This window comes from Bradyrhizobium canariense (assembly GCF_900105125.1).
Taxonomy (GTDB): Bacteria; Pseudomonadota; Alphaproteobacteria; order Rhizobiales; family Xanthobacteraceae; genus Bradyrhizobium; species Bradyrhizobium canariense_A.
This window is the reverse complement of the sequence record NZ_LT629750.1, coordinates 1,636,517-1,689,991: the sequence shown is the minus strand read 5'-3', so window position 1 is coordinate 1,689,991 and position 53,475 is coordinate 1,636,517. Positions and strand designations below refer to the sequence as shown.

Sequence of the window (53,475 nt, the reverse complement as noted above, 5' to 3'; positions counted from 1 at the left end):
GCACGGCGTGAAATATGCATCCAGGCTCTTTTCGCGAGCGATGCACATGCTCAAGGCTCAGTTTTCTGATCTCGTCGAACGAATCATGGCGCGCGGTAATGCTGCCGGTCACGACGATCATGTTGCACTCCCGCCTTTCCGGTCTCGCCTCATCGTCACGGCGCTGAGTCCCCAGTGCCCGAGAGATCCACCGGCTGCTGCGGCCAGCGTTTCAACGCGGCATGTCCGGCATCGGTCAGGACATAAATGCCACGCTCGGCACGGTCGAACCAGCCATAGACATTATGCAGCAGAATTTTCGGCGCGTCCGGAATATCGGGCCGCAGGTCCCGCACCCGCCGCGGCCCCTGCGACAGCGCCGACGCGCAGGCCAGCGCCTGCTGGCGATAGGCTGTCATAATCGGCGCGCGCGTGCTGCCGCCGAGCGCTGGATCGCCCTTGCGGCGCTGGTGCTCCCTGACCAGGCGCGAGCGCTTCTTCGGATTGCGGCGCGGGCTCGTCGTCGGCGGTTTGACGATCACCTCGACATCGCCGGTATTGGTCACTGCGAGCATGCCGAAACCGAGCCGGCGGCAGAGATTGCGATAGCGCGCGTCGCTCTCGCGCCCCTTGCCGCGCGCGGACATTTTGGCGGCCAGCCAAACTTCGTCGCACGCTCCGGCGCGGTCGACGGCTTGCAGCACCAGTTCGAGATTAAAGCTCTGCTTCAACTCGCCGATCACCACGACGGGCGGCTCGTCGCTGCTCAGCGCCACCAGATCGCAGCCGCCGACTTCGCCCTTGACCGTAAAGCCGAGCTTTTCCAGAAAGCGTTTGACGGGCAGGTAAAGCGCGGTTTCCAACGATCAGGCTCCGGCGGCGAGAGAGGCCGCGACTCAATGGCCGGAGTTTAGCCGAATTTGCGCAAAGTGCTTGAGCGGGCGGTATTTGGAACCGCTAGACCCGTCCGCTCACCGGCAGCAGGGCACCGGTAACGGCGCTGGCGGCATCGCTGGCGAGAAACAGGATGACGTCGGCGAGTTCTTGTGGCGTCACCCATTTTGCGAAATCCGCTTTCGGCATGCTGGCGCGATTGGCTGCGGTGTCGATGGTCGACGGCAGCACGGCGTTGACCGTGATCTTGCCTTTCCATTCTGCAGCCAGCGCCTCAGTGAGGCGATGCACACCGGCCTTGGAAGCGGCATACGGGCCCATGCCGGCGCCGGCCTGCAGCGCGCCCATCGCGCCGACATTGATGATCCGCGCTGCGCTGGACGCCGCAAGATGCGGGATCGCCGCTCGCGATGCATTGAGCGCGGTCATGACGTTGAGCGCATACATGCGCTGCCAGGTTTTTGGGTCGCCCTCGACAACCGTCTCGTATGCAAATCCGCCGGCAATGTTGACCAGTGCATCGAGCCTGCCGAAATGCGACGCCACCGTGTCGATTGCCTTCTTGGCCTGAGCGGCGTCGGTCAAATCGACGCCGCCAAGCTCGATCCGGTTCGGCGTTGCCGCAACCTGCGACGCTGCGTGGTCCACGCCGCCGACGCGCGCGCCGCGCGCCAGCGCCACCTCTGCGACCACCTTGCCGAGCGCGCCCGAGGCGCCAGTCACGACGATGACTTTTCCGTCCATGATGGATCTCCAGGTGAGCGCGCGTCAGGATTTACTGTACCGCCAAGCGAAATTCATTTGCAATGCTGCGATATCTCACGTTCAGATACGGCATCACCGGGCATCTCCCGCAACGGATATTGAGGAGACTCAGATGTCTGACGCGCCACCGGCCGCCAATCCCATCGCCTTCGAATACCCTCTATCGAATTTGAGGAACAGTCTCAAATTGGCCGGCCACACGAAGATCGTGGCCATCGGGTCGTCGTCGACTGTGGGCGAGGGCAATATCGAGCCTTTTCCATCCCGGCTCGAACTGGCGTTGCGAAAGCGGTATCCAAATCAGATGATTGACGTGCTGAATCGGGGCGTCGGTGGACAGGAAGCCACCAACGAAGTCTTACGATTCAAAGCTGATGTTCTGGACGAAAACCCGGCGCTGGTGATCTGGCAGGTCGGCACCAACGCCGTCTATCGCGACAAGGATTTCAAGCTCAGCGATGTCGTACAGGCGATGGCAACCGGGCTCGATGAGTTGGTGGGTTTGCCGATGGATGTGATCCTGATGGATCTGCAATACACGACGGCGGTCGTGAATCCCGACAAGATCAAATTAGCCGAGCAGATGGTGTCCCTGATAGCGACCGCTGTCGCCGACCACGCGCGCACCGGTGTGAATTTGTTTCGTCGTTTCGCGCTCATGCAGTCCTGGTGCAATGGCGGGGTCCCGATCGCCGGACTGATTGATCCAAACGACCCTTCCCAGCTTCATATGAGCGATTGGGCCACCGAGGGTGTCACTCTGGCGCTTGATGGCGCGATCAAGCAAGCCGTGGAGACGCAAGCGTCCACGTAGGAATACGGATCGGGCCCAATCGTTAAAATTTGTTGGAGTTTTGTAATTGGATCGCAGAATCGGTCGGCTATAGCTCGATGCGGTCCAGTCCAAAAGGGGGGAATATCATCATGAGACATCTGCCTGATCATGGTTTACCGCTCGTTCAACTGAAGGAACAGCGGCGGGATTTGATTGTCGCCCTGCAAAATCGCAATGGTCCGGTCAGCGGCTGGGAGTTGATTCAGATTGCGGCCGTTCAGCAGGCGATCTCGGCATTCGAGGACGTGATTGCCGATCTCGACGCGGAGCTGGAAGCGGCGGCCTAAGCCGCCCTGACGGCCGGGCGATCAGCGCGGGCAGGGGGAGTCAGGATTCCAGATAGCGCGCCTGGAGCCTTGCGCGCTCGTCAGCGCCAAGCCCCAAACCATCGCTCAGATATCCCCCGAGGTCGCCATAATCGGCGCAGATGGTATCGAACGCGGCGCCAAGAAAAGATGTTTCGACCGACCCGAGCACCTGCCTGACATCATCGGGCAGATCGTTGCTGGCGGAGGGGTCGCGCCGGTAGAACCGGTTGGTGAGCAGATAATCTTCAGCAATGACATCCTCCGCCACGCCAAGCGCGTGCAGGATCAGCGCGCAGGCGAACCCTGTGCGATCCTTCCCGGCCGTGCAGTGAATCACCAGCGGCGCGTGATCTCCCAGAAGGTGCGCGAACAAAACGCGGAAGCGTGGCGTATTTTTACGCACATAGTTGCGATAGGAATCGCGCATGACCTCGAGGCCGTCTGCCGGCGACAGCGGCGTGCCGTTGGCGCGCCGCGCGCGCAGCGACGCGACGACCGTCGGCTCGATCGGCAGCGAATGAACCGTGATTTCCTCGAGCGCACAGATCGCCGCGGCCCGTTCCTCCGTGCCGCGAAAATCGAACGCGCTTTTCAAACTCAGGCCGCGCAGCACTTCGATATCGGCCTTGGTCAGATGGCCGAGATGGTTCGAGCGGAAGATCTGCCCCCAGCGGACCATGCGGCCGTCTCTCCCGGGATATCCGCCAAGATCGCGAAAATTGCTGGCGCCGGCGAGGTCGAAGTGACGGACGGGAAAATCTGGCATCTGCTCATCCTATCGCGTTTTCAGGCGAAGTGGGTACCAGGGCGGGTGAAGAAAATGCGTCTAAACGATAGATCAGGGCGTCTGCGGCGAACAAATGACCGCGAGCCGTAATCGTATGCGGCGGCGCGATCTATACTCGCCTCCCGTAATTGGTTAGGAGCTTTTTATTGTAACTGACTTTGGGGAACCAGCATGAATCGGCGAGGAGCCGGCTTTCTGTTCGGCGCGGCATGTCTGGTTGCGGAAGTTGCCATAGGCCCGGCTCCGGCATCCGCGCAGACGTTTGAAAATTATCACTGCGCCGACGGCACGCGCTTCATTGCCGCGTTCTATCCGTATGATTCCCGGGCCCATCTGCAGATTGACGGCAGGGCGGCGACGCTGGCCCGGCGCTTTACGTTTTCCTCCGGCCAGCGCTATTCGGGCGAGGGTGTCACACTGACCGTGACGAAGACGGGCGTTATGGTCAGGCGCCCGTTTCGGCCGACAACGACCTGTGAGCCGACATAAAAGCCTGCGCAAAATAAAAAGGGCCGAAACGCTTTTGTTTCGACCCTTTTTCAGTTCTCGTTATCCACCAACTCCGGCGACAGCGCGCCGACGTCGAACTTGCGTCTGGCATTAACGCTCCCACGCCGGTTTGGACTCCTGGATGGCTGCTTGGTGATACCAGCTATCGCTGCAGTCAGCTTCATTGAGACGCGACGAGGCCAGTTCGTCCGTGGCTTTAGCTCCTTCGTAGCGCCGTCCGCCGAGAGCTGAGCGGCCCCCGGCCGGGAATTGGTAGATCTTGGCGGGCCCGTGATTCACACTCGTATTCATGGTCTTCGTCTCCTTATGTCGAAGCGCCTAGGCTTCATGGTGCGCCCGACTCGTTCGCGAGCGGTTACCAACTTCGATATCGTCCGTGCTTCCCGTGGATGCAATATGATCAAAACGAAATCATTTGATGTCTAATTCGTAGGCATTTCTGGCTTTGCTTCCTGCGAGGCACGGATTCCCTGACTAACGCTTGAGCGGAGACGAAGTTGCCGATCGGAGCTGAACTTCGTGGCAGATGTTGCGGACAACTGACGCCGCTTTAATCGCCCGGACCGGGCAGGGCCGGACTGCCGCAGAATCGGGCGCGAATCCGCTGTCATTCACGGGATTTTATCGCTCGGCCGAGGCAAGAGCCGCGCGGCTTTGCCGCACCTTCAATTGCCGGAGGCAGCCTCGATACCAGCACGGGTCCCTGGCCGTCCGGCCGGTTTTCGCAGTGCGGCGGATTGGCACATTAAATGCTAGGTAAGGTTTGGCCGAGGATGGCCGGGTACGCGTGGGGCAACCGATCAGCTTCGTTTCCCCACCTTTCGCATCGTCAATATGAGAGGCTCAATGACCAAGTATAAGCTCGAGTATATCTGGCTCGACGGATATACGCCGGTACCGAATCTGCGCGGCAAAACACAGATCAAGGAATTCGCTTCGTTTCCGACACTGGAACAGCTTCCGCTGTGGGGCTTCGACGGCAGCTCGACCATGCAGGCCGAAGGCCATAGCTCCGATTGCGTGCTGAAGCCGGTCGCGGTCTATCCGGACGGCGCGCGCACCAATGGCGCGCTGGTGATGTGCGAAGTCATGATGCCCGACGGCAAGACGCCGCACGCCTCGAACAAGCGCGCGACGATCCTGGATGACGAAGGCGCTTGGTTCGGCTTCGAGCAGGAATATTTCTTTTATAAGGACGGTCGTCCGCTCGGCTTCCCGACAAGTGGCTATCCCGCGCCGCAGGGGCCGTATTACACCGGTGTCGGCTACAAGAATGTCGGCGATGTCGCGCGCAAGATGGTCGAAGAGCACCTCGATCTCTGCCTCGCCGCCGGCATCAATCACGAAGGCATCAACGCGGAAGTCGCCAAGGGCCAGTGGGAATTCCAGATTTTCGGCAAAGGCTCCAAGCGTGCCGCCGACGAAATGTGGATGGCCCGCTATCTGATGCTGCGCCTCACCGAGAAGTACGGCGTCGATATCGAATTCCACTGCAAGCCGCTCGGCGACACCGACTGGAACGGCTCCGGCATGCACGCCAACTTCTCGACCAAGTTCATGCGCGAAGTCGGCGGCAAGGAGTATTTCGAGAAGCTGATGGAAGCCTTCAAGAGCAACCGTGCCGATCACATCGCGGTTTACGGACCGGACAATCATATGCGTCTGACCGGCAAGCACGAGACGGCGTCGATCGATACGTTCAGCTACGGCATTGCCGACCGCGGCGCCTCGATCCGCGTTCCCCATAGCTTCGCCAACAGTGGCTACAAGGGCTATCTCGAAGACCGTCGCCCGAATTCGCAAGGCGACCCCTACCAGATCGCGTCACAGATCCTGAAGACGATTGCATCGGTTCCGACCGGCGCGAAAGCTGCAGCCTAAGACGTTCGGCAATCACGGTCTGGATATTGGCGCGTCCAGGCCGTGATACCCGCTTCCAAGCGGGTGTGTCTGCGCCTCTCCTCCTAGCGAAACCTCGACCAGCCGGCGGTGGCTTTGCCCCGTTAGGGCTGGTCTTTTTTCGCCATATATTGTTCGCGGAACACGAGCGCTGGATGCTTCAAAAAGTCCGGCCTCAGCATCATTTTCCGGGCTGCGATCCGCGCCAGTCTTTGTTTGATGCGTTTTATTCACGCGAACCAGCGTCCACTCCGCTCAAAAACGCGATAGAGTGGATTTTGAATTGCTGAGGGACACGGTTTTTGCTGGAGGGATTTTACAAAGTCCGTTTTCAGGTCAACGACGCAGTCGGCCGGAGTGTGATGTACGTCCATGGCGGCAGCATGCTCGGCGGCAACTCGGCGTTCGCGCATTACGGCAGCTGTCAGGAGGTCGATGGCGTCGTGACTTCCGAGATCACCAGCCATCGCCATAACGAAGATCCCAGCTACAAGTCGCTGCTCGGTGCCGACATTGCCACGATCAATGTGCGGGGCGCCGCAGATGGTGACATCTATCGCTTCGAGGGCGCTTCGCCGCAGATGCCGGGAGCGGTGTTTCGCTCGGTCATGACCCCGATCGAGGATGAGATCATGCCTGCCGTTGGCGCGGTGGGCGAGGGTGGCATCGTCAATGGGCTCTATTCCGTCCACATCCGGCTGCTCGACGGTCTCGATGGTGGTCTGACCGGTGTCATGCTGCTCAATGACGGCCGCATTCTCGGCGGCGATGCATTCTTCTATTATCTGGGGACCTACACCTCGGAGAACGGCCGCTGGAAGGGCCAGATCCTCAATCAGGAACATACGCCGGCCAAAGGCGAGCACCTGATTTTTGGGGGCTATGAGGTCGGCATCGGTTTTTCCGGCACCTGCGACGATCAAGGTGCGCTATTGGAGGCGACCGCCCTGGCCGGCAAGCGCAGCCTTCGGCTGACCGCCGTGCTAAAGCTGATGCGTCGGGCCTAGCGCGAAGCTTGGGCTCGGAGCCATTGACTGAATGCTGCCGATTGAAAAAGGTTACCGATGGAAAATGTTGTTCGCCTGCTTTCGACGCTCGCCCTGATGGGCGCGGTCCGCAATCTCGCGGATCGATTTGAAACCGACACGGGAATGCGCATCGATGCCGATTTCGCCCCGACGCTCGGGTTGCTGGAGCGTCTGCGCAACGGCGAGAACGCGGATGTCGTCATCCTGACCAAGGAAGCGCTCGACGATCTCGCCGTGAAAGGAACCGTCGTGCCGAGCACCTGCGCCGATTTGGCGCGTTCCTTTGTCGGCCTCGCCGTAAAGGCCGGCGCCGAGCAGCCGGATATTACAACCGAGGCCGGCTTGCGCAAAACGCTGCTCGGGGCCCGGTCGGTGGCTTATTCGCGCTTGGGGGCCAGCGGCATTTTCTTCGCGCAATTGATCGAGCGGATGGGGATTGCGTCCGAGATCAATGCCCGCGCGGTGGTCATTCCATCTGGCTTCACCGCCGAACGGCTGGTCAGCGGCGAAGCTGATATCGCGGTCCAGCAGCTCAGCGAATTGAAGCTGGTCTCGGGCATCGAGCTTGTCGGACCGATCCCGCTGCACCTGCAAACTCCCGCCTGGTTTTCCGGCGGGCGGCTGGCGGCATCGAGCCGGGCAGAACAATCTGACGCGTTGTTGAAATATCTCGCGTCACCCGAGGTGGCGCCAGTGCTCCGCGAGTCCGGGCTGGAGCCTTGAATCCGCCCCGACTTCAAAGCAAATTCTGTCCGTCAAAATGTGCGTCCTGATGAAAAGATCTTATACGCGTTCACTCGCTGCAATCTGCGTCACCGTTTCGGTTCTCGCCGTCATGGTGCTTCCGTCGCTGGTTCATGCGCAATCCGCCGATCTCGTATTGTGCGACCGGGTCGCGGCCGACCCCGCCGATCCGGACAAGCCGGCCGACGTCAAGGGCGTGCCTGACGTCGCGCCGTCTGACATCGCGACTGCGATCCGATATTGCAAGGTCGCGGGCGCCTCATCGCGGCGCGCGCTGTTCCAGCTCGGACGCGCCTATGCCGCCAACAAGCAGTTGCCGGAAGCGACGGCCACCTGGCGCAAGGCAGCTGACAAGGGTTCGACCTCTGCGATGGTTGAGCTCGGCGTGCTCTACGCCACCGGCGCCGGCGTCGCCAAGGACGACGAGCAGGCGCGCAAATTGTTCGAGCGCGCGGCGCAAGGCGGCAATCCGCGTGGCGTCAGCAATCTTGCGGCGCTCTCGGGCGCCGGCGGCGCACCGTCGGACCCGGCAAAGGCGCGGGAAATGCTGGCGAAGGCGGCCGAGACCAATGCTGAGGCGCAGTATCAGCTCGGGTTGATGCTGGCGGACGGCAGCGGCGGCGCCAAGGACGATGCCGGCGCGCGCAGCTTGTTCGAAAAGGCGGCCGCGCAAAATCATCCCGGCGCGCTGGAGCGAATGGGTGCGTTTACCCAAGAGGGGCGCGGCGGGCCGAAGGATTCGGCCGCCGCCAAGGCCTATTACGAACGCGCCGCCGCACTCGGCGACGAGGATGCCAAAAAGGCGCTGAAGCGAATGGAATGCCCCTACGTGATCAAGGACAAGCGCGGGAATTTCGTCACCAATCTTTGTTTTTAGGCGACGGGCTTTCGCTCAGCCGCCTGCGTTGAAGCCGCCGCCAAACCCCGCGAAGCGCAGTATCCGGCAGTGACCGCCGCGCATAAGCGCGAGAATTCTCAGATGTTGGATCATCCGTTTCCGGAGATGATCTGTGTCGCAATTTATTTCATGTAATAGCTCACGTAGAATTTAGCCAACTGGTAGGTGCTTTCGAGAAAGCCGGGATTGTCCTTCGCGGCCAGCGTCACGGCACGCTCGATTCTTTCTCCGAAGTCCGTGCGCTCTTTTGAAAAATATTTGAAGCAGTCGTCGTCGAATTTCACCGCAGCGATGATCGCTTGCTTCGCGTCTGCGTCAGTGGCTTCAGGATGGGCGCGTTTCAGCCGGTCGAAGGTCCGTCCGTCCTCGGCGCGCTCGTGCTCATATTTGATCCAGGCCATGATTTTTGCCATCGGCGTGGCAGTGGCTTTAGCCCGCTCTTCAGCCGTCATCGGCTTATTCTCAAGGGTGCCCAGCCTCGGGCTCCGCCGCTACAGCGCGTAAGCTGCGTCTTTCAATGGCAAGCGTGCGGCATCGGTCATGATTCTCTCGATCTCGGTCATCGGTCCCGGGAAATGCAGGTACGGGCCCCGTTAGTCGGCCCTCGAAGCGCGCGGGTTCGACCGATACCCGCGCTCCTCGCTCCAAATTTATGATTTCAACGGGAACACTCGCCCGCATTCTCGATTGATCCGGAGTGGCAGCTTTGGTGAGGCAAGTCCCATGATCCGTAAATTGCAATCGGGCGAATACCGGCTTTATTCACGGAAGGTAAATCCCAAAACCGGCAAACGCCGCAATCTCGGCACCTTCAAATCGCGGGCGGCGGCGGAGAAGCACGAACGCGACGTGCAGTATTTCAAGCGGCATTGATGCCGATGGTGAAAGTCAGTCTGGCCTATGCGCCATTTGGAATTCTTGCGCTCGCGGGCGTGCTCGCCGCAACACCCGCGGTGGCGCAAAATGCCGGTCAGGAAAATCCCGGTAAGGTTGGTCCGCCGCTGGAAACCGTGAAGGCGTTTGAAGACGATTTTCGCCTGGTCGGCATCGGGGTCTCGGCCAAGGGCAGGGTGTTCGCGACCGCACCATCCTCCCAAGTTCGTTCCCGCTATAGCATGGTCGAGGTCAATCCCAGGACCGGTGCAGTGACGCCATATCCTGACGCGGCCTGGAACAATTTCAACGAGCAGGGAGATGCCAAGTCGGAATGGATTTCCGTTCAGGCGCTGTGGGTCGACAAGGCGGATCACCTTTGGGCGCTCGACTCGTCACTGTCGAAACTCGATCAGGATCGCCTGCCGCCCAAGCTGGTCGAGTTCGACCTCTCCACCAACAGAGTGATCCGGCAGTATGATTTCAAGGGCGTGGTCTCGGCGAAGGACTCGCTGAACGATCTGCGCATCGACACAGCGCATCATTATGCCTACCTCACCAATATTGGAAGCAAGGGCAGCCTGGTGGTGCTCGATCTGAAGACCGGAAAGTCCCGGCAGGTGCTGGTCGGCGACCGCTCTACCTTCGCCGATCCCAAGCAGCATCTGATGTTCGGCAAGGAAATCGCGCTGCGCCCGGATGGCTCGGTGGTGGCGATCCATGCCGACGGCATCGCGCTGTCGCCGGATACGCAATGGCTCTACTACCGGCCGCTGACCGATCATAATTATTGGCGCGTGCCGGCGTCGGCCCTGCGCGATGCCAGACTGTCCGAGACGGAGCTTGCCAAAAAAGTCGAGTATCTCGGCAGTTCAGTGCTGAGCGGCGGGCTCATCATGGATCAGCACGGTACGCTCTATGGCGGCGATCTGGAAAATCGCACCGTGGTTGCCATAACGAGGACGCCGAGCCACACGCTGAACACCAAGGTCTTCGTCAGCGATCCATCCAAACTGTCCTGGGCCGACGGTTTTGCGATCAGCGGCGGCTACCTCTACATCGCCGATTCCCACCTGTGGGAAATCGCGTTCAAGAACAACCTGCCGCGCTCCGGTCCGTTTACGATCTTCAAGGTGAAACTGCCGCGTTAGCATGAGATGATCAGCGACCGCGCTTTGCGCGGCCGCAGGTCCATCCGCCCTGCGGGCTGACGCGCCGACTTAAAAGCCAGTCGGGCCCACTGCTCCGTACCAGTGCTTGACCTTGGTCGGATCGGCTTTGTCCATGTAGAAGAAATGCGTCATCGTGGGCTTGACCATCGGCAATTTCGGATCGTCGAACTTCATGGTGACGGTGCCGCGAAAGATCTTCAGCGACGGGCTGTCCCAATATTCGACGACATCGTGAAGGGCGGTAAACCCCTTGTCGATGAACGCGCGCAGATTGTTGCGAATGGTTTCGCGACCGTGCCAGTCGGCGACGCCGAGATTGCAGATGGCGTCCTCGGCGAAGCAGTCAAAGCCTTTGCCAAAAGTCTTGTCGTCGATTTCCTTCCACATATCGAGCAGCCATTGCGGCGGTGCGGTTTTGGTAAATGTCATCGTGGTCATGTCATTCTCCTTGAGTTTTCGGGATGGGAGACGGGTTTATTCCGCAGCCACGGCGGGGAGCGCGATGCCGAGGCGGGCAGCGATGCGCCGGGCGGTCGCCTCGCGTTGCGCCGTGATGCCGGCGACCGATTGCCGCGCCTGTGCCAGGATGGCGGCGGGCGCAGTCTCGGGCGTGCCGCTGTCGAACGGCGGCTCCGGCGCATAGACCATGTAGAGCTGGATCGCCCGGGCTGCGTCGTCGCCGCGCAATTCGGCCGCCAGACGCAAGGCGCCGTCGATCCCGGCGGTGACACCGGCGGCAAAGACCCAATTACCGTCCACGACGACGCGTTCGTTGATGGGGATGGCGCCGAACAGATGCAGCAAATGAAACGAAGCCCAGTGTGTCGTCGCCCGGCGTCCTCTCAAGAGACCGGCTGCGCCGCACAGAAGCGCGCCCGTGCACACCGAGAAAACGCTACGCGCACCTGCGGCCTGTCGCGCGATCCAGTCCAGCACCTCGGCATCTTCCATCAGCGCTTCCTGGCCGAAGCCACCGGGCACATGAAGCACGTCGAGCTGCGGAGCATCCGACAGCGCTGCATCCGGCGTCAGCCGCAACCCCTTCAGGTCGCGAACCGGTGCGGCGGTCTTGCCATAGACGCGATAGGTCGAGTTCGGGATGCGCGACAGCACCTCGAAGGGGCCGGTCAGATCGATCTGGTCAAGCCCCTCGAACAATAGGGAACCGATCTGCAAATGCGTGTCATGCGGGATCACGGGCTGCTCCGGAGGTTTGGGGTGGACAAGGCGAACTTACGCGGGCAGGCTCTGGCGGAAATGCCAAAGTCCCCTCGTTTTCCGCCAAGTTCTCAAACAAGTGCCGCGCGCGTCATCGAAGTGCTGGCCTATCCGTCCGTGCAACTGCTCGACGTCACGGGGCCGCTACAGGTGTTTGCGTCCACCAACGATCTCGTCAGGGAGGCCGGAGGGAAGCCGCCTTACGTTCTCGATGTGGTGGCGAAGGGCGGGCAGGGCGTCACGGCTTCTGCTGGGCTTGGAATTGCGACCCGTCCGTTGCCGCGGATCGGCGCGGCGCTGGATACGCTGATCGTTGCCGGCGGCCCCGGTGTCGAAGCGGCGACCGCCGATCCGGTGCTGGTTGACTGGGTGCGGCGGCGGGCAGGGCAAGCGCGTCGTGTCGCTTCGGTCTGCACCGGTGCGTTCCTGTTGGGCGCGTCAGGCGTGCTCGATGGACGCCGGGCGGCCACCCACTGGTCGGTTTGCGCCGAGCTTGCCCGGCGTTTCCCCGCCGTGCGTGTCGAATCCGATCCGATCTTCGTGAGGGATGGTTCGGTCTGGACCTCGGCCGGCGTGACGGCCGGCATCGATCTGGCGCTGGCGCTGGTGGAGCAAGACCTCGGCCGAACGGCGGCGCTGGCGGTGGCGCGCTATCTTGTTGTGTTCCTCAAGCGCCCGGGCGGGCAGGCGCAGTTCAGCGCCGCGCTGTCGCTGCAATCGGCGGAGGATGAATTCGGCGCGCTGCATGACTGGATCAACAAGCATCTCTCCGACGATATTTCGCTTCCGAGGCTGGCCGGTCAGGCCGGGATGAGCGAGCGCAGTTTCAGCCGGCACTATGCGGAGGCGACCGGGCTGACGCCGGCCCGCGCGGTCGAACGGCTGAGGGTGGAGGCGGCACGGCGGCTACTGTCGGAATCACGCCTGCCGGTAAAGCGGATCTCGCAGCGTTGCGGCTTCGGTTCCGAGGAAACCATGCGCCGCAGCTTCCTGCGGGTGCTATCAGCCACGCCGCAGGACTACCGCGCCCGGTTCAGTTCCTGAATGTCGCCAATTTGTCATCGGACGCGCCCACGCGCTGCATTGGCTGACCCGCGCCCGGCGGGCTTCCGCAACCGCGCCGCATGGCTTAGAGACGGCGCAACTCTTCCAACTCCCCTCCTGCTCAGGTCTCCATGATTCGTCTCGACAACATCAGCAAGCAACAAGGTCACCAGATTCTCTTCATTGAGGCCTCCGCGGCGCTCCAGAGGGGCGAGCAGGTCGGTCTGGTCGGTCCAAACGGCGCCGGCAAGACCACGCTGTTCCGGATGATCACCGGCCAGGAGCTGCCGGATGAGGGACAGGTGGCGGTCGATCGCGGCGTCACCATCGGCTATTTCAGCCAGGATGTCGGTGAGATGTCGGGCCGCAGCGCGGTGTCCGAGGTGATGGACGGCGCCGGCCCCGTGAGCGAAGTCGCGACCGAGCTGAGAGAGCTCGAGACCGCGATGGCCGATCCGGATCGCGTGGATGATATGGACGATATCATCGCGCGCTACGGCGAGGTGCAGGCGCGCTTCGAGGAACTCGACGGCTATGCGCTGGAGACGCGGGCGCGCGAGGTGCTCGCGGGCTTAAGTTTTAGTCAGGAGATGATGGAAGGCGACGTCGGCGCGCTGTCGGGCGGTTGGAAGATGCGCGTGGCGCTTGCCCGCATCCTGCTGATGCGTCCCGATGCCATGCTGCTGGACGAACCGAGCAACCATCTCGATCTGGAAAGCCTGATCTGGCTGGAGCAGTTCTTGAGGGGTTACGAAGGCGCGCTGCTGATGACCTCGCACGATCGCGAGTTCATGAACCGCATCGTTACAAAAGTGATCGAGATCGACGGCGGTCAGCTCACGACCTATTCGGGCAATTATGAATTCTACGAGCAGCAGCGCGCGCTGAACGAAAAGCAGCAGCAGGCCCAGTTCGAGCGCCAGCAGGCGATGCTGGCCAAGGAAATAAAATTCATCGAACGCTTCAAGGCGCGGGCTTCGCACGCAGCGCAAGTGCAGAGCCGGGTGAAGAAGCTGGAGAAGATCGAACGCGTCGAACCGCCAAAGCGCCGCCAGACCGTGGCGTTCGAATTTCTGCCGGCGCCGCGCTCCGGCGAGGACGTGGTCAGCTTGAAGCGGGTCCAGAAGGGCTATGGCGTCAGACGCATCTATGACGGGCTGGATTTCCAGGTGCGCCGCCGGGAGCGCTGGTGTGTCATGGGCGTCAACGGCGCGGGCAAGTCGACGCTGCTCAAACTGGTGGCGGGCTCCACGGAGCCCGACGATGGCACGGTGGCGATCGGCGGCAGCGTGAAGATGGGTTATTTCGCGCAGCACGCGATGGATCTGCTGGACGGCGAGCGCACGGTGTTCCAGTCGCTGGAGGATGCATTTCCACAGGCCGGCCAAGGCTCGCTGCGCGCGCTGGCCGGCTGCTTCGGATTCTCCGGCGACGATGTCGAGAAGCGATGCCGGGTGCTGTCGGGCGGCGAGAAGGCGCGGCTGGTGATGGCGAAGATGCTCTACGATCCCCCGAACTTCCTGGTGCTGGACGAACCCACCAACCATCTGGACATGGCAACCAAGGAAATGCTGATCGGCGCGCTATCGGAATACGAAGGCACCATGCTGTTCGTTTCCCATGACCGGCACTTTCTGGCAGCCCTCTCCAATCGTGTGCTGGAGCTGACGCCGGAAGGCATCCACCAATATGGCGGCGGCTACACCGAATACGTTGCGCGCACCGGGCAGGAGGCGCCGGGGCTGCGGAGTTGAGGTGAGGGGAGTTCGCAGGACGCGCGGCGCGATTGAACGTCGTGCTTCCGCGGCTAAAACGCTGGCTGTCTCACAGCCACCATTTGAGTCCGGATGTCCTGTGCGGTCCGCTTGAGAGGAACCAGAAATTTCTTCTTTGCCTGCGTTTCGCTCGCCATGCCTGAAATCGTATTGATGCTGATGGCGGCAACGACCCGTCCTGCGTGATCCCGCAGCGGCACGGCGATGCCGCAAATAGCCGGATCGAGCTCGCCATCGATCCACGCGTAACCCTGTGCTTCCACAAGATCGAGCTGCTTGTCGAGCACGTCGGGGTCCGTGACGGTGCGCGCGGTCACCGGCATCAACTCGACCGACTGCAGATAGGCGGCCCGCTTGTCTTTGGACAACGATGCCAGCATGACGCGGCCGAGCGACGCCAGATGTGCGGGAAGGCGGCTGCCAATGCCGAGATTGGCCGACAAAATGCGTCGCGCCGGCAACCGCAACGCATAGACGATTTCGGTCTCGTCGAGCACGGCGAGTGCGCAGGATTCGCCGATCTCGTTGCGCAGATCCTCCGGTTCAATGGCATTAGGTAGGGCGTAACAGCTAATGCGCGCGCGATGGTAGCTATTGCGCCTGACGCAGCTGCGTCCGCCGATCCCGCCCCGCGTTCGTGACGATCGCGATACGCCCCTCGCGCAGCATGGGACGGCGCGGCTTATAGCGACGCTTCTACCGAAGGGGAAAGCGAACAATTTTGCGAGCGGGGGCGGACAGCCAAATCACCTGACAGCCCGCCGGGCAAATCGCACTTTGTTTTGAGGCGTTTTCTTCACGCCAACCGCTACCCGCCCCAGATCAAGTCCGGGGCAGGCTCTCGCTCGCAAACACCAAGCACTCAACGAACGGCGCGGCGCCCGCGCGGGTCTTCGTCCGGGCTTTTCGCCGCGGATTTGTGCTGCGTTTGGCTTCCGGCACCGACCTCCTGGCACGGCAGTTCCGTGAATGATCCATTGGCTTGCGGTTCGTAGGCGTGGCAGGACGACGAAGCCGATGGGCTGTCGCCCGTCTTGGTATTGGTATTCTTCGCCAGCGCGGGCGATGTCAGAATGACCAGGACGGCAACAGAGCCAAGGATGACCGTTTTTCCAATCTTCATAGAAGGCGCTCCTTATCTTGAAACCAATTCGTTTCAAAAAAGGATTGTGGCGATTTTTTTGCGATGATGATCCGCGGCGGGCTGTTTAATGTTCGGGATTTCGCTTGGCTCAAGGCCGTGGACGTAAAAAGTTGCCGCGCTTCGCGGGCGCGGCAGCGTTCCAGGCGCACCAGCTTTGGTTCACGGCTGGCCTGACGCCTTGCACATCAGCGGCATCAGCAACCGGGAAGTGAGGCCGGCGCCACATCGCCTTCGGTCGCCAGCGCTGATCATAGTGGCACCGCCCTTGCTGAAGTTCCGCATAGCCCGGAAATCAACAAGGAAAATGTGCCACAATGAACCTCACCATGTCTCAAAGCGACACGACATGTCGCTTAATCGACAGAAGGGCCCATCGCCGCGTGTGGTTGCCTCGGCCGTCGCAGCGTTCAAAAGTGTCACGCCTCAGGCGGAGGGGGCCACGATGGATGTTGGCGGCGCTCCTCTTGTTGCTCGTCGGCGATGTTGGGCTCGCGATAGTCGCCTGGCTGATCATCGAGCACGTCGTCCGCTAGATAGTCTGCCATATCGGCCCGGGACACCAGAAATGAACCGACCAGGTAGGCGCACTGGCTGACGACAAGACAAGCGACGGTCACGAGCACACCGCTCGAAAATCCGAAGCCGCGAGTCGCGAGAGCAATGGCTGAGATGAATGCGATGAGCGGCGCGATTATCAAAATCGCCCACACCCGAAACACCAAGCCCGTAGCCAATCCAACTAAAGCGCTCATGGTCAAGGCCACTAAAACGACGATCATGAGAAATTCCAACCAGACCGCTGACTCGGTCGTTTCTTTTTTGTCGCAAGAACTCATGATGGTCGGTAAGTGGCATCCGGAATAGCCAGTTGATCGGGAAATCCCTCGTGAACTCCGAATAGCGTTAATCTTAACAAGGCGATTAAAAATTTAGAGGATGAAATAGGCCGCTTTGGTTGGCAGCCGCTTTCGTATCCGACTCTGCCAGTTGCAACCGCGCAGGTGTTTCCTCGCAAACCAGCATCCCGCTGTTGTGCTTGCGCGGGGGCGTCGTGAGCGCGGCTGCCAGTATTACTATCGCCTTCTCGCGAGTGGCCTTCTTGTGGAGTAAAGGCTGTTTGGTCAATGACCGCCTAAACAGGGTGAGGTGCCTCGCGCTAGCAAAAATCTAGTCGGCGACCACCCCTGCCGAGCGACGAAAAGTGTGCCGCGCGAACTTCTTCCGCTCCATCGGTTTCCCGAAATAGTAGCCTTGGGCGACGTCGAAACCCATTTCCCGCACAGCGAGGAAATCGTCGCGGGTCTCGGCTCCCTCAGCAACCGTCCGTGTTCCCAATTCATCGGACAACTCCAAAATCCTGCGGCAGACCGTCTGTTTCAATCGATCATGTGCGCACCCTTCGATAAATTTCCGATCAACCTTTAGCTCCAGGAATGGCAGTTCGTCCTGATCCAAAAGCAAGGGCCACTCTGTCCCCAAATCGTCAACGGAAATACCGATGTTGTAAAACCTGAGTTGGTCCGCGATGTCCTTTGCCGCCTTCAAGTCACGAACAATTTCCGTGCCGTTGATCTCCACAATCATTCCCGAGAACGCCGGATGCCTGGGAAGCAGGCCCTCAAGGGTCTTCAACGAGCCGGTGCTTGTGAGGAATGAAAGCGGAAGATTTATCGCAAGTTCAATGGCGTTCGATTCGGAAACGAAGCTATGCCAATCGGCCATTGCTTGGGTGATAACGAACTCGGACAGCGCAGCAAAATGGGGATCCCCGTCATCGGGTATGAAATAGGCCGGGGATACGATCCCCCAATGGGGATGTCGAATGCGAACCAAACCCTCGGCGCCGCACACGGATAGAGTTTGCATGTTTATTTTGGGTTGATACCAGAGTTCGAGCCAGCCCTTATGAAGGGCCTCGGCGGCATCGACCGGCGGACGCGGTGCCGGTTGTATGGGTACAAAATCAGCTAAACTCGCTCGCAATTCCTTTTCGCCATAGGGCGTCGCCAGCATCGGGAGCATCGATAGGCCAAGCTTCGCTCCGAGTTGCCCAAGCGCTGACAATGCAAGTGAATTGCGGGGACCGACGAGAAGCACCTGGCCCTGGAATCCTTCGTCGGCCAGGCTTTGCAGAACCTTGGCTGCTTCCACTCCCTCACCTGGAAAACCAAGCAAGAAAAGGTCAGGCAGTTCCGCGTTGGATACCACGGCTACCTCGTGTGAATGAGAGCACTCACAGGTGGTAAATCCGAGTTCTTCAAGCATCTCACAAAGAAATGCTCGAACGTGCCTCTTTGGATCGGCGACACAAGCGCGCGGCACGACTTTGCGTTGGCCAAACCGGGTCGGTTTGGCAGCAATTGTTTTTTCCACGGATTTTCCCGCCCAGATGTCCCAATCGAGTCCTGAACAACGATACCTTAAGAGGGAAGTCGTTGTTGTCGTATTTTTCAGATTGACCTGTTAGGCTTAATCCGAACAACAAGCCTAGAATGAAATATATTTTGTCGTGAAATCCGATCGTAATGAGCCTGTTCGACGAGCACGATTGCGTGCCTTGCTTGGTCTGATCGATCGCGTGCTGGAACTGACGTCCGAGAGCAATTACGGCGTCGTGAAGCGATTTTTCAACGAGGAATATGACGATTTTTTGCTGCGATGAGTGGTTCGCCGCGAATTGCTTAATGTTCCGGAAATTCGGTCGGCGCCGGCGGTGACGACGCAGGCCGCCCGGTAATTTCGTAGGGCGCCACAGCGAGCTGTGTTGCGCAACGTCACGATCGCTGACGGATTATGCTGCGCAAACCCGGCAACGAACTGCGACAGGCAATCATGGAACTTTCGACCGAGGCGGCCCGTTAAAGTGTTTCGCGTCCAGGCGCGATCACGCCTGTTGACGGATTCAATCAAATAACAGGAGTGTCTCATGAGCAAGCTTGCGCTGTACGTGCCTCTTGAAGCCAAGCCTGGCAAGGAAATGGAGGTTGCGGAATTTCTCCGTTCGGCTCTGCCGCTGGTGCAAGCGGAAGCTGGAACCGTCAGCTGGTACGCGATCCAGGAAGGTCCATCGTCATTCGCGATTTTTGACACGTTTAATGATGAAGCCGGGCGCGCGGCTCATCTGAACGGAAAGGTCGCCGCGGCGCTGATGGCAAGAGCGGCCGACCTCTTCGCCAAGTCGCCCGCCATTCACAAGATTGATATCTTGACCGACAAATTGCCGAAGAGCGGGGGCTGATCTACCCTTCGCGCGTTGCCGAAACTAATACGCATCACTCCAGACCCTGCACCGGCGGAGCCGTGGAAGCAGCTCTGGGAGCAGCGGGCGGCACCGGCGTGGCCGTCGGCGGACTGACCTGGTTCCTCGGCGCAGGCTGACCGTCAGCCATGGATGCGCGCGCGTCCTGCTCAGCGGGTTTTCGCCCGCGGCGGGCGGTGCCTGACCGTCTGGTTCCCCACGAATGCGAAATCGACGGTCCGGCCGTGTAACCCACGACCGCGCCGGCGACGGCGCCGATCGGTCCAAGCACCACAGCGCCCGACAATGCGCCGAGCGCGGCGTCGCCTGCACGTTCCTGTGCGACGGCACCCGATGAAACCGGCCACAGAGCCAAGGCCATGACAGCGATTGTCTTTTTCATTCGCGTCCCCTCCGGTTCTATCCGGCCGCAGTATCCGGAAAATACGGCGACAAGAGAGTACAATTGGGGCGCCCAGGATGTTCGCATCGTGGCCGGGTGGTAACGTATCGCCGCCATAACCCACCGGAGCCCGACCGACATGAGCCTGCTGAACACTCCCTTCGATCCCGCGCGTGAGGCCGCTCTCGTCACCGGTGCGGGAAACGGCATCGGCCGTGCGATCGCGCAAGCCTTGGTCGGCGAAGGCCTGCGAACGGTGTTCGCTGATGTGGATCGAGAAAGAGTGGCGGCTGCGGTGGCAGCGTCGCCCCGTCCGGAACTGGCGGTGCCCTGGGTCGGCGATCTCTCAACGCGCGAAGCATGCGATGCACTCCTTGCAGATGCGCAAGCGGCGGTAGGGCAGGTGACCCACTTCGTTCACAGCGCGTCCCCTCCGCGTCGCGAGACCGATCACGCATTTGCGGTGAGCCGGGAGACCTGGCAGCAAATGCATGCGGTGAATATCGACGCCGGCTTTCACCTCGCGCGCGAACTGGCGCGAAAACTCATCGCAGCCCGGGAGCCCGGCTCGTTCCTGCTGCTCACCTCGCTCCACGCCGGCACGCCGCGCAACCTGCCGCACTATTCTACGGCGAAAGCGGCCATGGCGATGCTGGTCAGGGAATTGGCCAAGACATTTGGCCGCTTTGGAATCCGGGTCAACGCATTGGTGCCCGGCGCGATCGCCGCGGGCGGTTTCGTCGCCGATCCATCGCTGGCGAAACACATCCCGCTCGGCCGGCTCGGCCGCAGCGAAGACCTCGCACCGATGGCACTGGCGGTACTGTCGAACCGGGTGTCGGCCTACGTCACGGGTGCTGCGATCGTGGTTGACGGCGGCCTGTCGCTGACGAACTGGTTCGATCCGCCCGAGCTGGATGATCTCTGAAGCGCGGGGCAGGGCCTTAAGGACGCAGGGTGCAACAGCAAAAGCGCGCGCCGAGATCGTCAACAGCGACGTGAGCCCGCTGAACGATCCGTGCGACCTGCGCGCGAAGCAGCGTTCGCGACGGGGGTGGGAAACGGCATCGGTCGCGCCATCGCGCAAGCCCTGGTCGGCGAACTGAGATGGAATGTAGTCTCGGAAAACGAGGGGACCGGCCGTTTCCGACCGGTCCCTGATCTTTATTCCGCCGCCTGCATGATGCCGCGGGACTTCGATACGGGATCGGCGACGGTGCCGATCGCCTCCATCGATTTCTCGAATTTCACGAAGTCGTCGTCCATGATCGCACGGGGGTTGAAGTTTTCATCCGCGATGATGCCGTGCACGCGGCGGCGCTGCATGCCCATATTGCCGCCGTCATAGATCGGCAATATGGAAGCCTCGCGAAGATACTTGCCGAACTTGTACTCGGTGCTGAGGCTGTTCACGCCGACGATCTGCATGCACTTGTAAACGCAATCGATCATGGTTTCGGTCACATTGATCTTGCACATTGCACCGATAAGTTCGGCATGTTGCGAATGCTTGTCGAGGTAATCGGCAGCCCGCCAGGCAAAATAGCGAGCGGATTCGATCTTTGCAGCAACATCGCCCATGATATAGCCGGCGTTCTGGAAGCGAATGATCGGAGTGAGCGATCCAGCCGTGTTCTTTTTGAGGAACTTCAGCGCGTCTTCGTAAGCCGCTCGTGCCACGCCGACCGCGGCAATGGCAGCCACCGGACCGGACCAGGCGAAGTTGCGATTGATCACGAGGTCACCGTTTCCCACCGCGCCAGGCAGCAGATTGTCGACCGGGACCTTCGCATCTTTGAATACGACGAACGCGTTCGAGGTGGTGCGATGACCTTCCTTGTTGAGGAAGGTCCATGTGATGCCCGGCGTGCCACGTTCAATGACGATCGCTGACAACCCTTCCGTTCCACCGACGCTGCTGTCCGTTCGAATGATCGCAGTCTGGGTGTTGGTCCCCAATCCGTCCCAACCGGGAGACGACGACCATTTCTTTTTTCCATTGATGACGAAGTGGTCACCCTCCCTGACTGCCGTCATCCCAATTCCCGCTTTTGGAAGAGGGCTGTCGAAATTCGCAGTTCCACCGGTGCCGCCCGGAGGTTCGCCGGCTGTCCAGGCGCTGAGATAAGTGCCAGTTGGATCTGAAGTCGCGGCGCCCAAGAAGCGCTTTTTCTGCTCTTCGCTGCCGTACCAAAGGACAGGCATCAGTCCGAGACCGTTGCAGAGGCAGGTACAGGCAAATCCGGGGTCAATGGAGGTGATTTCCTCGCACGCGATCACATAGTCCAAGCATGACAAGCCGGCGCCTCCGTATTCCTTGGGCAGCATTGCCATGGCGATCCCGGCCTTATAGGCCTCGATATAGGCGCCCTTGGTCTTCTGATAAGCCAGCATCGGATCCGGTTCTTTGTCCGACGCGGGTATGACGGGAGCCAAGATGTTTTCCGAAAACTCCCGCGCCATCTTCTGAATTTTCCGCTGCTCCGCGGACATTGTGAAATCAATCGCCATTCGAGTCCTCCATTGATGCTCGTTACAGATCGTTGCAAGCGAGAAGCCCGGCCGACTTGCTTCAACCGGGCCATCATCAGCCCATGCGAAAAAACAACAAGAAAATACTTTAGGCAGTTTTAACTGTTTAAAGACATTAAAACGCACTTAGAGCGTGCAATCTGTCGGTGTTTTGGGCATCATGTGGCTGACATTGACGCAGCGTCAGGCGCGCATCTTCGGATACACCTGACGATGGAACCCAAGGCGGAGGCTTTTACGTGATCGTCGGAGACACCCAGCAGAAGCTGCTTTCAAAACTTCTGGAGTCGAAGGCCGGACTGACGGTTGACGAATTGGCGGGTGAGATCGACATCACGCGCAGCGCGGTGAAGCAGCACCTTTCCGGCATGGAACGGTCCGGATACGTGCAGCACACGTCGTCGAAGAGCGGCGGCCGGCCGAGGTTCCTTTACACGCTTACCGAAAGCGGAATCGATCTGTTTCCGAAACGCTACTCATGGTTCTCGCGCGTCATGTTCGAGAGCCTGCGCAAGAAGATCGGAGCGTCGAAGTTCGGCGCTTACATGTTCGAACTTGGCGTCGATATGTCGGCGACAGCCATTCCTCGGCTCGTCGGGAAGACACGTGTCGAACGCGTCGTCGAGATCGTCAAGATCATGAACGAAACGGGCTTCGCGGCACGCGCGACGCCGCCGGGCAAGGGTGAGAAGCTGCCTCGGATCGAGTGCAAGAACTGCGTCTTTCACGACCTTTCGAAAGACTACACCGAGGTCTGTCAGTTCGACCTCGGCTTTTTGTCGGGTTTGATGGGCGCGCCGATCGAACATCAGGAGTGCATGCAGCGCGGCGGTCAGGCCTGCCGCTTCAGGTTCTTGCCGATGGCCTGAATTTCAGGTGGTGGTGCCTGCTTCCCAAATGGCGTCGCGACCGAGGCTGCGATAGCGCGCGGGTCGAAAGCAGGGTCGGCCATGACCGCGCAGATCTTCCGCATTTGCATGCCGACATTACCGGCGTCATAGAGCGGGAACACGGATGCCTCCCGGAGATAGCGCTCAAGCGGATTGGATTTGTCCAGCGCGTTGACGCCAACGACCTTCATCGCCTGGAACACGGCGTTGAACAGCATTTCGCTGCAGAATACCTTTGCCATAGGGCCGATCGCGTGGCCATCGGCGCTGTGAAGATCGTGATAGTGGGCCGCCTTCCATGCAAACGCGCGTCCCGCCTCGACTTTCATCGCGACTTCCGCCAGCGTGTAGGCGACGATCTGGTGGTTGATGATCGGCTTGTCGCCGCCGGCGGTATATTTCTTGGCCCACGACAGCGCGTATTCGTAGGCCGACCGGGCGACGCCGACGGACGCGATCGCGGCGACGGGGCCCGACCAGGTGAAGGCCTTGTTGACGACGAGATCGCCGTTTCCCACAGCGAACGCATTCTCCTCCGGCACACGACAATCCGAAAACACCACGGAATTGTTCTGGCAGATGCGGTGGCCGAGTTTATTGATCGGCTGCTCGTAGGTGATGCCGGCAGTTCCACGCGGAATGATGATGGCGCTGAGGCCGCGTGACCCCTCGGCCTGGGGTGCTGTCCGGACGATGCAGACGTTGGCGTCCGCCCCCTGCAAATCCCAACCGCCGGCATTTGCCGGCCAATGCTTTCGTCCATTGAGAATATATTCGCCGTTTTTCTTGTCGTGGATAGCGGTCAGCCCGATGCCGGCCGGATAGGGCGCCGGGCCGTCGAAATTGGCCGTTCCGCCGGGCGTGCCGGCCGCTTCGCTCACGGTCCATCCGGCCAGATATTCGCCGCGCGGATCGCTGGTGGCGGGCACCAGCCATTGTTGCTTCTGCCGTTCAGAGGCGAACCAGACCAGCGGCATCAAGGCCAGTCCGTTGACCAGCAGGATGGTGGCAAAGCCCGGATCGACCGCACACAATTCTTCCACCACGATCTGGAGGTCGACGTTGGAGATTCCACCGCCGCCATATTTCTTGGGAATGAAGCCGGTGGCGAACCCGAGCTTGTAGCTTTCGACATAGGCGCCCTTGACCGACTGGAAAGCCTTTTGGGGATCGGGATCCTCGTCGGCGGCGCGTACCAGGGGGCCAAGGATTTCGTTGGCGAATTCGCGGGCGATCCGTTGCAGGCGCCGCTGATACGATGTCAGCGTAAAATCAATCGGCATCACCGCCTCCGTCCGCGTCGACCTAAAGACAGTTTTACATACCTAAAGTGTCCTCGAGTGTCCGTAATGTGTGCATCACGATGCAATTGATAGGCAGCGGGAAGGGCGGTCGAATAGGTTCACATCGCCCTGAGATGCAAGGAGCCAAGTTACAACCAAAGCTGGCATGGCGGTTGCTCTGACGAAGCTGGAAGCTTCGTATTGTACCGAAAAGGGACGCCATGCAGGACCGACGTCATACCATGAGGCGACGAACGTATCTTTGCGGCCGAATTGCCTTCAACGACCGGCGTTCAACGGCGGACTGCCTCGTGCGCAATCTGTCCCATAGCGGTGCAATGCTGGAATTTCCGGAGCCGATGATGCCGGCGGCCGAATTCGATCTCTGCATTGTCGGCAGGGGAGAAAGCCGCAGGGGACGGTTAATATGGTGTCATGGACCGTTGGTCGGCGTGGTTACCGATCAAGCCGACGTCAGCGCGGTCGTCTCCATCGAAACAGCGCGCCTGGTTCGAAAGCTGAAGGCCGATCGGACCGTGTTGGCACAGCGTCTTCTCCAAATCAGCGAGCCGAGGTGATGCTGAAATGGCTCGTTACGGCCGTGTTGAATCGGCTGGTCTTTGTAACGCTGTTGTTCCTCGCGGTGAGCACATTGACGAAAACGAGCTGCTATCCCGGGGACAATCCAATCAGCCAGATCGGCCGGGCCATCTCCAGCCTGCGGCAGTTCGCCGAGGCGTTCCAGAAGCATTAGCTCGATGCCGCCGGGCCGATCGAGGCCTCCTTAGCTGTGGCCAAGGTGGCTACGGCCGACTAAAGCCGCAATCTGATCCAAGTTTTCGACTAGATTCTGGACGCATTAAATGGGGCTGATTCGGCGGATCAATGTGATCCGCAAGGGGCATTGCTATGGGATTTTTCAAGCGTGAGCTCAGCCCAGTCGAACGCTTCGAGGGCGCTCTCAAGAACAAGCAGGCGGAGCGCTCGAAGCTGGCGGAGCGCTCGAGAATAGCCGAAGCGGCACTTGCGGAAAAACGTGCAGCTGCCGAACGGCTGGCGGTGGGCGGCGCCACCAACGCCCAGCTTGAACGGGCCGAGGCCGGCATGCGCGCCGTCGAGGATCGCGCCAAGACCTTGCGCGCCGAACTGGCGGAATTCGACGAGCAGATCGTCTCGACCGAACGCGCCCTGGCTGACGCCAAGGCGCAGCGCGACCGCGAGCTAGCGGCGGACCAGATCGAGGCGCTGGCCGCGGCCATCGAGCAGGCAGCTCCGCAATTTGGCGCCGGCGCCTCTGCGCTGGTGGACGCCGTCACAAAAAGCGCGGCGTCGGTGCCGGAAGCGACCAGGTTCTCGGCCAGCGTCGATGCGGTGCGTCGCGAGATCCTCTCGGCGGCGGATTTGATCTGCTGGGAGCTGCGATCCACCGCGGTGCGCACGCGCGCGGGCAACGCGAACACGGCGCTCAGCGCGCCGCTCGAGGCCGAGCAGCCACAGGCATCAGAGGTCGAACGGCAGCTGATCTACACGCTCAATCCGCTGCTTTGGCGGGAAGGCAGTGAGGTGCGCCGGGTTTCCGCGTTTGCGCTGGTCGGACTGCCGAAAAAATTGCTGCCGGTCGCGTTGCGGCATCAGCATGTGGACCATCTCAATGCCCGGCGTGTGCAGACCCTGATGCACGTCCATGGCAGCGGACAGTCCCATGATGATCCCCAGGTCGACGATCCGCAACTCGTCGATCTCGATGCGCTTGCTGCAGAGGAAACGGAGAGCGCCCAGGCCGATGTGGCCTGAGCGCAAGATTTTCGCAGCGCATCGCCATGATTTCAGCATTATTCTGGCAGCAACTGGCACCGCGTAACGCGCTGGAGGCAGGCTGTGCCGAAGTCCGGGCTAGCTGTGTTGCTGACGGGGTCGCTGATGCTGGGCGGCTGCATGCAAGCGACGCTTGCGCCGTCGTCGGATGCCAGCATGACGCCAAGGGATCGGCAGTTGCTGGCGCATCCGCCTTATGCGCAGGCGAATATCCCGGACCAGTACCTCAGGCACATCGTTGACTATACGCGCCGGGAGCAGCCGGGCACGATCCTGGTCGATACCGACGCGCGCTACCTCTATTACGTTCTTCCCGGAGGCAAGGCGATCCGCTACGGCGTGGCGGTGGGGGAGGAGGCACTGGCGTTTTCCGGCGTCGCCACGGTCGGCCGCGTGGCAGAATGGCCGGATTGGATCCCGACGCCCGAAATCCAGGCGCGGCTCGGCCCCTACCCGTCACGCATTCCCGGCGGCCCGGCCAATCCGTTGGGCGCGCGGGCGCTCTATCTCTACCAGGGCAACAAGGACACGCTGTTCCGCATCCACGGCACCAACCAGCCGGAATATATTGGCCAGGCCATCTCGTCCGGCTGCATCCGCATGACCAATGCCGACGTCATCGATCTCTTTGACCGGGTGAGGCCAGGAACGACTGTTGTCGTCCTCGGACCGGGTCAGCGCGCATAGCCAGGGCCGTTTACAACTAGCCGCGGCTGCTCAGCTTTTACTGTCCGAGGATCATCCGCAGTCGGCGCTGACGATGCGCTTGTCGCGGAGGGAGCGGAGAAGGCGGGCGCCCAGGCAGTCGTGACCTGAGCGCGTCCGATCATGCCACGGCGATGGCCCGCCACGATGGTGGTCGGCCGACCCAGCGGCTGCGTGACGCTCAATTGCTGTGGTTTTGGGTCAGCTCAAGCGACGCGCGGATTTCGGCGACAGCCCGGTCGCAATATTCATTCAACTGCTGAGATCTTTGCAGCAATGCTTCGAGGTTACCAGCTAACGTTGCAGGCTCTGCGCGGTCTGAGGTGATCGGCTCGTGCGCGGACAGCAATTCGGGATCATGATTTTTCATTTTACTCACTCACACTAGCTAACTGACTGTGTCCTGCGCTGGTCCTTTCATTGGCGGGGGCCTTTGCGGGCTTATTTGGGCGCTTCAAGGCCGCTTCGATGGTCGAAGAAGGCCAAATCGCAGCAGGCAGCTCCGTCGCCACCGGGGCATGATCCGGAAAATGAGTAGGGTAGCCACATGCGCGGCGCGACCTGCGGGTGCTATGCGCTCGGGTTCATCCCGGGTATCGCTTTGCTCATCCGGGCTACACTTGCTACCCCTGAACCGCGAGGCTCCGGTCAGAGAGACAATGATTTCCGATGCGCCAAATGAGAGTTATTGCCGTCGCTGCCGGTTTGATCGCTGCGATGATCTTGATGCCGGGGTTTGCAGACGCCAGCCCTGCCGACAAGGCGGAGCAGTTTGGGGTCGGCGCGCAATACGGCACCACGCATGTCTATGTCGCGGCCGAAGACATGGATCGCTTCACCGCCAGCTTTCTGGCGACCTTCGGCGGAACAAGCTCGCCGCCGTCGACCGTCACGGTCACACCGACACCGAGCACTGCGATCTGGCAGGCGGTTAAAACGCCGGTCGGCCTGGTATCGCTGTTTGGGTTCAAGACGCCGATTCCTTATCCATTCGGCCAGGAGCGCACCGGCTATCTGGTGACGGATATGGACGCCGCGGTAAGCGCTGCCAAAAAGGCAGGCGCTGCTGTGATTGTGACGCCGTTTCCCGACGCCATCGGGAAGGATGTCGTCGTGCAGTGGCCGGGCGGCGTCAACATGCAGTTCTATTGGCACACCAAGGCAACGTCCGCCCCGCCGTTGCAGAGCGTTCCGGAGAACCGGGTGTATGTGGCGCCCGAGGCGGCTGCGAATTTCATTCGAAGCTTTGCAGGCTTTGCGCGCGGCAAGATTGTCTCGGATAACGCGCAAGCGCCGGGCGCGGAAATCGGGCGGCCGGGGGACAGCTATCGCCGGGTCCGGATCGAGTCGATGTTCGGCAAGATCACCGTGCTGGTGACCGATGGCCATCTGCCGTTTCCCTACGGCCGGGAAACGATGGGCTATGAAGTGACTGATGTCAGCGACACCTTGACCAAGGCAAAGGCGTCCGGAGCGTCCGTGCTGGTCGAGCCGTTCAAGGCGGACGGGCGCGAAGCGGCCGTCGTGCAATTCCCGGGCGGCTACATCGCCGAGATCCATTCCGCGGCCAAGTAGGGCTGTCTCTCGGCGCCGCAACGATCAACCGCGATCGGCCGGCGTCGGTGCGTCGCTCTGAGGCAGCCGCCGCCCGAGTGACCCGGGCGAAACGTAGAGCGTGCCATTCGCGCTTTCCACGGTTGCCTCGCACGGCGCGCCCGGTTATCGATCCGCTGATCCGGGCCCGCCTGCGTTGCGATGATCGGCCCGATTATGGCGTTTTCGAGCGAAGTGGGTACCGGTTCGCGTCAAGAAAACGCGTCAAAACAAAACGTAGAGCCTCGGTTCTGATTCGATCAGAACCGAAAAGGCTCCAGCCAATGATCGGAAGACCGATGCCACTGTCCCTGCCGAAGCAAAAGATTCGTGTCCTGCTGCTGGAAGGCGTGAACGACTCCGCCGTTCACCTGTTCGATGCCAATGGCTATAGCGAGGTCGAGCGTCTGCCGAAGGCGCTGGGCACAGGCGAGCTCAAGCGGGCGCTGTCAGGCGTGCATATGCTCGGCATCCGGTCGCGGACCCAGCTCACGTCAGATGTGCTGGAGTCCGCCGATCGGCTGATGGCGGTCGGCTGTTTTTCCGTCGGCACCAACCAGGTCGATCTCGACGCCGCGCGGCGCCTCGGCATTCCCGTGTTCAACGCGCCGTATTCCAACACCCGCAGCGTGGCCGAACTGACCATCGCCGAAGTGGTGATGCTGTTCCGCAAAATATTCCCGCGCTCGGTTTCGGCGCATGCCGGTGGCTGGGACAAATCAGCCGACGGCAGCCGCGAGGCGCGCGGCAAGACGCTCGGCATCGTCGGTTACGGCAACATCGGTTCGCAATTGTCGAACCTTGCCGAAGCCATGGGCATGCGGGTGATCTTTTTCGACCAGACCGACAAGCTGCGCCACGGCAACACCGAGCCGGTCGAAACGCTGGACGAGCTGCTTGCCGCGAGCGACGTCGTCTCCCTGCACGTGCCGGAGACGCCGGCCACCGCCAACATGATCGGCGAGCGCGAGCTGCGGCGGATGAAGCAGGGCGCCCACCTCATTAACAATTCGCGCGGCACGGTCGTCGATCTCGATGCGCTGGCCCGCGCATTGCGCGACGGCTGGCTCGCCGGCGCGGCCGTCGATGTCTTCCCGGTCGAGCCGGCCTCGAACGCGGACCGCTTCGTGTCGCCGCTGCAGGGCCTGTCCAACGTGATCCTGACGCCGCATATCGGCGGCTCCACGGAAGAAGCCCAGGACCGCATCGGCGGCGAAGTCGCGCGCAAGCTGATCGACTATTCCGATGTCGGCTCTACCTTCGGCGCCGTCAATTTCCCGCAGGTGCAACTGCCGGCCCGGCCCACCGGCACCCGCTTCATCCACGTTCACCGCAACGTCCCCGGCGTGTTGCGCCAGGTGAACGAAGCCGTCGCGCGCCATGGCATCAATATCCTGGCGCAATACCTGCAGACCGATCCGGAAGTCGGCTATGTCGTGCTCGAGACCGACGTCGTCGGCGGGGAGGGCGAAGACCTGCTCGCCGATCTCAGGGCCGTGGACGGCACCATTCGCGTGCGGGTGCTGTACGACCAGAACCGGCCGGCGACGCGGTAAGGGGTGAACACATCGTCCGGCATCTATCTGTCGCAACGTAGACCGCATGAGCGCAGCGACATGCGCGGAAGTCACCGCGGCTGATTGCGGCGTGTGGCGTTTTCGCGCGAATCGATCTCCGCTCCGGATCAAGTCCGGACAGGCTTTCGCTCCAAAGCCATACAGTGCGACCATCTTTCACAGGAACGCTTGTTCCGCCTCCCGCGTTCTTCTTCGCAGAGGAGGAATTCGCCATGAAACTAAAAGGAATTCTTGTCGCAGCGTTGCTGTTGACACCCACTGCCTTGCTTGCGGCGCCGGGCATTGTCACCACCTCGGTCAGCATGAGGGCTGGCCCGGGAACCGGCTTTCCGATGGTCGATCGGATTCCCGGAGGCGCCCATGTCAACGTCCACGGCTGCATCAGGGGCGATGCGTGGTGCGATGTGACCTGGTCGGACAGCCGCGGCTGGGTTTCGGCGCGCTATCTCGAATATCTCTATCGCGACCGCTACGTCTATCTGCCCGACTATGTCGATGTCGTCGACGTCCCCGTCGTGCCGTTCGTGCTGGGTACGTATTGGGCAAGCTACTATTCGGGCAGGCCCTGGTATCACCGCCGCGCCTACTGGAACGGCTATTGGCAATCGCACGTCCGCTTCGCGATGCGGGGTCCGGCCGACCAGTCTCGCCGCTTCGCGAGGACCGAGACACGTACGGCAATGACTGAAGGGCGGACGCAGAACAGGATGGATCGGCGCATGACGCGCCAGCAGAACTTCGCCAATGTGCGCGGTGCAGAGGGACGCATGGCGCATATCAACCGCGCCGGCCGGCCTCTGCCCGGCATGCACCAGCCGATGACGCACGCGTATCAAGGCGCGCGCTTCTCTGCCGCGCCGATGGCTGGGCGCAGCATGCCCGCGATCGCGCGTGGCATGCCCGCGCATATCGCGCAGCCAAATGTCGGCGGCGCCAACATGGGCCGCATCGGTGGATCGCCGATGAATGCGCGCGCGCAGATCGGGCCGCCGCGCGCCATGGGCGGCATGCCGCATGGCAGCGGCGCACCGCACATCAACGCCGCACCGCGGATCGGCGGCGGGATGGCGAGAGGAGGCGGCGGAGGTCCCGGTCATCAACACCGCTGAATGAACGAGAGCCCGGCCAAGCGCCGGGCTTTTTGTTGGAGGCGGGAACAGATTTCGAGCCCATCGCAAACGCAGGGAACGAGACCCCGGTTGGACCGTTTGAAAGATTCCAGCAACCGATACCGGTCCCTGTGGTTCCGGGGGCGGCGCATCAGGAGAGCAACATGATATCCGAGATGCAAATTCACACGATTGCGCGGCAGATGCTCGAGAAGCACGGCTTCGAGGCTATCGCCGAGGCGGCGCGGAATGCCATGGCTTGCGAGAGCAAGGGCGACGCCGACGAAGCCAAAGAGTGGCGCCATATCGAGGACGCCATGAAGATGATGCGGGGACCGCATCAAAGCTGACGGGATTGGCCGGGCCAGGGCAAAGGCATCCGGAGCATCCCCGATATCGCTGCGCTCATCCGGGCTGCGCTTGTTTTGGACCTCGACGCCCGACTTCCGGAACATTGGCGTGGAGGCAGGACAATTGATCTTCATCACCGTCGTCCTTGGTGTGTTGAGGTGCGCCAAACTGCTCAAGTTTTCGGTCGTCGGTGAACAGCGCGCGCGGTCAGTTACGACCTATGCGATCGGAATTGTGGCGGCGTACTGGTTTATCGAACGATTGGCCGAATTTGCCACATGAGCGATGCGGCGATTCGGAATTATCGGAGCTGAAGCACTTCGACGTGTTCCGCCGCGCTAGCGAACTGCGGATCGCGCGATGTTACTTTGATCTTCCATGTCGCGCGCGAAACAGACTATATCGCCGCCCGGAGGGCGTTGGAATGTTCCGAAAAAAGCGGCGAGAGAAAATATCGAGTGAGCATGAGGCACGGCAGACGCAGGAGCGATTCGAGCAGAACGAACGCGCCGGCAAGGAACTTTACGCCCGCATGGCTGAGTTGAAGAATGTAGCGCGCGAGACCCTGCCGGACGCGGTTTTTATGCTCTCGATGGCGGCGAAACGCCAAAGCGAGCGGATTCGGCAGTCGATCAAGGATCGTACGCGATACGACTTTGATTTCGGCGCGTTGCCGGACGGCGATCTTGCGACCTACCTTGCGGAGGACGCGGGATACGCGCTCCGAGATCACGTTACCACTCCGCAGACATTATTGGAGGCCATGTCCGAGCAATTGCCTGACGTGCACTTCACAATCCAGCAGCACGACGCGGTTTCGATGATAGCCGCGATGATCCGGGAGCAGAGGCTGGAAGGAGTCCTGGAAGGCCTGCGGCTTGCCGGCCTATTGAACGAAGTGCCGAAGCGCCGTGATACCAGCCCGGAGACGGAAGGGTTGGGTTAGGGCCTCAGTTTGAGGTCAATGGCGCGGCGAGGCGAGAGGTCCCTTTGGCGTCGGCTTCGAAATTGGCCGGTGTGTGGATGTGGTTGCAAATCTCCTGGACTTCCGCTCACATGATCCCCAGGCGAAATAAAGTTCTTGCGGGGTAGGTCGTGAGAAATCCGTACGAGGTTCTCGGTGTGGCGCCGACGGCTTCATCCGCCGACATCCAGAAGGCGTACCGCAAACTGGCGAAAAAATCGCACCCGGATCTCAATCCCGGGGATAAGGCGGCCGAAGAGAAATTCAAGGAGATCGCGGGCGCCTATGATTTGCTGGGCGATGCCGACAAGCGCAAACGCTTCGACAATGGCGAAATCGACGCATCGGGTGCGGAGCGGCCGCCGCAACATTTCTATCGGGATTTTGCCACCTCGGATCACGGTCATCCCTACACGGACAATTCCGGCTTCGCCGATTTCGCGGATTCGGATGATGGTTTCGCCGAGCTGCTGAGACGTGCGGAAAGGGCGCGCGCGAACCGACGCGGACGGGATCTGCATTACCAACTGCCGATCGAATTTGCAGAGTCGATCACGGGTGCGAACAAGCGTCTGACACTGCCTGACGGCGGCACCCTTGACGTCACTATTCCGCCCGGACTGGTCGACGGGCAAATCCTCCGTCTGCGCGGCAGGGGAGCGCCCGGTGCCGGTGAAGGCGGGCCCGGGGATGCCCTGATCGAGGTGGAAGTGCTGCCCGACCACCGCTTCACCCGCGAGGGCGACGACATCTCTCTGGAATTGCCGGTCTCTCTTTCAGAGGCCGTGCTGGGTGGGCGGGTTCGTGTTCCGACGCCGACCGGCGACGTGACCATGGCGGTGCCGAAGGGATCGAACACCGGCACGACCCTGCGTTTGAAAGGCAAGGGCGCGCCCCGCTATGGCGGAGGCCACGGGGATCAGTTCGTCAAGCTCAAGGTGGTTTTGCCCAAACCACCGGATCCCGAACTCGAGGCATTCGTTTCCAAGTGGGACAAAGGGAAGGCATTCAATCCGCGGGAGGATCGCACATCATGATCATGAGCAAGCAGGAGTTCCTGAGCAGTGCAGGCCTGCAGGTGCAGACGCTGGATTTTTGGCTCGAGCAGCGGTGGCTTATTCCAGAGCAGACCGCCGGCGGCGCGAACTTCTCCGACATGGACGTTGCGCGGGCACATTTCATCCGGGATCTGAAAGCCGACTTCGGAGTCAACGACGAAGGCGTCGACGTCATTCTCCATCTCGTTGATCAGCTCCACGGCCTGCGCCGGGCGCTTGAGCAATTGCGCGGCGATCTTCCGGCAACTCGGCCATAGGCTTCTGACCCCGCTATCAAATGGCGCTTCGAAACGAGATGGGAGAGCAGCATGATCGAAAAGACAACGCCGTCAGGACACGGCGAAATCGACGCTCTCATTTTGCGGGCTTTGGTACGCAAGATGGTCGCAAACGGCTTGCTCTCGCCGGACGACGTGCGAGCCGTATTGTTCGATGCCGCAACACGCCTGGACCTGGTCGGCAGCGATTTGACGCCGGAAGCAGCCCGCATCGTCGTCGAGGAAGATCTGGCGCCCCTGTTTCTTGGGAGTTGATCAATAGTCGGAGAAGCATGATGACACTAACGGAACTTGCCGACGCGCTCGAAAACATCGACGAGGAGGCCTTTGCCTCGTTGCTTCTGGAGTTTGAACTCACCCACGATGATGGACCAAAGCAGGTCAAGACCATGATCATCGATGCTCTTCGTTTTTCGGACCAGCACGGCATGCATGCATCGCGTCCGCCGCTCGATGAATCCGATTAGGTCCGGCCGCCTAAGGACCCGGATATCGCTTTCGCTCATCCGGGCTACGCTTGCTAGGTATTGATCGGCAGGTTTGCCAGTCCCGTTAAGGCTGGTGACTCATCAAGGATCAGATAAGTCGGAATCCGTTCCAGCATCTCCGAGAATCGGCCCTTGCTCTCGAACCGTTGCCGGAAGGAGGAAGTGGCGAAAGCTTCCTTGAAGCGCAGCAGGATTCCTCCAGCTATGTAAATGCCACCGAATGCACCGATGGTCAGAGCGAGGTCGCCGGCGACGCTCCCCAGAAATCCGCAGAAATATTCGAAGGCCTTTATGCAGTTGTTGTCGGAACCATGAAGCGCGCGCCTGGTAACGTCGGCAGGGGTGAGCATCAGTGGTTCGACACCTTCGATCGAGCAAAGGACCTCGTAAAGATTGACCAGTCCGGCGCCGCTTAATACCCGTTCGGCGGAAACATGCGTCCAGCGCTTTCGAAGGATTTGCAGGATAGCGAATTCCTCTTCCGTTGAAGCCGCCAAGGTAGCGTGGCCGCCTTCGCCGGCCACCAGCACCCAATCGGCACCGTGCGGTATAAGGGCGCTCATTCCCAGACCAGTTCCGGGACCCACGATGCCAATGTTTCCCTTGCCGCTTGTGGGCAGCCCAACGACGAACCGTTCGCTTTCAGCAAGATGGGGGATTGCCTGAGCCGTCGCCGCGAAATCGTTCACGACCGTGAGCGACACCAGGTTCAGGCTCCGTTTCAGCTCCTCAACGGAAAACGACCAGGTCTTGTTCGTCATCGTGATCTGGTCGCCAGCGACGGGAGCGGCAATCGCGATAGCCGCCGCAAGCCCCGAACGCTCCTCCACTGGAAGCACGGTCAAGTAATCCGCCAGGGCGTCGTGGAGTGTATCGTATCGCCCATCTTCCACGCTGCTCAGGCGCGAGTAGCGTCCGTCACGGGCAAGGGCGAACCGGGCATTGGTGCCTCCGATATCGGCGATCAGGCGTAATCCGTTCACTGACGGCTCCATTCCATGGGCTCTGCCTGCCGACCTTGTGGAAGCCGTGAGAGCCGCGCTGGAATCTCAATACCAGAAAATGGCCGTTCTGCGGAACGCTGGAACGCAGTGATGTCTCGCATGAGCGAAGCGAAATAGGGGCAGGGTGACCGGTGCGGGAGAGTGCGGTAGCTTCGCAAGCAGCCAATCCACCCTCCAGTCTCCGGGCGCGCCAGTTATGCATGTTCTTCGACCTCAGTTTCGCCTGGACGAGCAGCGCGCGCTGCAGTTTGCCGGCGAGCGTGGCTTCGGCGTCATTGTCGCGGCCGACGAGCGCGGCCCGCGCGGGTCCCACGTGCCGTTTGTTCTCGTGCGGAGCGATGGTCGCGTGATCGTCCAGATCCATCTCACGGCCAAAAATCCGCTCGTCGAACTTGCCGACGGCCACAGGCGCTTCCTGCTGATGGTTGCCGGCGACGACTCCTATGTCTCGAACGATTGGTATGCTTCGCGCGATAATGTCTCCACCTGGCTCTACGAGGCGGTTCATCTCTCGGGCGTCGCGCATCTGCGCAACGGGCACGAGAACCGTGGCCATGGCGACGCGCTGCTCGCGGTCTCCGAGGCGCGCCTGCCGAAGCAGCCCTGGGAGCTTGCGCAGATGGAACCCACCAAGCGCGAGACGATGCTCGCCGCCATCCGCGTCATCAATCTCGTCGTCGACCAGATCGAGGGACAGTCGAAGCTCAACCAGCACAAGAGCGATGAGGACCACGTTGCGGTTGCCAACCAGCTGGCGCGCTCAGAGGACTTGAGGAGCCGTCGCTTGGCACAAAAGATGCGGGCGTTGCGGCCGGAGCTTGGGTACGGGTTTGCGGGGGAGCGGCAGTAGCCCGGATGCGCAGCGACATCCGGGAAATTGTCTGGCAAGCGGTTCCGGCGATCGCTGGCTCATCCGGGCCGGCTCGCCGCGAAGATCGGGGTTGTCGCGCTGCTCGTCTCTCCTGATGTCGAGACAAAAGCGGACCACGCATGGGAGTCCTGCGCAGCCCGCCTGCGGCTTTCGCGGAACACTACCGTTTGCTATCGTCTACGCTATTCCAGAGTTCGTCTGGGCAATGCCGAATAAAATAAAATCAAAGGGATGAGCGATGCCCAGGAGCCAGGTTTCACGCCGCGCGCTATTGGCCGGAATGGCCGCCGCGCCATTTGTCGGTAGCGCCAGCGCCCGGGCCGCGTCCGAAGCCGCGTGGCCGACCCGTCCCGTGACGGTGATGGTGCCTTATCCGCCGGCCGGTGGCGCCGACACCACGGCGCGTATCCTCTACGCCAAGGTCGGCAACATCCTGGGCCAGCAGTTCGTCATCGAAAATCGCGGCGGAGCCGGCGGCACCATCGGTGAAGCCCTGGTCGCGAAGGCGGCCCCCGACGGCTACACCATCCTGCATGACGCCACCGCCTATTCGGTCAACGGCGCGCTCTATGCGAACCTTCCGTTCGACTACAACAGGGATTTCGAACCAGTTGCTTTGGTGTCGCTGGTGCCGAATATTCTGGTGGTGACGCCATCGGTGCCGGTGAAGACGCTGGCCGACGTCATCGCTTATGCCAAAGCGGCGCCTAACGGCATCGACATGGCGTCCTCGGGCAACGGCACGCTGCAGCATCTGTCGCTCGAACTGTTCCGCTTCATGACCGGAGCCAAGGTGAACCATGTGCCCTATCGCGGCGGCGGCCTTGCGCTGAACGATGTCATCGCCGGGCAGGTGAAGTTTTTCTTCTCCAACGGGTCGTCGGTGGTCGGCATGATCCAGGGCGGCCAGCTCAAGGCCATCGCCCACACCGGCAAGGGCCGGCTGAAAAGCCTGCCGGATGTTCCGCCGGTGTCGGACACGCTGCCCGGCTTCGAGGCCTATGAATGGAACGGCGTATTCGTGCCGCATGGCACGGCGCCGGAAATCGTACGCACCCTCAACAGTGCCATCAACCAAGCGATCAGCGCGCCTGAAGTCAAAGAGCGCTTCGAGCAGCTCAATATCGAGAGCCGGCAGAGCACGCCGGAAGAATTCCGCGCCTTCGTCAATGACCAGATCGAGCGCTGGGGTAAGGTGGTGAAGGAAGCCAACATCAAGATAGGTTAGGACCAATGACAGAGGAGCCGCCACGCATCGCCGGGCCGGTCGCCAATCCCGAGGCGCCGCGCCAAAAGCCACCGCCGGGATCGTGGGATACGCACGCGCATATTTTCGGACCGCCCGACAAATTTCCCTACACCGCCGGACGCGGCTACACGCCGCCCGACGCGCCGGTTGAGAATTTTATCGCCTTGCTCGACCATCTCGGCATGGCGCGCGGCGTGGCGGTTCAGGGCAACGCGCACGGTTATGACAACCGCGTGCTGCTCGATGCGCTGGCGCGCTTTCCGGATCGGCTGCGCGGCGTCGCCATCACCGATACCCGTGTCGCGCCGTCTACATTGCGCGACTGGCACGATCTCGGCATGCGCGGCCTGCGCTTTCATTTGTTTTCCGATGCCGGAAAGCCGGGCTATGTGCGCGGGGTCGGGCTCGACGTGTTCGAAATATTTCGCAAGACCATGGCCGAGCTCGGCTGGGTCATGCAGATCTTCTGCGACTGGCGGCTGATGCAAGATCTCGCTCCGATCTTGCGCGACGTGTCGCGCCAGATGCCTGTTATCATCGACCATATGCTGCACATGCCGACCGAACGCGGTATCGGTGATCCGAATTTTCAGGAACTGCTGAGGCTGGTTGGCGACGGTGACGTGCATGTGAAAGTGTCCGCGCCGTATCGGATGTCGTCGCAATTCCCCGATTATGAAGACGCCCGGGCGTTTCACGAGGCGCTGGTTGCGGCCAATCCCGAGCGTCTGACGTGGGGCAGCGACTGGCCGCATCCGTCGATCGCCGCCGAGATGATGCCGGACGATGGGCACCTGCTCGATCTGTTCATGGCCTGGACACCGAGTGAGGCCACGCGGCGGCGCATCCTGGCGGAGACGCCGGCAAGGCTGTTCGGCAGTTAGCGCAGTGTAACGTAGCCCGCATGAGCGTCGCGACATGCGGGGTTACACGTTCAGAGGCCGGCCCCGGATATCGCTTCGCTCATCCGGGCTACGCTTGCTGCGCTCCGCTACTCGCCTGATTGTGTTGCAAAACTCGGCTGGTCTCGATTGCAGAGCTTTCGCGTTTTAGCCCGGCCACCTTGTTTGCGCTCTCCCTTGTCGGCCGCGGTGCCTATGCGAGGCAAGCAGTTCCCAGAGGTGGCGGGGCATGGCAGAGAAGCTTGGCGAGCCGCCTCAGGTTCTGCGCGGTAGCTGTAAGCAGCACTTCGTCCCTGACGCCGCTCAAGCCCCGCAGCCGAAACCGGTCGAGCCTGAGAATCCGTTTCATGTGCGCAAATCGCATCTCGACCTTCTTGCGCTCGCGGCGCGACTGCTGGAAGGCTTCCGTATTGGCCAACGCACGGACACGATCCCGCACATCCTCGTTGAGGTCGCGGGTAATTTTGCGCACGATCGCCGTCGTGCACTTCGGCTTCAATGAACAGCGCGAGCAGTCGCTCTTGCTGGCCCTGTAGTAAACGATGTGGCCTTGATCGATATTGCCTGTGCTGGTCAGTTCCGCACCGCCTGGGCAAACATAGATGTTGCGCTCCTGATCGAAGACGAAGTCAGCACGGCTGAAGGTGCCATCGGGGCGCGTCGACTTGTCCCACACCGGTACGTGCGGCGTGATGTTGCGATCCACCAGCCATTTGAGCAGCCTGACCGCACCATAGACCGTGTCGCCCGCGAGCCTTCGGGGCCGCAGATCGAAGCGGCGCTCAACGCGGTCCACCATGGTCTGGGTGACGGCAATTTCCACGGTTCGGTTCGCCCGAGTGCCCATGGCATCGACGATGATCCCGACCTTGTTGTCGATCAGGTAGTTCGCATCATAGGCAAAGAATGGGTCCAGGCCCGGCCTCGCAACCCATGTGGCTTGTGGATCGGTGAGCGAGATTTCTTTGGGAGGTTTGCGTCGATAGCCGCCTTCGCCCGAACCGCCACCGTCTCCACCACGATCCTCGTCGCCGCGAGCGGCATCGAGGGCTACGAGATACTCGCGAACCGCATGGGATGCCTCCTCTGCCTTTGGCCATGCAATTGGCTGGTCGCCAGGTGTCCGCTTCTTCTTGTCCACATCTGCCTTGATCAGGCTTGCATCGATCGAGAACGCTTCGCCTCCAACTAGCCCGGCCGCAATGCTCATCGCCACCACACCCTCGAATACCCGGCGTAGGGCGTCGCTCTCTCGAAAGCGTTCGCGCCGCGCACGGCAGAATACAGAGTGATCGGGAATCTTGTCTTCGATACCGAGCTTGCAGAACCAGCGATAGGCAAGGTTCACCTGAATCTCAGCGCAAATCCGTCGCTCGGAGCGGATCGCAAACACATAGCCGACGAGGAGCATCCGCATCATTAGCATCGGGTCGATCGAGGGTCGTCCCGTGTGCGAGTAGTAAGGTGCCAACTCCTTGTGCACCCAACTCAGATCGAGCAACCCGTCGATCTGCCGGACGAGATGATCGACTGGAACCACCTCGTTGAGATCGAACGAATAGAAAAACTGTCCTTGCCCAGCTTCCCGCCGCCCCATCATGCGCTGCTCCCGCTGATGACCTCTTCACCAACGGAATCACGGTTCGCGAGTCGTCTCAACAGGAGTTTTGCAACACAATCCGCCTACGAGCTGACAGCGATGGCGTCGAACCGGCGCTTTGGGTGGACGAGCAGCTCAGCGCTCTCGACGATGCGCATTTCCTCGGTCCCGCTGATAGCGGTGCGCTCCAGCACGGCGAAGATGGCCGATGCGGCGTGGCCCAGTGCATCTGGCGTGTCCGAGCCGCGAACGCGCGCGGACACGAAGAGCGAGGCAAACAGATCGCCGGTCCCGGACGGGCTAATGGGTAGTTTCGGCGTGCGCACGCGCCACGCCTTCAATCCGTCTTTGGTCCGTTCGACGGCAAGGGTCTCGATCTCTTGGTCTGGCGTCTTAGTGAACTCGGCGCTGGTGACGACGATCGTCGATGGACCGCGCGCCATGAGAGCTTGCGCCTGCGCGATCATTTGATCGATCGTGGTGGCCTTCGCCCCGCACAGCCATTCGAACTCGAAATGATTGGGGGTAATGATATCAGCAAGCGGGCACAGCCGATCCCGCACGAGCGGCGGGATGTCGGCCTGGACGAACAGGCCCCGGTCGCGATCTCCGAGCACGGGATCGCAACAATATATCAGCGCGGGATTGCGGGCCTTGGCTCGCTCGACGAAGTCCCCGACCACCGCGGCGATGTCGGGCGAGCCGAGATAGCCCGACAGGATCATCCTGGAAGAGTCGAGCGCACCGCGCTCCTCGATGCCGAGCAGGAGATCCGCGACCAGTTGCGCATCGAGCACCCGGCCGCGGATGGTCGGGTAACCCGGGCGGTTGCTCAGCAAGGTCGTGGGCACGGCAGTTACATCGATACCGTGCAGTTGCATGGGAAAGACGGCGGCGCTGTTGCCGACGTGGCCCCAGGCGACCTGCGACTGAATCGAAATCACGGTTATGCTGTGGGCCGAGTTCATCCAAACAGCGCGACATAGATGACGTACAGCCAGCCCAGGATGCCGTGAATGATCGCCCACAGGATCGAGTGGTTGTTGGTATAGGAGATCGCGATGGCGAGCGCTGAACCGAAGCCCACGCTGTATTTCGCGCCCTCGACCCGAACCCCGTAGTATCGATTTCCGTTCATGGTGATCCTTGCAGCGAGCGGGATGAGTTCGCACAGCGTAACCCACCGACCCGTCGTGAGTGAATGGCGGATTACGCTCCGCCCATCGCCCTGCGAGCTTGCCCGATTCGAGCAAGCCCGAGCGGCAGGAGCGCCTCGCTTCGACGCAGGTCACGCTTCCGATGAAGCCAAACTGCAGATCGATCACAAGATGGTCAATCACGCGCCTGGCATCGCCATTTGACCTTCTGGGATGACCATAAATAATTGAAATATAACAAGATAATTATCCCTCAGGCTCTCCCGTTCGCAATGCAGCAAAAGTGATACCGCAGCGCAACAAAAGAGGTATAGGCTCCAGCCTCGAATCCAATCGAGGAGAATCGTTGTGAACAAGACTCACCTTTCCATCGCAGCCGTCGCCGTGATCCTGGTTGCGGGCAGCACGGCCGGCTTCGCGGCGGAGCTGCCGACCTACGGAACAACGGGCCTGCCGATATCGCCGGTACAGGCTCAAGTGCTGGGAGCCACGAATGTCAGGGAGCAGGCGCCGGCGGCAACCTCCACGCTCACTCCGCTTCAGCTCAGCGTCCTGACACCACGGACGAAAATGACGACTGCCAGGGTCACCACCGGTCTGGCAACTCATTGACAGAAACCGGCGTCGCTGCCGAGCGAGGCTGTTCGGCAGTTAGCGCGGCGCCGATCTCAATGCCGTGAACGGTACTTTCGCGTACAGGTGCTGCACGGCTAGCCCCGGATGTCGCTTCGCTCATCCGGGCTACGCTTGCTGCCATCGGCCGCGAGGCGCCGGAACTGCCGCTTCATCGCGTTGACCTTGGAGATATAGGCCGCCCAGCGTGCGCTCTGCCGCCAGCGGCGAAGGCGAGGGAGGAAGCTCTTGCTTTTTCTTGACATGCGTCCTGTGGGGGCCGGTAGCGCACAATAACGAAACGTATTGCGCGGGCGATCTCAGGTGGCGGATCACGCAGCCCGTAGGATGGGTTGAGCCCTTCGCGATACCCATCACATCGGAAGTCGGAATTGATGGGTATCGCTTCGCTCCACCCATCCTACGAGCTGCGCTCATCCGGGCTACGCTTGCTGGTACAATTTGTCGATTGCACCAGAAAAAAGGAATCTGATCCACCGCGTCGCGGTGCGTTTATCGCTTGAAGTATTTTAGGTGCGATGAAACTCTATTTAGACTCCAGATCGGCGCAGATCGATCGATTTTTGGGAATGGAAATTATGGGAATTCGTTTACTGACTCTCGTGTCGCTCATCCTCACATCGGCTTCGGGATATGCCATCGCCAACGAAGCGGCCTGCGTGGCTTTGAAAAAGCAGGATTCAGGTCCGGATTTAACCGTCATTTCTGCCAAAATGGTTGCCGCGGACCCGAAGCAGCAGCTTCCCCCGTTCTGCGAAGTCATCGCCGAAATCAAGCCCACCGCCGGATCAAACATCGGTGTCGTTTTTAGATTGCCTGAAGAATGGAATGGGAAATTCCTCGGCATCGGTGGAGGAGGATTCTCCGGGAACGTCACCCTTTCTGGCGCGGCGCACGGATTGTCGAAGGGCTATGCCGTAGCTGGTACCGATACCGGTCATCCAAGCAGTAGCATTACCGATGGCGCGTTCATGATCGACAGACCGGGGCATGTAAATCCGATTCAACTCGATGATTTCGGGTATCGCTCGATCCATCTGATGACGACGACGGGAAAGGCGCTGGTCGCGAAATATTATGGACGGCAACAGGCAAGGGCCTATTTCGAAGGTTGCTCGACCGGTGGACGGCAGGGCTTTAGTGAAGTTCAGCGCTATCCCGAAGATTATGATGGCGTGATATCCGGCGCGCCGGTTTACGATCTCAGAGTTCAGACCAGCGGCTTGTTTCGATTGCAGGCACTCCGCAAGGATACTGATAGCCTCGTCACCTACCAACAGTTGGATCTCATACATAACGCCGTGAATGAGGCTTGTGACGCGGCAGATGGGGTTCGCGACGGGATCATTTCCGACCCATTGAGTTGCAAATGGGATCCTGCCGCACTTGCCTGTCGCCCGGGCGAAGAAGGACCAACCTGTCTGACTGCAAAGCAGGTCGCCGCGGTCCGGCAGAGTTATGACGGCACCAAATCATCGGCTGGCAAGATAGCCGCTTGGCCGCTTATGCGTGGTAGCGAACTTGCGTGGGGGCCGCGTTCGATCGGTGGAACACCCGATAATCCTCTCGGCCAAAATTACGCGCTGAGCATCCGGTATTTGATGACTTTCCTGTATGGAGACGCGGATCATCCTTGGAAGACCGCTACTGCGGATCAGATCATGAGCGACCTGAACGCAAGCCCGGTCGTAAAGGCGTTTCAATCCAACAATCCGGATGTCTCAAGCTTTATAAAACGAGGAGGCAAATGGCTCATGTGGCATGGCCTTCAGGATCCGGGACCGAGTCCGCTCGGCACGATCGAGTACTTTCAGGCCGCGAGAAAGGCTACATCCCAAGCCCTCAACATTTCCGAGTCAGATCTTGGCGACAAGATGCGATTGTTCCTGGCGCCGGGCGTATATCATTGCCGCGGCGGTCCCGGACCGGATCAATTCGATATGCTCTCGGCGATAGACACATGGGTCGATCAGGGCAAGGCCCCCGACAGCGTTCTCGCAACCAAGGCAAATTCGGATTTATCGCGACCGCTCTGCCCTTATCCGACGGCGGCCCACTACAATGGTGAAGGCGATACAAAGTCGGCCCGAAGTTTTTCATGCCACTAGGCGAAGGCAAGCGTAGCGCAGGAGGACGGATTAGCCCAACGGGTCCGCGCGAAGCGCGGCCCGATGACAGGCTCAGGCGTAATCCGCCGCCTGGCAATTCATATTGATCAGATATGTGGAAGCCGTCTTACGATCGGCAGCCGTAAATGCGCGCTTGAATATATGCGGGTCTGCACCGGATTCAGATTTCGAACAGCGAGGCGGGGCAGACGTCCGCATTCTCGCGGCGCGATGCGCCCGAGTTCTGCTTGAAGTTTTGCCCGGAAGAGAGGGCGCAGGCGCCCCTCAAGAGAGGGCGCAGGGAAAGCCGGGTGCCCGCTGCACCCGCAGCCTCGCGTGCAAAATGAAAAAAGCACACGAGCAAGTCACCACAGGTTCACCGGAACACCCGGCATTCCCTGCGCAATGGTTTTAACGGTTTCCTTCGTGCTCTCCCCGGTGACCGGGCTTTGTTGCCACCGTCGCCGGCAGATTGCTCCGCCAACTTGACGCCAGCGTCGGGGCGTCAGGACCACACGACTTCGCCGTCCGCTCCGACGTCGTTCGCCTCACGACATCAAAACGTCCATCGCATTCCCGTCCCAACGTCCGTGGCGATCGCGCGTACGCCCCTCTTGCGGGACAGGATGTGCGAAGCAGTGAAGGTGATTTGGCCGCGAGCGCAAGCCGAAGATTTTCGCACCAGGGCTAGACATGATTTCACGTGATTTGCCCGCCGGGCAGATGAGAGGTGTTTCATGCCGCGCGAGTGTGCCATCTGAGAGCCTCGACGGCCCTTCAATAATGAGGGTAAAGCGTGCTCAGATAGTCCGACAGCGTGGTCGGATCGCCGAGCGTGCTCTGTCGCAACGGCTGGCCGCTCAACAGTACGCCGGCCTGGGTCTTGTAATCAGGAGCCACGTCGTCGGCCGGCTTTAGCGGCTGACGGGCGATCTCAAGGTACCTGTCATAGGCCTGTTGGGTGCCGACGAAGATGCAGACGCAATGCTCCGGTTCGGCATAAAGATAACGCAGGGCTTCACCGGCCCCGTTTATCACGAAGCGGTGTGCCGGGAGCGCGCGTAGCGCCTTTTGCCCCGCCGGATCGTTGGCAACCTGGACACGAAAACCGGCAGACGACAGATAAAAGCTGTTTTTTTCCAGCGATGGCCGGCCTGGCGCCTCCGCGGCGGCCAAACCGGAGGCGTAAAGCAACAGCACAGCGGCTGGGAACAGCCGCAGGGTCCTGAGGCCATGAATCCGAAAGAGATGAATCCGAAAGAGATGGATCCGAAAGAGATGGATCCGAAAGAGATGGATCCGAAAGAGATGGACCCGAAAGGGATGCCCCCGAAAGAGATGCCGATGGCTCGCGGCGACCGGCCGGATGATCGATGCTGGCATTGCAAATTCCCGTGCTGGGTTCGTACTTGCCTTCGCACCGGGTACAATGCCACGCACAGTGTGCCAAGACTGTGTCGATATACCCTGAGCGTATTTGGATCGGTTTCGGGATCAACAATCCGAGTGCGCAGGGCGGATTGGCCCAACGGGTCCGCGCGAAGCGCGGCCCGATGACAGGCTCCGGCGCCTCCGTGACGAAAGCTCGATTGCAATTCGTATTGAGCAGATATCCAGAATCGTGACGTAACGGCGGATTGCGCTCCGCTCATCCGTCCTGCGTGCGAAGGCTGGTTCCGCTCGTGCGCGGAGAGTTAGCGCTTGCGGAGCGCCTGGGCTCACACAAGAGCGCGATCTGGTCGAGCAAATCGTCCAGTTGCTACCTATCTAAAGGATAGGAAAGGAGCCAACCATGATGACGATCAGACTGGCGATTGCCGCTCTCGTGGCTGTGGGCCTGGTTGGGGCGCCTTTTGCTGTGGAGGCGAAGAAATACGAGCATCATCGCAGGCATCATATCTCGATCATGCAACCCGTTGCTTATGGGACGTCGGGAGTGTCGACAGGGCGATCCGGAACGTATGGGACGTCGGGAAATCCTGTCGGAACCGTGACCGCCCCGTCGGTGGGATCCTATTATTGGCCTTCGGTCGGTGTGACAAATGCGGTCCCCACCTGGAGCAACACCAATCCGCACGTCGGCAAATAGAGCAGGCGCGTGGCAACTATTGAGCCAGCAGGGAGAGCCTTGGCCGCGACTCGAACACCGATCTCGTCAACCGTAAGGTTGTCGTATTGGTCGCCGCGAAGGCCGCCATAGTCGGCGCCTCGGCTAAAGCGCAATGGCGATCCATATTGAGCAGATATGCGGAGCCATAGTGGCAGATTACGCTCTGCTAATCCGCCATGCGAACTCCAGATCAGCGCCGGGACGGCAAGGGGCCATGCCTCACTGATGCGGCTCGCTAAGCCTTTCCCGGCGTTCCGTTCGTGCGTTTTGCCGCTATGCGACGGTCCGAACGTACACCGTCGTACAGAGCGGCTGTCTTTGCGGAGGTGGCGTCATCGAACCTCCTTTTCTGTAATCTCAGCGTGTCGTTGGACACGACAAAGGCGATGCTCCTCCGCTTGCCCCCGCACTGTCAAGCCGGAACAATAACGTAGCCCGCATGAGCGTAGCGACATCGGGGTTACACGTTCAGAGGCCAGCCCCGGATATCGCTTCGCTCATCCGGGCTACGCTTGCTAATTGCTGCCATCGGCCGCGAGGCGCAGGAACTGCCGCTTCATCGCGTTGACCTTGGAGATATAGGTCGAAACGAGGTGATCGCCGCACCGCTCGTCGGCCATCATCTGAAAGTGGCGGCGTGCGTAAGCTGTGGCGGGACCCGCGCCGCAGAGATGGATAAAGGCAGCAAGATCCTGCTTCTGCTGCGGGTTTGGCTTCACATCGCCCGCGAGGGTGAGAACATCGGCCACATGGCGGTCGAGATACACGGATGCCAGTTCGATGGCATGGCTCGGGAACGCGCGGAAATAAAGGCTGGTGAACCCGCAACCGGTATCCGTGACCGCATTGTCCCGGATACAGAACCGCGCGGCCTCGGCGTAGGCGCCATCGGTCGTCTGGAAGAGGCCGACGGCGCTGGAGGCGGGCTGGTAGATCGCGAACGGATTGAGGCTCCATCGCCAGCGCCAATAGGTGCGGTCTACCGGATTGCCCGAGCTCTCGACCTGCGCCAGCGCGGCCAATAGCTCAGGTGTGATCGAATGGGTCGAATAGGTGTGGAACAGCGCACCATATTGCCGCCACGTCTCGGCCGGCTCCTTGTCGAGCCGATGGCCGACAAAGAAGAACAGTTCGGTCGGCTTGCGGATCACGTGATAGACGAGGTTTGCCAGCGCGAAGACCGCAAGCAGGATCGCCACGGCGCCTGCGATCCGCGCCGCCCGCGGCGCTCTCGCGAGCTTCCGTCGCGCCCGGCGTGCGCTCTGCCGCCAGCGGCGGAGGCGAGGGAGGAAGCGGTTGCTTTTTCTGGACATGTATCTTGTGGGAACACGTACGGAGCAGGCGGTTTACCGAGCACGTCCGTCGCACCTCATCAAGAGCGGAGGCGGGAAGCGTAAGCCGCCGAATCTATCGCAAATGAACGGCGGATTATGCCTTCCGTCTTCGCTCCGGCGGACACGGGTCGGATAATCCGCGCCCCACGAACTAGGCCTTTTTGACGAATTCCGATTTCAGATTCATGGCGCCGATGCCATCGATCTTGCAGGCGATGTTGTGTCCGTCGGTCGCGCCCGTCAGATGGATGTTCCTGACCTTGGTGCCTCCCTTGACGACCGATGACGACCCTTTGACCTTGAGGTCCTTGATCACGATGACGCTGTCCCCATCCGCAAGCAAATTGCCATGCGCATCGTGCACGCCCGCCTCAGGCGAGGTTTCCGCGCCTGCTCCGCCGCCCTCGGCGCTCCATTCATGGGCGCATTCCGGGCAAACCCACAGGCCCCGATCCTGGTAGGTGTGCTCGGAATTACATTTCGGGCAGTTCATTGCATCGTCCATTATCGACCTCGTATTCGTCCGGGCGCGCCGGACCGTAGGTTCATGTTCAGGTAGATCAAGCCGATAGCCAGTGGGGCTGGTTAGCCCGCCGATTTGTTGCAAGTGAATGACGGATTAGGCTACGCGAATCCGCCCTTGTAATAGCGCAAACAGATATCGCTTGGGTGTTTGGAATGGCCCGCCGCAGATCGCACCTGGCTACGCGCCGTCTCGCAATCCTTCGGATGGCGCTTGCCACACTATCCGGCCCGACAACCCGCAGTTTTATCCAGCTAGGTGGCAAGCGCGCGCCACTGTAGGCCGCGCGTAGACGGATTAGCTTCGCTAATCCGCCCTGCGGGGTCTCGGAGCGATTGTGCATCTCAGTAAATTGTGCATCTCAGTAATACGGGTCGTCCCAAGGTTCGTCCATATACGGAGGCGGCCTCCAGGGCGCTGGCGGCCGCCTGGGCCGCAGAGGTGCGGCTACCGACTGCCGCTGGCGCGCAGCCGCATCGTTCTCTTTCTTCAGGCTCTGCGCCGACGATTTCGCGGATAAGGCGGCAAGCTGCGCTTGCAGCGCCTGTACCTGCCCGGCGAGGCGCGCGTTGTCCCGGGCACTTTGCTCCTGCGTCGTCTTGAGCTGTTGAATGGCGTCGGCATGCTCGCGAAGCGTTTGGTCGTAACTGCTTTTCAGTTGATCGAGCTTTTCGTTGATACTCGCAAGGTCGTGCGTGATGGTCGTGAGCGATTGCGCCAGATCGGCGGATGTGGCGGCGCCGGTTGACGGAACGTCTTTCATTTCTTTCTGGCTCGGAGCTGCCGGCGGGGAAGGCTGCTCACCCGCATCTGCTGCTTGGGCAATCAGCGATTTCGTCGGACCGCGAGGCTCGGACGCCTCCGGGTGTGCTATCGGGGCCGGCGGGGCCCATCGAGCCATGATCGCCTTGGCCTCATTGCCATATCGCGAAGCGAACGCAGCACCAAAGATGCATATCGCCAACAAAAAGCCGACGAAGGCTAGCAGCATGGGCCGGCCCCGCCACACGCCTGGATGGGGAGCCTTGTTCTCCGATGTCTTCTCCGACGCTGGTGCCTCGTTCACAGTAGCGCCGCTTGGCTCCGCGCCGGTTCCCCCCTGCCGGATCGGTGGGCCGTCGCCGCCGCGCTCCATTCCGGAGACCAATCGGTCTAACCGCGCAAGTTCTTCTTCGGCGCTCTTGATCCGTTCATAGGCATGGGCCAGCTCGGCATCGGCGCGCTTCACGCCTTGCGGTTCGTCTGGCTTCGGGTCGTCCGTCTGAGGCACCGATGCGCCCTCCATTCAGTCTTACGCCAACGGAATGAGTGCGGCAGTCCGAGATCGTTGAGAGGATAGTTCCCATCGCCGCTTTGATCAAGACGACGCGGTCGTGAGAGAAAATTCATGGTGGTATCGGCGGGCCGCTTCCACCGAGTTCATGGACCGCAAAAGGGCGGCGTGATGCAATCGAAGTCAAGTGCGTAGGGCAGGTTAGCGTAACCCGCCGACCTGCTGCGGGTCAGCGCGGGTAGAGCGACACGCGGGAAACTCGACCTTCAGATGGGCTACGTTCCGCCCAGCCTGCGAGCTGATCGCCGCAGCGGCGGAAATTGAGCTGCGCCCAGTAAAGCGATGCGACGCTTCGCGTGGTCATTTTGTACGTTTAGCATGGTCCTTAAGAGCGGCTCGAATCTGGAGAAATCCAATTTTGACCGTTCAGGCTTTACAATCTGCGTCGCGAAATCGAACTTGGAGCCCGTAGGATGGGTTGAGCCCTTTGCGATACCCATCGTACGGGCTGAACCCGATATTGCCGGCAGGAGGTCGGCTATGTCGTGCTCAAGACCGACACCGTCGGCGGGGAGGGCGAAGACCTGCTCGCGATCTCAGGGCCGTAGACGGCACCATTCGCGTGCGGGTGCTGTACGACCGGCGACGCGGTGAGAGAGCGTCGGCAGCTATCTATCGCAACGTAGCCCGCATGAGCGCAGCGACATGCGGAGGTTACAGGTTCAGAAGTAGCCCAGGATATCGCTTCGCTCATCCGGACTACGCTTGCTAATCTTCTTGTTTTTTGGTCGCGAGGGCAGCGCGAACCTTTTTGAAGTGGCTTAGGATATCTTCGCCGCCACCGAGGGCTCTTTCCGCGACCGGAATAATATCCTTCACCTGATCCAAACTCAGACGATCATACGTAAATGTCCGGTCATCGCTTATCCTGAGGCTCTTCAAGATTTTGCTCGTAGCTACTGGAGCAAATTCCAACTTGCCAGTCTTTTTGTTTCGTATCAGCGGAGTGTGGCAGACGACATTCCTAATGCGCGCGACGCGTTCAAGTCGGTCCGCGTGTGTCTTGAGCGGCTTCTGCCAATCCTTCTGTCGGACATGGCTCGCTCGGCTTTTCAGAATTTCAATTTTTTGCCGCGGGTCGAGGGTTGCTACAATGGATTCCAACATCGGCGCGTATTCGAGCTGCGTGACTTCAATGACGATGAGGTACAATTGGTGGTCTAGCGCGGAATAGAGCAGCGCCACCTCTCCGATCAACGCACACGCTTCTTTCCACTCCGGTTCGTGAACAGGCATTGCTCGCGGCTCCCGATCGGAATTCAAGGCGCAACCGGGGGTCGAAGGCAAGAGGTTCAGGTAGTGCTACGCTGCATCCAATGCGGTGAATAGCAGGGAGAGCCTTGGCCGCGACTCGAACACCGATCTCGTCAACCGTAAGGTTGTCGTATTGGTCGCCGCGAAGGCCGCCATAGTCGGCGCCTCGGCTAAAGCGCAATGGCGATCCATATTGAGCAGATATGCGAGCCATAATGACGGATTACGCTCCGCTAATCCGCCATGCGAACTCCAGATCAGCGCCGGGACGGCAAGGGACCATGCCTCACTGATGCGGCCCGCTAAGCCTTTTCCCGGCGTTCCGTTCGTGTGTTTTGCCGCCATGCGACGGTCCGAACGTACACCGTCGCACAGAGCGGCTGTCTTTGCGGAGGTGGCGTCATCGAACCTCCTTTTCTGTAATCTTAGCGTGTCGTTGGAAACGACAAAGGCGATGTTCCTCCGCTTGCCCCCGCACTGTCAAGCCGGAACAAGAACGTAGCCCGCATGAGCGGAGCGACATGCGGGTGCTATGCGTTCAGTTCGTAGCCCGTAGGATGGGTTGAGCCCTTCGAAACCCATCACCTCAGGAGTCGGAATTGATGGGTATCGCTTCGCTCCACCCATCCTACGCGCTGAACCCCAAGAGGATCGAACGCGGCCTTGGCCGCGCAAACTACCGTCAAATGGCGGTGCCCTCTCACCTAAATAACAGCCAGGAGCGAACGATGGGTTTCTACAACGATATCATCCTGCCGAGGCTTTGCGACCTTGCGATGCGCAACAAGCAACTCCTGCCTTTTCGCGAACGTGTGATTGGCGCCGCTGAAGGCAGGGTGCTCGAAATTGGCGTCGGCTCGGGAAGGAACCTGCCGTTCTATCGCGCGCCCGTGCGCGAGGTGATGGCGCTCGAACCAGCGCCACGGCTGATAATGATGGCTCGACGTGCATCACGCGCGACCAGCATGCCCATAAGCTTCATCGAGGCTTCCGCTGAGGCTATTCCACTTGACCAACATAGCGTCGATACCATCGTCACGACCTTAACCTTGTGCTCGATCCCGCACGCAGACGTGGCCCTCGCGGACATGCGGCGCGTATTGCGACCGGGTGGCAAGCTCCTGTTTGTCGAGCACGGCTTGGCACCCGACGAGGCCGTGCGTTGGTGGCAACATCGGCTGACGCCGGTTTGGCGGCGATTCAGTGGTGGCTGTCACCTCAACCGCCCGATCCGCTCCTTGATCGAAGGCGCAGGATTTAGCATCGACCGGATCGAGACCGGCTATATACCGGGACCGAAGCCGATGACGTTCATGTACGAAGGCAACGCACGGCCGAAGTAACGATGCCGATTCGAGGCGAAGCCGATCAACCTTCCTCAGGCCATTAGGTCGGTGATCCGCATGATCGCGACCGCATTGCTTACGTTAGACGCCTGCTCTTTGGTGCTCTTGTTGCAGGTCCAGACGAAATTCTTTTTGGCCGTGAACGGCTTCCCTTCCTGGTCGATCTGAAGCTCGCCTTCGGTGATATGGCAGACCATGGCATTCTCCATCGGAGGACCCATGGTCTTCGATCCCGGCTGCATGATGATGTCACGCATAGAGACGGTCTTGAAACCTGGAATGAGGGATGGTGTCTCAGCACCGTAAGCACGCACCACGACACCTGGCCATGGCGTCGCATCCTTGTAGTCCGTAGTTTGCCCAGCCGCCGGCTTCACCATGGCCGCCGAAGCGGCTGCCAGACCTAGAACCACTGCTGACCTTCGATTTACTGTTTTCATTGGGCTCCTCCTCCTCACGTTAAGGCCCCAACGCCGAAAGGTTGCTCCCTTCGTGCAATTGAGTCCATGCGGCGCGATGCCCGGATTTTAACTTACCTACCAACCAAACGGTCGAGTGGTTGAAGCTCGCGTGATACGCCTGAAATCACGCCCTCGGAGTGAGGGGGCATCCGGATGAGGACCGTTGAGGAGCCGCAATGAAGTCATCTACTCCGTCGTTTTAGCTTCTTTGCCGTAGGGCATGGACCAGGAACCCGACGGCGAACATCAGGATCGCACCGGCCACGGCGCCGGTCAGCGCATGAATCACGGCAATCTCGGTCGTGGTAGACGGATTCTGGCTGCCGCTTCCGGTGACGATGATGACGGCGGCCGTCTGCAGGAAGGCGCCGCTCAACGCTCCGCCGACGAGCCCGGCCTCTGCCCGACGAAGCCGATCCGATACTCCCGCGACGGTCTGAATCGCCAAGCCCCACAGCGTCCAGGTCATGGCCCGCCTCCCGCGATCAGCTTTTGCGCTTGGCGGTGGTCCTTCTTGGCGCTCGACGCGATTACGCGTTGATTCAGGCAAAGGACGCCGCTGCCGGGAGCCGATGTTGATGCGGCACAAAGCTTAATACAGGAGGCTCCGCCGCGTTCAGTCTTACCGGCAATGGTGTCAATGCACTTAACTAAGAAAAACCCCGCCGTTGCCGGCGGGGTTTTTCGTTTGTCAGCTAGGACCTACTTCGCCAGCGCTGTACCCTACGAAAGTCGGGGACGTACTATTAGGGGACGTACTATGCCCGGCGCTGCACCGGGCATGACGGGTCATCATCGGGTAATCACGAACACCCCGTCGTGCTGCCACACGTATCGCACTTCATGCACGTGCCGTTCCGCACCAGCGTGAAGTTGCCGCACTCGCTGCACATCTCGCCTTCGTAGCCTTTGGCCTTGGCTTCGGCGCGGCGTTCGGCCTTGCTCGGCGCGACTTGAGCCGCGCTGCCGGCTTTGCTCCATTGCAGGGCTTCCAGCTTTTCCGTCGGCGACAGATCGTGCTGGGTTTCCTGCTTCAGCGCGACCGCGCCTTCGTTGGTGTCGTTGGCGCGCGCGGTCGGGCCGTGCGAGGCCATCGAGGTGACGTTGCCGGAGGCGCGGGCGTCGGCCTGCGGCTCGCTGCCGCCGCGCATGACGACGAGATTGTCGGTGCGCGAGCGGGTCAGGCCCTTCGACAGATATTTGTTGTTGGGTTGCTCCGGCTGCTTGCCTTCCTCGACGCCCTTGCCCATCGCATCGAAGTGGGATTCAGAGGGATCGACATGGGCGAGGTCGAAGCGCGCCATGTAGCTGACCGCGAGTTCGCGGAACACATAGTCGAGGATCGAGGTCGCATACTTGATGGAATCGTTGCCCTGCACCGGGCCCGCGGGTTCGAAGCGGGTGAAGGTGAAAGCGTCGACATATTCCTCCAG

General features: G+C 60.7%; 64 protein-coding genes (2 of these 64 only partly in view). 34 read left to right on the top strand and 30 right to left on the bottom strand.

The window, feature by feature from the left end:
• From BLV09_RS08290 to BLV09_RS08280, 3 genes are all read right to left on the bottom strand, one after another.
• A protein-coding gene (locus BLV09_RS08290) for a putative quinol monooxygenase (protein WP_146686933.1) crosses the window boundary here: on the bottom strand, positions 1 to 121 show its 5' portion. Its footprint begins 179 nt before the window's first position; the window shows 121 of its 300 coding nt (coding positions 1-121); the start codon lies at positions 119 to 121; its stop codon lies beyond the left edge, outside the window.
• A gap of 34 nt (positions 122 to 155) precedes the next feature.
• Positions 156 to 842, bottom strand: a complete 687-nt coding sequence (locus tag BLV09_RS08285) for a DUF2161 domain-containing phosphodiesterase (RefSeq protein ID WP_146686932.1) — start codon at positions 840 to 842, stop codon at positions 156 to 158.
• A gap of 94 nt (positions 843 to 936) precedes the next feature.
• Positions 937 to 1,617 (bottom strand): SDR family oxidoreductase, encoded by a 681-nt coding sequence (locus BLV09_RS08280; RefSeq protein WP_100381517.1) that lies wholly within the window; start codon positions 1,615 to 1,617, stop codon positions 937 to 939.
• On the opposite strand from BLV09_RS08280, the gene BLV09_RS08275 reads away from it, so the two are divergent.
• On the top strand, positions 1,616 to 2,452 hold the full coding sequence (locus BLV09_RS08275) for an SGNH/GDSL hydrolase family protein (RefSeq protein ID WP_244549003.1): 837 nt from the start codon (positions 1,616 to 1,618) through the stop codon (positions 2,450 to 2,452). The two genes, BLV09_RS08280 and BLV09_RS08275, sit on opposite strands and share 2 nt — an antisense overlap.
• 110 nt (positions 2,453 to 2,562) lie before the next feature.
• The gene (locus tag BLV09_RS08270; protein WP_244549002.1) at positions 2,563 to 2,760 is read left to right on the top strand and encodes a hypothetical protein; all 198 of its coding nucleotides are present in this window, start codon (positions 2,563 to 2,565) and stop codon (positions 2,758 to 2,760) included.
• Positions 2,761 to 2,800: 40 nt separating this feature from the next.
• Here the strand turns inward: BLV09_RS08270 and BLV09_RS08265 are convergent, their stop codons facing one another.
• The gene (locus BLV09_RS08265) at positions 2,801 to 3,547 is read right to left on the bottom strand and encodes a tyrosine-protein phosphatase (protein WP_146686931.1); all 747 of its coding nucleotides are present in this window, start codon (positions 3,545 to 3,547) and stop codon (positions 2,801 to 2,803) included.
• Between the two features lie 192 nt (positions 3,548 to 3,739).
• Here BLV09_RS08265 and BLV09_RS08260 point away from each other — a divergent pair, with 192 nt between their 5' ends.
• The gene (locus BLV09_RS08260; protein ID WP_146686930.1) at positions 3,740 to 4,057 is read left to right on the top strand and encodes a lysozyme inhibitor; all 318 of its coding nucleotides are present in this window, start codon (positions 3,740 to 3,742) and stop codon (positions 4,055 to 4,057) included.
• A 111-nt stretch (positions 4,058 to 4,168) separates the two neighbouring features.
• On the opposite strand, the gene BLV09_RS08255 is transcribed toward BLV09_RS08260, so the two are convergent.
• The gene (locus BLV09_RS08255; protein ID WP_146686929.1) at positions 4,169 to 4,369 is read right to left on the bottom strand and encodes a DUF2735 domain-containing protein; all 201 of its coding nucleotides are present in this window, start codon (positions 4,367 to 4,369) and stop codon (positions 4,169 to 4,171) included.
• Positions 4,370 to 4,924: 555 nt separating this feature from the next.
• On the opposite strand from BLV09_RS08255, the gene BLV09_RS08250 reads away from it, so the two are divergent.
• The 4 genes from BLV09_RS08250 (at position 4,925) to BLV09_RS08235 (ending at position 8,626) form a co-directional block, all read left to right on the top strand.
• Positions 4,925 to 5,959, top strand: coding sequence for a glutamine synthetase beta-grasp domain-containing protein (locus BLV09_RS08250; protein ID WP_100381523.1), 1,035 nt, complete (start codon positions 4,925 to 4,927; stop codon positions 5,957 to 5,959).
• 320 nt (positions 5,960 to 6,279) lie between these two features.
• Positions 6,280 to 6,984 (top strand): hypothetical protein, encoded by a 705-nt coding sequence (locus BLV09_RS08245; RefSeq protein WP_100381524.1) that lies wholly within the window; start codon positions 6,280 to 6,282, stop codon positions 6,982 to 6,984.
• A gap of 57 nt (positions 6,985 to 7,041) precedes the next feature.
• Positions 7,042 to 7,728: a substrate-binding domain-containing protein gene (locus BLV09_RS08240; protein ID WP_146686928.1), complete on the top strand. Its 687-nt coding sequence runs from the start codon at positions 7,042 to 7,044 to the stop codon at positions 7,726 to 7,728.
• Between the two features lie 112 nt (positions 7,729 to 7,840).
• Positions 7,841 to 8,626: a tetratricopeptide repeat protein gene (locus BLV09_RS08235; protein WP_146691023.1), complete on the top strand. Its 786-nt coding sequence runs from the start codon at positions 7,841 to 7,843 to the stop codon at positions 8,624 to 8,626.
• 143 nt (positions 8,627 to 8,769) lie between these two features.
• Here BLV09_RS08235 and BLV09_RS08230 read toward each other — a convergent pair whose 3' ends face one another.
• Positions 8,770 to 9,099 carry a hypothetical protein gene (locus BLV09_RS08230; protein WP_146686927.1) on the bottom strand — a complete coding sequence of 110 codons (330 nt, stop codon included), beginning with the start codon at positions 9,097 to 9,099 and terminating at the stop codon, positions 8,770 to 8,772.
• 271 nt (positions 9,100 to 9,370) lie between these two features.
• Between BLV09_RS08230 and BLV09_RS08225 the strand changes: the two genes are divergently transcribed.
• Together BLV09_RS08225 and BLV09_RS08220 are read left to right on the top strand one after the other, a co-directional pair.
• Entirely contained in the window at positions 9,371 to 9,520 is a 150-nt protein-coding gene (locus tag BLV09_RS08225) for a hypothetical protein (protein ID WP_100381527.1), read from the top strand.
• Between the two features lie 5 nt (positions 9,521 to 9,525).
• On the top strand, positions 9,526 to 10,671 hold the full coding sequence (locus tag BLV09_RS08220; protein WP_167558659.1) for an L-dopachrome tautomerase-related protein: 1,146 nt from the start codon (positions 9,526 to 9,528) through the stop codon (positions 10,669 to 10,671).
• Between the two features lie 69 nt (positions 10,672 to 10,740).
• On the opposite strand, the gene BLV09_RS08215 is transcribed toward BLV09_RS08220, so the two are convergent.
• Together BLV09_RS08215 and BLV09_RS08210 are read right to left on the bottom strand one after the other, a co-directional pair.
• Positions 10,741 to 11,130 carry a hypothetical protein gene (locus BLV09_RS08215; protein WP_100381529.1) on the bottom strand — a complete coding sequence of 130 codons (390 nt, stop codon included), beginning with the start codon at positions 11,128 to 11,130 and terminating at the stop codon, positions 10,741 to 10,743.
• A gap of 36 nt (positions 11,131 to 11,166) precedes the next feature.
• Entirely contained in the window at positions 11,167 to 11,889 is a 723-nt protein-coding gene (locus tag BLV09_RS08210; protein WP_146686925.1) for a DJ-1/PfpI family protein, read from the bottom strand.
• A gap of 60 nt (positions 11,890 to 11,949) precedes the next feature.
• Here BLV09_RS08210 and BLV09_RS08205 point away from each other — a divergent pair, with 60 nt between their 5' ends.
• Both BLV09_RS08205 and BLV09_RS08200 read left to right on the top strand, forming a co-directional pair.
• Positions 11,950 to 12,954: a GlxA family transcriptional regulator gene (locus BLV09_RS08205; RefSeq protein WP_146691022.1), complete on the top strand. Its 1,005-nt coding sequence runs from the start codon at positions 11,950 to 11,952 to the stop codon at positions 12,952 to 12,954.
• Between the two features lie 131 nt (positions 12,955 to 13,085).
• Positions 13,086 to 14,708: an ABC-F family ATP-binding cassette domain-containing protein gene (locus BLV09_RS08200; RefSeq protein ID WP_146686924.1), complete on the top strand. Its 1,623-nt coding sequence runs from the start codon at positions 13,086 to 13,088 to the stop codon at positions 14,706 to 14,708.
• Positions 14,709 to 14,761: 53 nt separating this feature from the next.
• Here BLV09_RS08200 and BLV09_RS08195 read toward each other — a convergent pair whose 3' ends face one another.
• The 4 genes from BLV09_RS08195 to BLV09_RS08180 form a co-directional block, all read right to left on the bottom strand.
• On the bottom strand, positions 14,762 to 15,448 hold the full coding sequence (locus tag BLV09_RS08195; RefSeq protein ID WP_146686923.1) for an IclR family transcriptional regulator domain-containing protein: 687 nt from the start codon (positions 15,446 to 15,448) through the stop codon (positions 14,762 to 14,764).
• A gap of 143 nt (positions 15,449 to 15,591) precedes the next feature.
• The gene (locus BLV09_RS08190; RefSeq protein ID WP_146686922.1) at positions 15,592 to 15,852 is read right to left on the bottom strand and encodes a hypothetical protein; all 261 of its coding nucleotides are present in this window, start codon (positions 15,850 to 15,852) and stop codon (positions 15,592 to 15,594) included.
• A gap of 437 nt (positions 15,853 to 16,289) precedes the next feature.
• A complete protein-coding gene (locus BLV09_RS08185; RefSeq protein ID WP_146686921.1) occupies positions 16,290 to 16,652 on the bottom strand; it encodes a hypothetical protein in 363 nt (120 codons plus the stop codon).
• Positions 16,653 to 17,040: 388 nt separating this feature from the next.
• A complete protein-coding gene (locus tag BLV09_RS08180) occupies positions 17,041 to 18,246 on the bottom strand; it encodes an EAL domain-containing response regulator (RefSeq protein WP_244549000.1) in 1,206 nt (401 codons plus the stop codon).
• A 553-nt stretch (positions 18,247 to 18,799) separates the two neighbouring features.
• On the opposite strand from BLV09_RS08180, the gene BLV09_RS08175 reads away from it, so the two are divergent.
• On the top strand, positions 18,800 to 19,111 hold the full coding sequence (locus tag BLV09_RS08175; protein ID WP_146686920.1) for a putative quinol monooxygenase: 312 nt from the start codon (positions 18,800 to 18,802) through the stop codon (positions 19,109 to 19,111).
• A gap of 34 nt (positions 19,112 to 19,145) precedes the next feature.
• Here BLV09_RS08175 and BLV09_RS08170 read toward each other — a convergent pair whose 3' ends face one another.
• Complete coding sequence (locus BLV09_RS08170) at positions 19,146 to 19,514, bottom strand: DNA-directed RNA polymerase subunit N (protein WP_146686919.1); 369 nt, start codon at positions 19,512 to 19,514, stop codon at positions 19,146 to 19,148.
• Between the two features lie 139 nt (positions 19,515 to 19,653).
• Between BLV09_RS08170 and BLV09_RS08165 the strand changes: the two genes are divergently transcribed.
• Positions 19,654 to 20,442 carry an SDR family NAD(P)-dependent oxidoreductase gene (locus BLV09_RS08165; RefSeq protein WP_146686918.1) on the top strand — a complete coding sequence of 263 codons (789 nt, stop codon included), beginning with the start codon at positions 19,654 to 19,656 and terminating at the stop codon, positions 20,440 to 20,442.
• A gap of 236 nt (positions 20,443 to 20,678) precedes the next feature.
• On the opposite strand, the gene BLV09_RS08155 is transcribed toward BLV09_RS08165, so the two are convergent.
• Positions 20,679 to 22,172: an acyl-CoA dehydrogenase family protein gene (locus tag BLV09_RS08155; protein WP_244548999.1), complete on the bottom strand. Its 1,494-nt coding sequence runs from the start codon at positions 22,170 to 22,172 to the stop codon at positions 20,679 to 20,681.
• A 113-nt stretch (positions 22,173 to 22,285) separates the two neighbouring features.
• On the opposite strand from BLV09_RS08155, the gene BLV09_RS08150 reads away from it, so the two are divergent.
• Positions 22,286 to 22,915: a helix-turn-helix transcriptional regulator gene (locus BLV09_RS08150; RefSeq protein ID WP_146686917.1), complete on the top strand. Its 630-nt coding sequence runs from the start codon at positions 22,286 to 22,288 to the stop codon at positions 22,913 to 22,915.
• Here the strand turns inward: BLV09_RS08150 and BLV09_RS08145 are convergent.
• Positions 22,879 to 24,219 (bottom strand): acyl-CoA dehydrogenase family protein, encoded by a 1,341-nt coding sequence (locus BLV09_RS08145; protein WP_146686916.1) that lies wholly within the window; start codon positions 24,217 to 24,219, stop codon positions 22,879 to 22,881. The two genes, BLV09_RS08150 and BLV09_RS08145, sit on opposite strands and share 37 nt — an antisense overlap.
• Before the next feature lie 221 nt (positions 24,220 to 24,440).
• On the opposite strand from BLV09_RS08145, the gene BLV09_RS38735 reads away from it, so the two are divergent.
• The 4 genes from BLV09_RS38735 to BLV09_RS08130 all read left to right on the top strand — a co-directional run bounded on the left by BLV09_RS38735 (position 24,441) and on the right by BLV09_RS08130 (position 26,721).
• Entirely contained in the window at positions 24,441 to 24,797 is a 357-nt protein-coding gene (locus BLV09_RS38735; protein WP_146686915.1) for a PilZ domain-containing protein, read from the top strand.
• On the top strand, positions 24,797 to 24,973 hold the full coding sequence (locus tag BLV09_RS37115) for a hypothetical protein (protein ID WP_167558658.1): 177 nt from the start codon (positions 24,797 to 24,799) through the stop codon (positions 24,971 to 24,973). The genes BLV09_RS38735 and BLV09_RS37115 overlap by 1 nt, the downstream gene beginning before the upstream one ends.
• A 155-nt stretch (positions 24,974 to 25,128) precedes the next feature.
• Positions 25,129 to 26,013, top strand: coding sequence for a hypothetical protein (locus tag BLV09_RS08135; RefSeq protein WP_146686914.1), 885 nt, complete (start codon positions 25,129 to 25,131; stop codon positions 26,011 to 26,013).
• An 84-nt stretch (positions 26,014 to 26,097) separates the two neighbouring features.
• Complete coding sequence (locus BLV09_RS08130) at positions 26,098 to 26,721, top strand: L,D-transpeptidase (protein WP_100381544.1); 624 nt, start codon at positions 26,098 to 26,100, stop codon at positions 26,719 to 26,721.
• A gap of 199 nt (positions 26,722 to 26,920) precedes the next feature.
• Here the strand turns inward: BLV09_RS08130 and BLV09_RS08125 are convergent, their stop codons facing one another.
• Positions 26,921 to 27,109 carry a hypothetical protein gene (locus tag BLV09_RS08125; protein WP_146686913.1) on the bottom strand — a complete coding sequence of 63 codons (189 nt, stop codon included), beginning with the start codon at positions 27,107 to 27,109 and terminating at the stop codon, positions 26,921 to 26,923.
• A gap of 299 nt (positions 27,110 to 27,408) precedes the next feature.
• On the opposite strand from BLV09_RS08125, the gene BLV09_RS08120 reads away from it, so the two are divergent.
• From BLV09_RS08120 to BLV09_RS08080, 9 genes are all read left to right on the top strand, one after another.
• The gene (locus BLV09_RS08120) at positions 27,409 to 28,314 is read left to right on the top strand and encodes a glyoxalase (protein ID WP_146686912.1); all 906 of its coding nucleotides are present in this window, start codon (positions 27,409 to 27,411) and stop codon (positions 28,312 to 28,314) included.
• A 317-nt stretch (positions 28,315 to 28,631) separates the two neighbouring features.
• Complete coding sequence (gene serA / locus BLV09_RS08115) at positions 28,632 to 29,888, top strand: phosphoglycerate dehydrogenase (RefSeq protein ID WP_146686911.1); 1,257 nt, start codon at positions 28,632 to 28,634, stop codon at positions 29,886 to 29,888.
• A gap of 233 nt (positions 29,889 to 30,121) precedes the next feature.
• The gene (locus BLV09_RS08110) at positions 30,122 to 31,018 is read left to right on the top strand and encodes an SH3 domain-containing protein (protein WP_146686910.1); all 897 of its coding nucleotides are present in this window, start codon (positions 30,122 to 30,124) and stop codon (positions 31,016 to 31,018) included.
• A gap of 164 nt (positions 31,019 to 31,182) precedes the next feature.
• Complete coding sequence (locus tag BLV09_RS08105; RefSeq protein WP_146686909.1) at positions 31,183 to 31,368, top strand: hypothetical protein; 186 nt, start codon at positions 31,183 to 31,185, stop codon at positions 31,366 to 31,368.
• A 191-nt stretch (positions 31,369 to 31,559) separates the two neighbouring features.
• The gene (locus tag BLV09_RS08100; protein WP_167558657.1) at positions 31,560 to 32,315 is read left to right on the top strand and encodes a hypothetical protein; all 756 of its coding nucleotides are present in this window, start codon (positions 31,560 to 31,562) and stop codon (positions 32,313 to 32,315) included.
• Between the two features lie 149 nt (positions 32,316 to 32,464).
• Positions 32,465 to 33,370: a DnaJ C-terminal domain-containing protein gene (locus BLV09_RS08095; RefSeq protein ID WP_146686907.1), complete on the top strand. Its 906-nt coding sequence runs from the start codon at positions 32,465 to 32,467 to the stop codon at positions 33,368 to 33,370.
• Positions 33,371 to 33,372: 2 nt separating this feature from the next.
• Positions 33,373 to 33,648 carry a chaperone modulator CbpM gene (locus tag BLV09_RS08090; RefSeq protein ID WP_100386839.1) on the top strand — a complete coding sequence of 92 codons (276 nt, stop codon included), beginning with the start codon at positions 33,373 to 33,375 and terminating at the stop codon, positions 33,646 to 33,648.
• Positions 33,649 to 33,699: 51 nt separating this feature from the next.
• Positions 33,700 to 33,924 (top strand): hypothetical protein, encoded by a 225-nt coding sequence (locus tag BLV09_RS08085; protein ID WP_146686906.1) that lies wholly within the window; start codon positions 33,700 to 33,702, stop codon positions 33,922 to 33,924.
• A 20-nt stretch (positions 33,925 to 33,944) separates the two neighbouring features.
• Positions 33,945 to 34,136: a nuclear transport factor 2 family protein gene (locus BLV09_RS08080; protein ID WP_167558656.1), complete on the top strand. Its 192-nt coding sequence runs from the start codon at positions 33,945 to 33,947 to the stop codon at positions 34,134 to 34,136.
• Positions 34,137 to 34,189: 53 nt separating this feature from the next.
• Here BLV09_RS08080 and glk read toward each other — a convergent pair whose 3' ends face one another.
• Positions 34,190 to 35,140, bottom strand: a complete 951-nt coding sequence (gene glk / locus BLV09_RS08075; RefSeq protein WP_244548998.1) for a glucokinase — start codon at positions 35,138 to 35,140, stop codon at positions 34,190 to 34,192.
• A gap of 217 nt (positions 35,141 to 35,357) precedes the next feature.
• Between glk and BLV09_RS08070 the strand changes: the two genes are divergently transcribed.
• The 3 genes from BLV09_RS08070 to BLV09_RS08060 all read left to right on the top strand — a co-directional run bounded on the left by BLV09_RS08070 (position 35,358) and on the right by BLV09_RS08060 (position 38,165).
• A complete protein-coding gene (locus BLV09_RS08070; RefSeq protein WP_146691020.1) occupies positions 35,358 to 36,011 on the top strand; it encodes an FMN-binding negative transcriptional regulator in 654 nt (217 codons plus the stop codon).
• 259 nt (positions 36,012 to 36,270) lie between these two features.
• Complete coding sequence (locus tag BLV09_RS08065) at positions 36,271 to 37,260, top strand: Bug family tripartite tricarboxylate transporter substrate binding protein (protein ID WP_146686903.1); 990 nt, start codon at positions 36,271 to 36,273, stop codon at positions 37,258 to 37,260.
• A 5-nt stretch (positions 37,261 to 37,265) separates the two neighbouring features.
• Positions 37,266 to 38,165 carry an amidohydrolase family protein gene (locus BLV09_RS08060; protein ID WP_146686902.1) on the top strand — a complete coding sequence of 300 codons (900 nt, stop codon included), beginning with the start codon at positions 37,266 to 37,268 and terminating at the stop codon, positions 38,163 to 38,165.
• A gap of 211 nt (positions 38,166 to 38,376) precedes the next feature.
• On the opposite strand, the gene BLV09_RS08055 is transcribed toward BLV09_RS08060, so the two are convergent.
• From BLV09_RS08055 to BLV09_RS37110, 3 genes are all read right to left on the bottom strand, one after another.
• A complete protein-coding gene (locus BLV09_RS08055; RefSeq protein ID WP_146686901.1) occupies positions 38,377 to 39,783 on the bottom strand; it encodes an IS1182 family transposase in 1,407 nt (468 codons plus the stop codon).
• 83 nt (positions 39,784 to 39,866) lie between these two features.
• Entirely contained in the window at positions 39,867 to 40,727 is an 861-nt protein-coding gene (gene pdxY, locus BLV09_RS08050) for a pyridoxal kinase PdxY (RefSeq protein WP_244548997.1), read from the bottom strand.
• Positions 40,728 to 40,747: 20 nt separating this feature from the next.
• Positions 40,748 to 40,921, bottom strand: coding sequence for a hypothetical protein (locus BLV09_RS37110; protein WP_167558655.1), 174 nt, complete (start codon positions 40,919 to 40,921; stop codon positions 40,748 to 40,750).
• A gap of 367 nt (positions 40,922 to 41,288) precedes the next feature.
• Between BLV09_RS37110 and BLV09_RS08045 the strand changes: the two genes are divergently transcribed.
• Complete coding sequence (locus BLV09_RS08045) at positions 41,289 to 41,552, top strand: hypothetical protein (RefSeq protein ID WP_100381558.1); 264 nt, start codon at positions 41,289 to 41,291, stop codon at positions 41,550 to 41,552.
• A gap of 98 nt (positions 41,553 to 41,650) precedes the next feature.
• Here BLV09_RS08045 and BLV09_RS37105 read toward each other — a convergent pair whose 3' ends face one another.
• Complete coding sequence (locus tag BLV09_RS37105) at positions 41,651 to 41,818, bottom strand: hypothetical protein (protein ID WP_167558654.1); 168 nt, start codon at positions 41,816 to 41,818, stop codon at positions 41,651 to 41,653.
• Between the two features lie 273 nt (positions 41,819 to 42,091).
• Here BLV09_RS37105 and BLV09_RS08040 point away from each other — a divergent pair, with 273 nt between their 5' ends.
• On the top strand, positions 42,092 to 43,681 hold the full coding sequence (locus BLV09_RS08040; RefSeq protein ID WP_146686900.1) for a tannase/feruloyl esterase family alpha/beta hydrolase: 1,590 nt from the start codon (positions 42,092 to 42,094) through the stop codon (positions 43,679 to 43,681).
• 777 nt (positions 43,682 to 44,458) lie between these two features.
• Here the strand turns inward: BLV09_RS08040 and BLV09_RS08035 are convergent.
• On the bottom strand, positions 44,459 to 44,857 hold the full coding sequence (locus BLV09_RS08035; protein WP_174556529.1) for a hypothetical protein: 399 nt from the start codon (positions 44,855 to 44,857) through the stop codon (positions 44,459 to 44,461).
• 616 nt (positions 44,858 to 45,473) lie between these two features.
• On the opposite strand from BLV09_RS08035, the gene BLV09_RS08030 reads away from it, so the two are divergent.
• A complete protein-coding gene (locus BLV09_RS08030; protein WP_100381561.1) occupies positions 45,474 to 45,770 on the top strand; it encodes a hypothetical protein in 297 nt (98 codons plus the stop codon).
• Positions 45,771 to 46,306: 536 nt separating this feature from the next.
• Here the strand turns inward: BLV09_RS08030 and BLV09_RS08025 are convergent.
• The 5 genes from BLV09_RS08025 to BLV09_RS37100 form a co-directional block, all read right to left on the bottom strand.
• A complete protein-coding gene (locus BLV09_RS08025) occupies positions 46,307 to 47,104 on the bottom strand; it encodes a lytic transglycosylase domain-containing protein (RefSeq protein WP_146686899.1) in 798 nt (265 codons plus the stop codon).
• A 172-nt stretch (positions 47,105 to 47,276) separates the two neighbouring features.
• The gene (locus tag BLV09_RS08020; protein WP_100381563.1) at positions 47,277 to 47,630 is read right to left on the bottom strand and encodes a zinc ribbon domain-containing protein YjdM; all 354 of its coding nucleotides are present in this window, start codon (positions 47,628 to 47,630) and stop codon (positions 47,277 to 47,279) included.
• Positions 47,631 to 48,009: 379 nt separating this feature from the next.
• Positions 48,010 to 48,918 carry an MbeD/MobD family mobilization/exclusion protein gene (locus BLV09_RS08015; RefSeq protein ID WP_244548996.1) on the bottom strand — a complete coding sequence of 303 codons (909 nt, stop codon included), beginning with the start codon at positions 48,916 to 48,918 and terminating at the stop codon, positions 48,010 to 48,012.
• A gap of 771 nt (positions 48,919 to 49,689) precedes the next feature.
• Complete coding sequence (locus BLV09_RS08010) at positions 49,690 to 50,217, bottom strand: hypothetical protein (RefSeq protein WP_146686897.1); 528 nt, start codon at positions 50,215 to 50,217, stop codon at positions 49,690 to 49,692.
• 66 nt (positions 50,218 to 50,283) lie between these two features.
• Positions 50,284 to 50,580: a hypothetical protein gene (locus BLV09_RS37100; protein WP_167558653.1), complete on the bottom strand. Its 297-nt coding sequence runs from the start codon at positions 50,578 to 50,580 to the stop codon at positions 50,284 to 50,286.
• Positions 50,581 to 50,963: 383 nt separating this feature from the next.
• Between BLV09_RS37100 and BLV09_RS08005 the strand changes: the two genes are divergently transcribed.
• Positions 50,964 to 51,578 carry a class I SAM-dependent methyltransferase gene (locus tag BLV09_RS08005; RefSeq protein WP_100381566.1) on the top strand — a complete coding sequence of 205 codons (615 nt, stop codon included), beginning with the start codon at positions 50,964 to 50,966 and terminating at the stop codon, positions 51,576 to 51,578.
• 35 nt (positions 51,579 to 51,613) lie between these two features.
• Here the strand turns inward: BLV09_RS08005 and BLV09_RS08000 are convergent, their stop codons facing one another.
• The 3 genes from BLV09_RS08000 to BLV09_RS07990 form a co-directional block, all read right to left on the bottom strand.
• Positions 51,614 to 52,021, bottom strand: a complete 408-nt coding sequence (locus BLV09_RS08000) for a hypothetical protein (protein ID WP_100386841.1) — start codon at positions 52,019 to 52,021, stop codon at positions 51,614 to 51,616.
• 220 nt (positions 52,022 to 52,241) lie between these two features.
• Positions 52,242 to 52,511 (bottom strand): hypothetical protein, encoded by a 270-nt coding sequence (locus BLV09_RS07995; RefSeq protein ID WP_146686896.1) that lies wholly within the window; start codon positions 52,509 to 52,511, stop codon positions 52,242 to 52,244.
• Positions 52,512 to 52,845: 334 nt separating this feature from the next.
• Positions 52,846 to 53,475, bottom strand: partial view of a vitamin B12-dependent ribonucleotide reductase gene (locus BLV09_RS07990; protein WP_146686895.1) — the end only. The gene runs 3,114 nt beyond the window's last position; only the last 630 of its 3,744 coding nucleotides appear in the window; the start codon falls outside the window, past its right edge — the gene reads right to left on this strand; it ends in the stop codon at positions 52,846 to 52,848.

Bases quoted from the DNA above. Each gene is read 5' to 3' on its own strand.
- BLV09_RS07995 (WP_146686896.1), bottom strand. From the start codon at position 52,511: ATGACCTGGACGCTGTGGGGCTTGGCGATTCAGACCGTCGCGGGAGTA.
- BLV09_RS08170 (WP_146686919.1), bottom strand. From the start codon at position 19,514: ATGAAAAAGACAATCGCTGTCATGGCCTTGGCTCTGTGGCCGGTTTCA.
- BLV09_RS08010 (WP_146686897.1), bottom strand. From the start codon at position 50,217: ATGCCTGTTCACGAACCGGAGTGGAAAGAAGCGTGTGCGTTGATCGGA.
- BLV09_RS08225 (WP_100381527.1), top strand. From the start codon at position 9,371: ATGATCCGTAAATTGCAATCGGGCGAATACCGGCTTTATTCACGGAAG.
- BLV09_RS08020 (WP_100381563.1), bottom strand. From the start codon at position 47,630: ATGGACGATGCAATGAACTGCCCGAAATGTAATTCCGAGCACACCTAC.
- BLV09_RS08220 (WP_167558659.1), top strand. From the start codon at position 9,526: ATGGTGAAAGTCAGTCTGGCCTATGCGCCATTTGGAATTCTTGCGCTC.
- BLV09_RS08070 (WP_146691020.1), top strand. From the start codon at position 35,358: ATGCATGTTCTTCGACCTCAGTTTCGCCTGGACGAGCAGCGCGCGCTG.
- BLV09_RS37110 (WP_167558655.1), bottom strand. From the start codon at position 40,921: ATGAACGGAAATCGATACTACGGGGTTCGGGTCGAGGGCGCGAAATAC.
- BLV09_RS08215 (WP_100381529.1), bottom strand. From the start codon at position 11,130: ATGACCACGATGACATTTACCAAAACCGCACCGCCGCAATGGCTGCTC.
- BLV09_RS08125 (WP_146686913.1), bottom strand. From the start codon at position 27,109: ATGAAAAATCATGATCCCGAATTGCTGTCCGCGCACGAGCCGATCACC.
- BLV09_RS08080 (WP_167558656.1), top strand. From the start codon at position 33,945: ATGACACTAACGGAACTTGCCGACGCGCTCGAAAACATCGACGAGGAG.
- BLV09_RS08240 (WP_146686928.1), top strand. From the start codon at position 7,042: ATGGAAAATGTTGTTCGCCTGCTTTCGACGCTCGCCCTGATGGGCGCG.
- BLV09_RS08190 (WP_146686922.1), bottom strand. From the start codon at position 15,852: ATGAAGATTGGAAAAACGGTCATCCTTGGCTCTGTTGCCGTCCTGGTC.
- BLV09_RS08260 (WP_146686930.1), top strand. From the start codon at position 3,740: ATGAATCGGCGAGGAGCCGGCTTTCTGTTCGGCGCGGCATGTCTGGTT.
- BLV09_RS08255 (WP_146686929.1), bottom strand. From the start codon at position 4,369: ATGAATACGAGTGTGAATCACGGGCCCGCCAAGATCTACCAATTCCCG.
- BLV09_RS37100 (WP_167558653.1), bottom strand. From the start codon at position 50,580: ATGGCGGCAAAACACACGAACGGAACGCCGGGAAAAGGCTTAGCGGGC.
- BLV09_RS08065 (WP_146686903.1), top strand. From the start codon at position 36,271: ATGCCCAGGAGCCAGGTTTCACGCCGCGCGCTATTGGCCGGAATGGCC.
- BLV09_RS08250 (WP_100381523.1), top strand. From the start codon at position 4,925: ATGACCAAGTATAAGCTCGAGTATATCTGGCTCGACGGATATACGCCG.
- BLV09_RS37105 (WP_167558654.1), bottom strand. From the start codon at position 41,818: ATGTCAAGAAAAAGCAAGAGCTTCCTCCCTCGCCTTCGCCGCTGGCGG.
- BLV09_RS08205 (WP_146691022.1), top strand. From the start codon at position 11,950: ATGCCAAAGTCCCCTCGTTTTCCGCCAAGTTCTCAAACAAGTGCCGCG.
- BLV09_RS08265 (WP_146686931.1), bottom strand. From the start codon at position 3,547: ATGCCAGATTTTCCCGTCCGTCACTTCGACCTCGCCGGCGCCAGCAAT.
- BLV09_RS08165 (WP_146686918.1), top strand. From the start codon at position 19,654: ATGAGCCTGCTGAACACTCCCTTCGATCCCGCGCGTGAGGCCGCTCTC.
- BLV09_RS38735 (WP_146686915.1), top strand. From the start codon at position 24,441: ATGCAGGACCGACGTCATACCATGAGGCGACGAACGTATCTTTGCGGC.
- BLV09_RS08000 (WP_100386841.1), bottom strand. From the start codon at position 52,021: ATGAAAACAGTAAATCGAAGGTCAGCAGTGGTTCTAGGTCTGGCAGCC.
- BLV09_RS08085 (WP_146686906.1), top strand. From the start codon at position 33,700: ATGATCGAAAAGACAACGCCGTCAGGACACGGCGAAATCGACGCTCTC.
- BLV09_RS08040 (WP_146686900.1), top strand. From the start codon at position 42,092: ATGAAACTCTATTTAGACTCCAGATCGGCGCAGATCGATCGATTTTTG.
- BLV09_RS08145 (WP_146686916.1), bottom strand. From the start codon at position 24,219: ATGCCGATTGATTTTACGCTGACATCGTATCAGCGGCGCCTGCAACGG.
- BLV09_RS08270 (WP_244549002.1), top strand. From the start codon at position 2,563: ATGAGACATCTGCCTGATCATGGTTTACCGCTCGTTCAACTGAAGGAA.
- BLV09_RS08110 (WP_146686910.1), top strand. From the start codon at position 30,122: ATGAAACTAAAAGGAATTCTTGTCGCAGCGTTGCTGTTGACACCCACT.
- BLV09_RS08135 (WP_146686914.1), top strand. From the start codon at position 25,129: ATGGGATTTTTCAAGCGTGAGCTCAGCCCAGTCGAACGCTTCGAGGGC.
- BLV09_RS08275 (WP_244549003.1), top strand. From the start codon at position 1,616: ATGATGGATCTCCAGGTGAGCGCGCGTCAGGATTTACTGTACCGCCAA.
- BLV09_RS37115 (WP_167558658.1), top strand. From the start codon at position 24,797: ATGCTGAAATGGCTCGTTACGGCCGTGTTGAATCGGCTGGTCTTTGTA.
- BLV09_RS08005 (WP_100381566.1), top strand. From the start codon at position 50,964: ATGGGTTTCTACAACGATATCATCCTGCCGAGGCTTTGCGACCTTGCG.
- BLV09_RS08055 (WP_146686901.1), bottom strand. From the start codon at position 39,783: ATGATGGGGCGGCGGGAAGCTGGGCAAGGACAGTTTTTCTATTCGTTC.
- BLV09_RS08185 (WP_146686921.1), bottom strand. From the start codon at position 16,652: ATGATCGTCGTTTTAGTGGCCTTGACCATGAGCGCTTTAGTTGGATTG.
- BLV09_RS08030 (WP_100381561.1), top strand. From the start codon at position 45,474: ATGATGACGATCAGACTGGCGATTGCCGCTCTCGTGGCTGTGGGCCTG.
- BLV09_RS08200 (WP_146686924.1), top strand. From the start codon at position 13,086: ATGATTCGTCTCGACAACATCAGCAAGCAACAAGGTCACCAGATTCTC.
- serA (WP_146686911.1), top strand. From the start codon at position 28,632: ATGCCACTGTCCCTGCCGAAGCAAAAGATTCGTGTCCTGCTGCTGGAA.
- BLV09_RS08280 (WP_100381517.1), bottom strand. From the start codon at position 1,617: ATGGACGGAAAAGTCATCGTCGTGACTGGCGCCTCGGGCGCGCTCGGC.
- BLV09_RS08025 (WP_146686899.1), bottom strand. From the start codon at position 47,104: ATGTCCAGAAAAAGCAACCGCTTCCTCCCTCGCCTCCGCCGCTGGCGG.
- BLV09_RS08060 (WP_146686902.1), top strand. From the start codon at position 37,266: ATGACAGAGGAGCCGCCACGCATCGCCGGGCCGGTCGCCAATCCCGAG.
- BLV09_RS08120 (WP_146686912.1), top strand. From the start codon at position 27,409: ATGCGCCAAATGAGAGTTATTGCCGTCGCTGCCGGTTTGATCGCTGCG.
- BLV09_RS08175 (WP_146686920.1), top strand. From the start codon at position 18,800: ATGAGCAAGCTTGCGCTGTACGTGCCTCTTGAAGCCAAGCCTGGCAAG.
- BLV09_RS08235 (WP_146691023.1), top strand. From the start codon at position 7,841: ATGGTGCTTCCGTCGCTGGTTCATGCGCAATCCGCCGATCTCGTATTG.
- BLV09_RS08090 (WP_100386839.1), top strand. From the start codon at position 33,373: ATGAGCAAGCAGGAGTTCCTGAGCAGTGCAGGCCTGCAGGTGCAGACG.
- BLV09_RS08105 (WP_146686909.1), top strand. From the start codon at position 31,183: ATGATATCCGAGATGCAAATTCACACGATTGCGCGGCAGATGCTCGAG.
- BLV09_RS08230 (WP_146686927.1), bottom strand. From the start codon at position 9,099: ATGACGGCTGAAGAGCGGGCTAAAGCCACTGCCACGCCGATGGCAAAA.